The organism is Butyricimonas sp. RTP31003st1_G1_RTP31003_210430 (assembly GCF_040920905.1).
Lineage (GTDB): Bacteria > Bacteroidota > Bacteroidia > Bacteroidales > Marinifilaceae > Butyricimonas > Butyricimonas paravirosa.
Window position 1 is genome coordinate 1 of sequence record NZ_JBCOSQ010000025.1, and the last position, 45,218, is coordinate 45,218.

The window sequence follows — 45,218 nt, forward strand, 5'->3', positions numbered from 1 at the left end:
CAAACCCCCAAGCCGTCATACTACTCATGGGAACGGTAGCCCAAAATGCAGATATTTATAAATATCCTATTTATAATTTTTTAGAATCAAGATTATTTTATTGAACTATTTATAATTTTGCAGTCATGAGAAAAGAAGGAATTTACACACTTTTTGAAACACTATCTATCTTGTTTGCTGAATATTCCTTGTTAATCACCCCGGCAAAAGCAAAACGTTTCACCTTCTCGGAAGTAAAGAAGAAATCGATGTCATACCAACGTTCCAGTTGTGACGTGATTTCCTCCAACGTGGCTCCCTCGAAATAAAATTTCCCGTTGATCCAAGCGGTATAAATTGACGTGTCGACCTCTTTTGTCGTAAAAGTTCCGTCTTCCCATTCCGCTTGTTGCCCCGGTAAAATAATCTCACCCTTTCCGGTTAACCGATCTCCAACCCGCACTTTACCATCCACGAGCGTCGTCCGTACAGCCTGTTCCGAAACATAAGCACTCACGTTAAAACTCGTTCCCAGCACCCGCACATCCACCTCTTTCGCCTCCACGATAAAAGGTTTCGCAGTATCCTTCGCCACCTCAAAATACCCTTCCCCTTCCAGATACACCCGCCGCTCCTTTCCCTCGAAACGAGTCGGAAAACGAAGTTTGGATTCCGAGTTTAAGTAAACTTTCGAACCATCAGCCAGAATCAATTGATATTCGCCTTTGCGAGGTACGATGATCGTGTTGTACTCGATCTTAGCGGGTGTCCCGGTCACCCGTTCATACGTCACGCTTTTAGAAGAATCGAGCCGGATTCGGACATCTCCTTTATTCAAAATCGTATCACCGGCAAATAGAGACAAGTCTATCCTTTCCCCTTGTTCCATAAGCAATACGGCACGAGGTGTTCCTGCCTCAATCTCCGGTACAACTTCCGCAACAAGCATCTCCCTTTTCTCTCGCAGATTCATCCATAAAGTTCCACCCAATAACAAAGGTAACATCACGGCAGCCACCCAACGCCACGCAGGAATACGCCTCCGGTTCATTCCTTCACCCCGGTATTGCTCGATGACTTGCCACATCTTTTCACGATCCGCCACCAACTCATCCTTTTTCCACATCCCGATTTCTCTCAACACACGCCTCACAGCGGTAAAATCCCTCTCCTTCCATATTCTCTCCCACTCGGCATCTCCCGGCTTGACCTTGCCCTCCAATATCGCCTGTAACCAATATTTTTCATCTTTTGTACTCATATTATCTCGTTTTTAGAGTAAAGCCTTCCCTTTTCGGCTTTCTACACGTAAAGCGAGAAACAGATCAATTAGGGTGAAAAGAAATCATGATTTTTTTTTAGAAATTTGTGATATTTCTCTTTTTTGCCCGTCGATAACTATGATAACAACCAAAACCGGCACGAATCGCCAAATCCGTCATGCTCACTCCCGCACAAGTTGAATCAGCCAAAAAAGCTTTCATCTCACGCAGGCGACAATCATTAATATAGGTATTAAAATTCATCCCATACGTACGGTTAATAAACGTGGAAAGATACGTACGATTGGTCTGTAGCTCCCCGGTTAGGTCCGTTATTTTCAATTCTGGGTTCAAGTAAGGCTTTTCTTCCCGGATATATTTCTCGAACCTCTCCTTGTTCAGTAGGGGCGTTTTTTTGATCTCCTGCCGATCACCGGACGATTCCTCCACGCAAGAACACAAAACGTAATTTCCGACAATAATATTATAAGCCACGATCGAATATTGTAACAACAAAATTCCAATCGGGAGAAAATCAAGCCAGTAACTCTCGGCGAAAAGAGGATCCAACAAGGGCATACATAAAGAAAAGAGAAACAGGAGCAACACGCATCCCAGCCAACGCAAGGGTGGCTCTTTCATATCTCCCAACCGTTCCCGCATAACACGCCAGTAGCGGAACAGACGTTTCAGCCCCAGCAAAGTATAACAAAGACAAAATAGGAACGCCACCATCAACTGGGAAGTGAAAAAACGAGTAAAATAAAAATAAACATCTTCCAGCGGGCTATCCACGGCCACGATCGCCACCTGCACGTCCAAAGGCACGAAAAGGCTCCACACAAGGAGAACCACCGGGATCAACACGGGTAGATAGTAGTGCCGCATGGAAAAATGCTCGGAAGAATCCACCCGCGTCAACCAGAAAACAACATGATAGAATGTCACGGACATCATGATAAATGAACAATAACACAAGCTATTCAAATAGACGAAAAGACGAGGCGACCACGTGTAGATGATCACGCAGGCCCACCCGAAAGCGACCGAGAAATAGAAAAAGAATAACCCCCGTTTCAAGTAACGCTCTTCCTCCCGCACACTATCCTTGTAGGTAAGTATCATTAACAGGCAACAGGTCAAGGCCGAGATCACCGGAAACAAGTTCGTGAGAATCGAAATCCATGTTTGCATACTCATATCATGCAAATATATCAAAAAACGTGCAATAACATTCTGGCAAACAAGCTCTTTAATTATCATCATTTGTGCATATCATTCAAAATTCTCCCTCTACAAGCGCATATCGTACAATTTGTCACGTCGTTTTTTCTTACTTTTGAACGATTTGAACGGTCGATTTATATACTTTGCACGTTGAAGTTTCCATCTTTACCCTACTTTTATCGGTAAGAATTTTTATTGATAAAACGATGGATGACGAAAACTTATTTGAAATAAACCTTGCAGATTCGGTCTGGCGATGGGATTTTATCGATTTCTGGGCTCAACCGTTAAGCCAAAGGGGAACTAAACCCGGAAGAGAAAAGGATGACAAGCCCCCAGCCCCGGAAAAGGATCAATGATTCGTCCTTTTCCTGATCTGCTCCACACCCCACGCCAAAGCGATCCCGATCAAAGCTCCAACTGTGGCCTCACTAAAGCGCAGGACACCATTCACGAAAGGAGAAATCGAGGGAGACATTTTAGATATAAGCAGGATAATTACCAAAGTAATGGTGGCCATCTTACCATCATCGGGGATGCCCAAAAGCATACATAAAATATCCAATAAAAACACGGTGACAATCATTCCCAAAAGGGTGAATGGAAAAAGAAGTAGATACACGTAAGCAATCACGGCCCCGATAAACGTCCCGAACACCCGCAGACCTCCCTGATGAATAGAAGTTTTCACGTCTTCCTGCAACACGACAATAGCGGAGATTACCGCAAGCATGGACCCCATCCAACGGGATTCCACGTGAAAATGCCCCGTGAGGTAAGCCCCAACCAAATAGGACAAAAGTACGGCCACCCCTTTCGCCGTGGCCATCAATGGGCTCACCGGATGAAATACTCGTTTCACGTCTAACTTCATAAAAAACAGATTTTCTAGCTTTTACCGTTCCCACGGAAGAAAAGTTACAACCTATTTCTCCACCTCTTCTTTGAAAAAAGAATTACACAAGATTAACATGAAATTTTTATCCCGATCGCCAAACTCGGATTTAATTTTCTTGTAAGCGACCTTGACCTGTGTCTTCACGGTATTCACGGACACGCCCAATTGTTCGGCCACGTCCTTGTAACTCAATCCCTCGACACATCCCAAAATAAAAATCTCCTTGCACTTGGGCGGCAAGCTATCCATCACGATTTGCAATCGCTCGTACAACTCTTCGAAACTCTCAGAATCCTCACTTACTTCTTCCCCTGACGCCATCATTTCCCGCTGGTATCTTTGTTTCACCTCCTCGTGAAGTTTACGATCAATACAAGAATTCTTGACGGAACGACTTAAATAAGCATAGATCGATCCCGAGTGAGAGATTTTCGCCCGGTTGACCCATAGGTAAATAAACGTATCCTGCACGATGTCCTCAGCTTCCGCCTGGTTCCCGACAAAACCTAATGCGTAAAGGTATAACCGTTCCGAGTAAGACTCGAAAAAAGAATTGAACGCATTCCAATCCCCTTCCTGCATTTTCCGGAACAAAGTTAACTCATCCTGCATAAGCCATAATATTTATAACAAAAGTAATGATTCTCTTTATAATTTATTCCCCTCATGCCGGGAAATTACAAATAAAAGACAGCTTAATACTATCGCAATACCAACCCTTTCACAAGGTAATAATCCCCCATGTCCCATTCCACGCCCTTTCATTCCCCTTTCATAGCCCTTTTACCATACACGGGAAAAGGGGAGAAAAGCCTGAAACAAGGCTTATAGAGAATTATTACTTATATATATCCCAGATATTTCAATGGTTTTATCTTAAAAATACAAGACCACTCCGTCAACACCCAATATTTATTCCACCGAAGAGTTTCAAAAGAAATCAGAATCGTTTATATTTGCATCACTATTAAGATAAAAGCTAAAAAAGAAGACATGGCACAGACTCCATCTATCCCGAAAGGAACAAGAGACTATTCACCGGAAGTTATGGTGAAAAGAAATTATATATTCGACACGATCAAATCCGTATTCAAACTCTATGGTTACCTGCCGTTGGAAACTCCGGCAATGGAAAATCTTTCGACCCTCATGGGGAAATACGGCGAGGAAGGGGATAAATTACTTTTCAAAATACTGAACTCCGGGGATTTCTTGGCACCTGTCACCAATAGCGAAGTGGAGGAACGCAATATTCCCCGGTTGACCAACAAGATTTGCGAGAAGGGATTGCGTTACGACCTGACCGTGCCTTTCGCCCGATTCGTGGTACAACACCAAAATGAAATATCATTCCCGTTCAAGCGCTACCAGATTCAACCCGTGTGGCGGGCTGACCGTCCGCAGAAGGGACGCTATCGCGAGTTCTACCAGTGTGACGTGGATGTCGTGGGAAGTGATTCCTTGCTGAACGAGGTGGAATTGGTTCAAATCGTGGACGAGGTGTACAAACGGCTGAAAATAAACGTACGCTTGTTGATCAACAACCGGAAAGTGCTGGCGGGAATTGCCGAGACAATCGGGCATCCCGACAAGCTGGTTGACATCACCGTTGCCATTGACAAGATGGACAAGATCGGTGCCGAGAACGTGAACGCCGAACTCCGGGAAAAAGGAGTGTCAGAAGAGGCCATCGAGAAATTACAGCCGATTCTACGCTTGGAAGGTTCCAACGAGGAGAAATTGACCCGCTTACAAGAAGTCCTGAAAGGCAGCGAAACCGGATTAAAAGGAGTTGCAGAACTCTCCACCGTGTTCCGTTACCTGAATCAACTGGACATCCAAACAGAAGTAAAACTGGACCTAACACTTGCCCGAGGCTTGAGCTACTACACCGGAGCCATCTTCGAGGTAAAAGCCAAGGACGTGGAGATCGGGAGTATCACCGGGGGGGGACGTTATGACGACTTGACCGGAATCTTCGGGATGAAAAATATGTCGGGTGTCGGCATATCCTTCGGGGCCGACCGTATCTTCGACGTGATGAACCAACTGGACATCTTCCCCAAGGATTCCACGGCAACGACCCGTGTACTTTTCGTGAACTTCGGGGAAAAAGAGGAGGCTTTCTGTCTTCCCGTGCTGAAAACCCTACGGGCCGCGGGAATCAACTCCGAGATATACCCTGAAGCCGCCAAGATGAAGAAGCAAATGACTTACGCCGACAAAAAGAGTATTCCCTACGTGGCCTTAGTCGGTGAAAACGAAATAAACAATAACGTGGTCACGCTGAAAAATATGCTCACCGGAGAACAAGAAAGTGTAGCCGTTTCCAGCCTAGTTGACAAACTAAAAAGCGAGAATTAAAATATGCAACTCTATCGCAAAGAACAACGTCCGCTGAAAAGCCACGGATTTGATGTCAGATTCCCGTGATCGGGAAGCTGTTTATAAAGTTTGTAAAGTCCATAAAGTTTATAAAGTAACGAAACTTTAAAAACCGAAAGTTTACCTTATGAACCTTATAGCCCTTACAAACTCGCCAGGCTCCCGCCTCGCTCGTGTGCGTACAATTTAAAATCTAAAATTTAAAATCTAAAATTCCAATGACTCATTATATAACCCCAGAGAAATTAACTTTCGAGCAAATCGAAAAAATCTTAACTAAAAAGTATAAGTTAGCTTTATCAGACGAAAGCAAGAAACTGATCAATGATTGCAAGGCTTACTTGGATCACAAGATCGCAACTTCAGACAAGCCGTTGTATGGAATCACGACCGGGTTCGGCTCTCTATGCAAAATTTCTATCTCGCAAGAAGACTTAAGCCAATTACAGGCTAATTTGGTAATGTCTCACGCTTGCAGCTTGGGAGAACCCGTGCATAAAGATATTATCCGTTTGATGCTGTTGTTGAAGGCTCATGCTCTCTCTTTAGGAAAATCCGGAGTACAACAAGTGACAGTAGAACGTATTATCGATATGTTCAACCATGACGTTCTTCCCGTGGTGAAAGAGTTGGGTTCTTTGGGTGCATCCGGAGACTTGGCCCCACTGGCAAACTTGTTCTTGCCGTTGATCGGCGAGGGTGAAGTATTCTACAAGGGAAAAATCTATCCGGCAAAAGAAATTAATGCCAAATTTGGCTGGGAACCCATCCAACTGGGAGCCAAAGAAGGATTGGCCTTGTTGAACGGTACTCAATTCATGAGTTCTCACGCTGTTTACGCTTTATTGAATGCCTTCAAAGTGGTAAAATACGCTGACATTATCGGGGCGTTATCACTGGAAGCATACGACGGACGTATCGACCCGTTCTTACCACAAATTCACGAGGCCCGTCCTCATCCGGGACAAATTGAAACGGCTCGCAATATCCGCACCTTACTGGAAGGTTCCGAATTCCAGAAAATGGGAAAAACTCACGTGCAAGACCCGTACTCTTTCCGCTGTATGCCGCAAGTACACGGGGCAGTGAAAGACACCGTGGCTTACGTGGCCTCTGTCGTTGAACGGGAAATCAACTCGGTAACCGATAACCCGACGATTTTCATGGAGGACGATTTGATCATTTCCGGTGGTAACTTCCACGGTGAACCTCTGGCACTGGTATTAGATTTCTTGAGCATCGCTATTGCCGAATTGGGTAGTATCTCAGAAAGACGGGTATACCGTTTAATTGCCGGAGATCGTAAAACACCTGAATTCCTCGTTGCCAATTCCGGCTTGAATTCCGGTTTCATGATCCCGCAATACGCCGCTGCCGCTATTGTCAGCAAGAACAAACAATTGTGTTCCCCGTGTTCCGTGGACTCGATCCCGTCATCCAATGAGCAGGAGGACCATGTTAGTATGGGTGGTAATGCCGCAACCAAGACCGTGAAAGTGATCGAGAACGTGGAACGCGTGTTAGCTATCGAATTGATGAACGCCGCACAAGCCATCGATATGCAACGTCCGACGAAAACATCAGAATATCTGGAAAACTTCTTGGCAGAATTCCGTACCATCGTACCGTTCAACAGCCAAGACCGGGTAATGTACCAAGACATTGAGGCTGCCGTTGAATTCTTGAAACAGGGAGAATTTGCTAACTTCGAATAAAATCAATATCGTGATATGAAAAAAGCCGGTAAGAACCGGCTTTTTTCATATCATTATTCGACTTTAACCCACTTCACGGCATCTGCAATGATTATTTGATAACAAGTAACATTTGTATTTCTTCTTAACATTCTTGTTTTTATTACCGGTTGCAAATCAGTTCCACCCTTATCACTTAATCGTACAAAGTAGTCCCCCTCACGGAACTCATATGTTCCCAACTCAATCCATCCCGGAGTTTCCTCGTTCAGATCCAGTTCTACATAAGTATCTCCTTCCTCCGAAAATACTTGATAATACAACCTTGCATTTTTCAAAAAGGACCCCAAGAAGGTTGCATACAAAGATTCAGGGACATGAGCGACAACACGATATTTTCCCGGCTCTTTAATCTCCACCATCCACTCGGCATACTCTTCCCCAATCCCAGCCTTTTTACAGTAAGCACTCTTTATTTTATACCCATATAAAGAAGAAGAAATTGAAAGAATCCATTCATCACCCACATCCTCCACACTCTGGTACTCTCGTTCTTCTTGAAGATGTTCGCCCCATTTCTTACGCTTATCCTTTCCCACCAAACGGAAACCGACATCTTCATTATCCACAACAATTTCATTCGGCGATAACCTAAAACTACTACTATCAGCATCTCTAATTCCTTCCCAATCCCACTCTGTTTTCTCTGTATCATTGTACATTATAGAAATTCTATCAGGTAAATTACAACATAAACCCAGTTCCACGGAAAAACTCGGTATAGTATAGTTCCTCACTCGAACCTCTTTACAACTTTTCGCTGGAATTAAAAAATAATTCGGCCGTTGCCGACGTAATTTCTGATCATACCCATCCACCTTTAGTACACCATCGACATCCGAGGGATTATATACTTTACAATACCCCAAGGGAATATCATTATAAGATTCCATTTTCAAGTCTTGAACAAACAAGATTGGTAATCGATTATCATCATAGTAGCGATCCAACAGACTATCTATATTCACATTGAATTGATCTTTAAATTCACGAGCAAAAACATCAAAATCAACTCGTTGAAAAGAATGACGTTTTACAAAATCCTCGATAAAATCCCACATATACATCATCTCTACCTGAGTCGCAATTAATGAATTGATATGCTCTCTTTTCTTTTTGAGCATCATGTATTCAACCGGATTATCCCTATCCATCAATGCTCCACGCAAGCTTTTTCCATCCCAATATTGAATAACTTTCACCTTTTCATTTAATGATAAATGATCTTTAGATTGACCAGAAAACCGCATCTCGTATATCAAATCTCCAATACAAGGAAACTTATCCGAATATATTGTGGCTCGAAATTCCTGATACATAGGCATAATATTATAAATCGGTTCGAAAAAACGATTTATCACGTTTGACCGCAGAACAACCCCTTCTCTCTCAAGAACTCTCTCGGTCTTTATTACTTTCAAAATATCCTTCATAGACCTATAGGATTCGGTAAAAAGTTTCTCCGGGAAGAACACAAATTCAGGTTGTACGAAATTACTTCCCAATTGGCCCTGTCTAAGATAAGCTCTAAAATTCAATGGTATTTCGACTATCGACAAACGATTCGTTGGAAGTGAATTTCCTATTTGATGTTTCAACATTCCCAACTGATCAGATATTAATAATCTCAAGGAATCTGACGACAAACGATGATCTTTAACCCAAAAATCATGCCCCGGGAAATAATATACCCCGAATGAAAGTGAATCAACGGTTATCGTCTTCTGTTCATAATCCCCTATACATAAACTAAGACGAGGCAACGGATGAGCATTGGAATAACTAATCCCTTTTTCATTTTTCTCCATGCAGCCTTGAGAAATAACAGCCTTACCTTCTTGCCCTTCCACCTCCAATTGATAATCCGTGAAATCGAAATCTTTCATTGAAGGCATTTGCAGGTTCACTGGTGGTACTGCCGATAAATACCACAAACATTCGGGTAAAAGAATTGTATACTTATTCCCAACATGGGCAAAACGTCCTCCATTACTATACAATTCATGCCGGGTTTTAGGCATCTTCCCCAATGGATCAGCAGAAAACGGAAGAACTCCCATACGGGTATTATGATATTCTTCATCAGATAGTTCTAAATAACAAATAGCCTCATCAATTATTCCTTCATACTCTACCCGCAAAGGTAATTCCTCCCCACACTCCATTTTCCGATTCATGACAACTACGTGTCCTTCTCGATTATAAGCCAACTCCTGCCCTTCACTTGTCAAGGAAACAATGCCTAATCCGGGATTCAAATAAAGTATCGGGGAGTCTATCGGTTGCTTACTCTTATTCACCAGAAGTAAAAGACTTTCAACGTTCAGCCTGTTCCCGGATTGTTTATACACCATACGGTTGGAAACAACCTGGACCCGATCATTCTTCATATATTTTTCCTGGGTAATCCTGAATCTTACACGTCGTTGATTTATATCCAGGTAAGTATTCAAATATAATGTACCCGCTAAGATTCCCAATAGGACGAAACCACCCGCTAAGATTCCCAATACTTTCCGAAAAGCAGAACGTTTATCATCCATACGTTTCATTAACAGCATCGACAAAAATATCAGACCGACTCCACAAGAAAAGTATGCCAAGCGATGTAACAGGAAGATCCCGATATTGGCAAAACCGATTGCATCAGAAAATAACAACGGCTGGGAACGAGCCCATGGATCAAACATTCCATATAATGTCCACGGAGCGGCAAAATAACACCCGATGAACCCAATTATCAAAAGCAATAATGCCAGATAATGATTACGAATCAACATCGCAACAAACAACGAGATTCCAAGAACAAACACCAAGGCAGGGAAAGTCAACGTCAATAAATAAAACAAATAGAGAAATGGATTAAAAGCTACCGTCTCCATGAATAACAAATGAATCATGATAGCGATTCCTATTGAAACAAGATTCAACAAGAGACAGATCTTCATTACTCCCCACATCTTTCCAAACATATACTCCACGTTTGTCTCGGAACGACTTAAAAAGGTTTCATTGGTACCTAACTGCCGATCCCTCCAGACAAATTCCACCCCGACAAAGATAACCAATAAAGATTGTAACAAATTGAACAACCATGCATTCATGTAAGGTACCGTAGCAGATAAAGCAGATTCCACCCATACAGTGGAATCTACTTGCAAATACCATTGTACACCTGTAATTCCAAAAACAATACAAATAAGAAAAATCCAAAACAACAAATGTCTCCGAATGATCTTTCTCTCATAACTTGCAATTAGTCGGATTTTATCAAGTGCCATACTTTATTGGTTTTAATTGAAATTCAAACAACGGAGCGAATTGAATCCCGTTTAAAAATAACGGTGTACGATCTTTATCGCTTTAGAACGAGACATCTCACCGGGGCTTGTTCCAAGAATACCCTCCGGGATCGGAGTTTTATGGCGCTCGAAATGTTTCTTCCACAAGGGACTGGTTTCCCCCGTCTCCTTGTCTTTAAATGACATTGGAGTCGCCTTGAAAATCGGCTTCCCGTCAGGACGCAAAAAAGCCAAATAGATGATCTCACTACAATAATATTTATCATTATCCGGTAAAAACACGTAATCATAAGGTTTCCCTAAAAATGACTTCAATATTTCTATCGCACGGGGAATGGACTTCTGATATTTCGGTTTCAGCCTCCCGACCACAACCAACGGATTCCCGTTCACGGATTTAGCCTGCTTAAGAAATTTTTCTAACGGGGTTTTACAAACGTCGGGCTGAGTGGCCTCCAACACGAAAACCTGTCCGTCCTCAACCAGCACAACCCCGACATGGGAAAAGTTCAAGTCATCCAAACTGGTTGTCACGTTTTCGATTGCCTTCACAAAAGAGGTTCGAGCCTTATTGGTCTGAAACAGGATATCTCCTGTTTTCAGATCAAAAGGTTTTTGGGCGTAAAGAGCTATCGTTAGTAACAAAACGCCCAAGCTTAATATAATTTTCTTCATCATGCTGTCATTATTTACGATTCGGGAAAATAAGTACGGCAATAAAGCCATAAATTCCACATACCAATGTCACGGCCAGATCCAAATAATTAAATAAATTCCGCATACTCCGTTTATGGTACAACTTGATACAGAGTAACAATAAGGTTAACGCTATATTCAAATAAATAAACCGTTGCATATCATAGGCCTCCACTTTCAACTTTTTGGCCCCATCACGGGTGAAACGAGCTTTAAAGGGGAATACATAGTTCTCTCTCTGTCCCACTTTCGAATTTTCGTAGAGAGGATAAACCAATGTTTCGGAAGCCAGCAAATTATGCTCCTTGTCCACCACGTAAATTTTTACACGATCCAAACCGTACAATTGATAGGTATAGAAGAAAAGGTCCTCACTCATCGTAATCAGACTCCCATAGTCCTTGTAATCATATATCGGGAGCTGAAAGAAACTATAATCTTTGATACGCATCAAATAGATGTTATAGTTCTGATCGTACACGTATCCATAATTTACATTATCCACGAGACAATTCATTCCATTTACCTGCATACCGACAGGAAGAGGTATTTTATGACATTGAGGTTCTCCATCATACATTTTTAAATGGAAAAAATCGTCCTTATTGTCCACCATAAAATAGCCATCATCTTTTGATTTGGACGTGGAAGGAAGTCCATAAATGTTCTTTATCGGGAATTGTATGCCCTCATTCTTCATGGCCCGAGTAAAACGTTCACTCTTTTCCTTGTTCACGCCTTTAACCCGATTAATATCCGTTTCAATAAATTCAATCCCGTCATCTGTCAAGCGAAACATATCTTCAGGAAGTTCCATTTTTATCCGATCCGTATGGGATTCGAACATCCACAACAAAGATTTTCGTCCGGGTCCAGCCCCAAGGAACAAGGGGAAACGTGCCGCATCCTGTATCATCTGTAAGGTCACGTGTTGCCCGCGAATTGTATCGGGGAACCGGTTCTCGTACATTAATTGCCGACAATTCTTCATCGGGAATATATCCATCAATGCTTTCGTGTCGTAAGTATTCCCGGCTCGATCTCTTCCGACCTGAATCTCACGTAACTGTACCGTGTCGTATTCATATTTCAAGGTAACAAAATCATTCAATATCTCGCTAAATACGAGCTGAGTACGTCTTTCCCTTTGTTCGAATGTTTTCTTATATATTTTAGGGAACTCCAACGCCATTACCAATACAGCCAATAGCACCAGAGCTAATCTTATCATCTTTGGTATCATATTATTTTTCTCCTATTTTAAAACGATTAGCCGTATATATCATTCCAAGACTCGCGATGACCAGTACTATAATCATTAGTACATAGAGATTCGACATATTACCTCCCAACAGGTAAATATCCAATAATTCATACACCACGATCGCATATAAACACCGGAATTTCCAACTGGGTTCCATGGCAATCATTGCCACGAAGAAATAGGTCGTGAATCCTCCCAATATCCAAGGCAAGAAAGCATTTATAGCCATAACATGCATCTCCACCGGAAAGAAATAAAGGTCTATCGTGAAAAACAGTATCATGAAGATGACCATCAATGAAAGAATCATGAGAAACCCATATAAAACCATCGTGTAAAGCATCACAATTTCATTCAACGGTAAATGCAGAGTTAATTTGATTCTTTTTTGCAGGACCTCCGGCAAATACTGCGATCCACCAATCAACAAGGCAATGATAAAAGGGATATTCTTGAAAATCCCATAATGCGGTTGTCCGGCTTGTGTAAACCATTCAAAAACATAATTCGATCCTCCATCAGCATTTATAATATTGCTATTCAAGCCAATGAATGCATATAATATTGTTCCCACTCCCAACACCAGAGAAGCAAGTACAAACCATTTCGTTTTTAACCATTCTTTATAAAAAAGATGTAATGCCATAATCTTAATATTTACCTGTTAAACCAATAAAAGCATCTTCCAAAGTCATCTTTACAGGTTTAAAATCAGAATATTCCAACCCTTTTGCCTGCAACATGGCCTGTACTTCTTCTGCCGATGCATACGTGTAAAGTTCATAGTGATTTTTAATTCGATCCATCTCAACAGTCAGTGATTCTTCTTTAAGATTCACATCATCCCGGTTCAGATCAAATGTAAACTGGTGGAACTTTTCCATAAATTCAGATGCCGATCCTCGCATTAATACCCGGTTATAATCCATGATCAACACGTCGTCGATCAATCGCTCCATATCCTGAATAATATGAGAAGTCAAGAATACGGTTTTATTTCCGGCCTTGGCATATTCACGCATATGATCCACGAACAAGCGACGATAGCCAGGATCTAATCCTAGAGAGAAGTCATCCAAGATCAACAAATCCGGATCTTGAGCAAGAATCAGTCCTAAAGCCACTTGAGCCCGCTGGCCGCATGACATACTGGAAACTTTTTGAGAAGGAAGTATTTTCATCCTTTTCATCAGATCAAAATAGGCATCCCGATTCCAGTTTTTATAAAAACCGGAATAAAATTTCTCGATCTGGTAAATATTCATAAACGAGTACTGTATATGTCCCTCGATCAAATATCCTAAACGCCGTTTTGTTTCCGGACTCAAATTCTGGGTCGATTCCCCATAAATCAAACACTCCCCGGAACGAGGTTGCAGAAAGCCATTCAATATATTAATCGTGGTCGTTTTACCACATCCGTTTTTTCCCAATAATCCCATGATATGCCCTTTCTTCACCGAAAAATTGAGATTTTCATAGATTAACCGTTTCCCATAATAGTGGGTCAGATTTTTACACTCTATTATATTTTCTTCCATTACTATCTAGATTAATTTATTTTCGAATCGGATAAATCAACACGCTTATGAATCCAAAGACTCCAAATGCCACAACCATGAATAGATCAATGATATGGAACGGATTCTTTACATTCAAACCTTTACGTCGTTTTATATACAATAGAACTCCGGCTAACACGAGATTCAACCAAATGAACTTGACGAATGGTTGTCCCTCGGAACTTATATAATATCCATTAATATAAGAGTAGGTGGAAGTTACAAACGGGAAGAGGAAACCTTCAACAACTCCTGCAGCCGATTCTTCATACACGTCGGAATGAACCCCGTATTTATCCAGTAGTTTATAGTCCCGGTCAAAAATATATAGTTTCTCGTAACCATCTTTCTGGATAGAGATCATGTGGTAGAAGAGATTACCCATCACGTCAAAAACTTTAAATTGATCGTAGTTAAACTCATCCAAATCCAATTTGATAATCTGATTGTCCACGGTCAGAATATATACTCCGTTATTATCTCCAAAAAGATAAGCCACAACTTCCGGATGATCGGGTTCACATTCAACTCTTCGCAATTTGATCTGATCGGGAAGTTCGATTTTACGACAATCCGGCTTATAAGCATGGTAGCGTACTTGAAATAACTGATCTTTACTATCCACAAAGAATAAACCGTCATCCCGCTTATATCCCGTGGCAGATCGGCCATACAATTTCTTTGCCGGGGGACAATATCCCAATTTCCGTAGTTCCTGATCAAAAAGGGCACTTTTTTCTTTATCTACTCGTCCATCCTCGCAGTTATAGAATTCAATCCCGTTCCGGTTTACCCGCATCATATCATTTGTGTAAATATACCCGACACGATCCGTCCCCCCGTGAACAAGCGGAGACATGGCATAATACCGACCCCGTTCTGTCAGATTTACGATATGACGATAATTATTTTCCGCCACAAGCTGAGGAGTCACCGGTACACCTGCCACGGTATCCGGGAATTCATTCCGTTTTAGTAATTGCGGCATACTGGAGAAAGGTACCATCCGTTCATATTCCTGACGAGAATATTCATTTCCAAGCGTATCTAACAGAACACCATCTTTTAATCCCCATATCACAAACTGTTTAGTCACCTCACTATAATTCAGCGAAACATATTTTACATTCCGTCTGAACGAGGTTTTATAAAAATCCGGTAGAACTATTGACGCTATAAAAACCGTCAATAGTATCATTATGATTCGTACTACTTTTGCTGTCATAATTATCTCTCTCCTTTCATAAACCGATATGATGTATACAATAATGCCGTACACGGCACGAAAGCCATGATGGCCAACGCCGGAATGATATGGCGGGTATCCGCATGTTCCACTCCGATATAGAATTGTTTCACCAGATAATAGGCCACAAGTGCATAAATAAATTGGTAGAATAAATTAGGTTCCATGGCGATCATGGCAATCATGAAATAAGCCGCAATTCCACCCAAGAGCCAAGGCATCATGGAAGTAAGTACCGCCCAACTTTCCTCGAAAGGGAAATAGCTGTTATTCAGATAAAAGAATGTCCCAAACACCACTCCATACGACAAGATTAACAAAAGAAATCCATAACAAAGCATCGTGTACAAAGCCATCGTGTTACGCAAAGGGAGATGAAGTGTCAACTTGATTCGTTTATCCAACACTTCCGGTACATATTGCGATAAACCGATACAAACCCCGATTAATAAAGGGACATATTTGATCAGAGCATTATAATAGTTTGCCTGAGGCATTCCGTAAAAAACACTCATCAAATAATTGAATGAACCTTTCATTCGCACGTTGTTATCCACATCCAAAAATATATAGACAACAATTGCCAGACCAACAAGAGAGACAAAAAAAGCTGCCCACCGGGTCTTTAACCATTCCTTATAAAAAAGGTGTAATATCATATTTTTAATATTTTCCAGTTAAACCAATAAATGCATCTTCCAACGTCATCTTTACGGATGCAAAATTTCGATACGCCAATCCTTTCGTTTCTAACATCGCTTTTACTTCACTTTCTGAAGCATAAGTGTAAATTTCATAGTGATTTTTTATACGATCAGCCTCAACAATCAGAGGGTCTGACTTAAAATCCAGATCATCCCTGTCTAGATCAAAAGTAAATTGATGGAATTTTTCCATAAATTCGGATGCCGATCCTCTCATCAATACCCGATTATAATCCATAATCAAGACATCATCAATCAGACGTTCCATATCTTGAATAATATGAGAAGTCAGAAATACGGTTTTATTCCCGGATTTTGCATACTCTCGCATATGATCAACAAATAAACGACGGTAACCGGGATCCAGTCCCAACGAGAAGTCATCTAAAATCAACAGATCAGGGTCCTGTGCCAGAATCAGCCCCAATGCCACTTGAGCCCGCTGTCCACAAGACATACTCGATACTTTTTGCGAGGGTAATATTTTCATCCGGTTCATCAGTTCGAAATAAGCATCCCGATTCCAATTTTTGTAAAAACCGGAATAAAACTTCTCGATCTGATAGATATTCATAAACGAATACTGAATATGCCCTTCTATCAAATATCCCAAACGACGTTTGGTTTCCGGGCTCAGATTCTGTGTACTCTCACCATAGATCAAACATTCTCCGGAACGAGGTTGAAGAAAACCATTCAAAATATTGATCGTGGTCGTTTTACCACACCCATTTTTTCCCAACAATCCCATGATATGCCCTTTCTTCACCGAAAAATTCAAGTTCTCATAGATCAATCGGGAACCATAGTAATGAGTCAGGTTTTTACACTCAATCACATTCTCTTCCATAATTCATTTTTTTAAACATATATAATTTTTACATACAAAACGTCTATTTCCAGACAATAGAATACCTATAAGAAAAAGATTAGAGGTGGACAGGCTACCTCCGATAGCCTTGATAGCCACGAGCCTGTCCCTCTTAATTTATTTCCAAAACACAATAAATTTCAATCACTCGAATAACTTAATTCGACAAATAAGGCAGGTACATCAATACCTTACCCGGTATGGAGTTCTCGCTCGATGCGAATTCTTCCACAACCGTTGTACGAGGGTTGATAATGTACATTGATCCTGTCTGAGTTGTTGAATTATAAGTAAATACTGCCGTGTATAACTCATTACTTTCATCATCTCCGAAAAGAGAAGCATTCGGTGTCGGTACAACCGAAACAATATCATCCGGGAAACTCTTGACAATAGTGGGAGTTTCCAACCCTTCATAACTATACCGCCACAAATCTTTACCCTTGGCAATGTAAGCATAGTTCCAACCAACAGGCAGAACCGTGGTGAACCAAATAGCGTTATCCGTCATTCCACCTGCCCATTGGGTCACATCTTTTTCCGATAGGTAAGAAATAACATCTGTTGCTCTTGCAAATTGTTGATATTCGTAAATATACATCTTATATTCATTGCCTTTTTTGCCCACAAGGAAGAATTTCAATTTGGTATTCGATTGTCCTGTCGGCTCATGGTATAACCCAACCATTTTATCCAATCTCACGACCTCTCCATTGCCATCGAACAAAGGCTGACGACTATATCCTTTATTGGCATTGTAGAAATAATAATAAATACTGCCATCCGTTAAGCGTTGTAAGGTCACGGGAGCATTACGATTATACGGCAAAGCCCCAATTACTTGCTCCACTCCCGTCTCTTCACCCGGAGAATTCGGATTGATTAACTGATAGGGATAATCACTATTCATGGTAGAAAGGAACAATTCGTTTCCGATCAATATTTCCTGCATATGGTTGAAATAAGCATTTTTAGCCTTTACAACAGCCGTCGGTTTCTCCGTGAAAGTAAGACTTTGAACAGAACCCATTACCTGACCAAACGGGTACGTTTGTCCATCCGCAGCCTGAATCATCGTGCCATATCCATCCGGATCTTGCGTGTAAATACTTAATTGTTTTGTATCAAATGTTGCCCCGACAAACGGGCCTTTGATTACTTTATCCGAATTATAACGTTTAAACATTTCGGTGAAAACCGTTGTGAATTGTTGCGGAGCTGCCCGGTTACTTCCTTTAATAGATCCCCATTCAAGGGTTCCATCAGCCTTTTCATAAATCATCACTCCAATCAACGGAATCGCCGTCGGGACAATCTTGACCTTTACCATATAAGCACCATTATTGGAAGTAGCATAATGTTTCCAGCTTTCCCCGGTCACTTTATTACGAATAGCCAACCAGAAATAAGCCTCACCACTCAAGAATTCGATATTCCCAAAAGCAACTTCCCAAGAAAGCTTCAGACTGGTTCCGATAGTGTCACCCCCCATAACCCATGCATACTCAAAATCATTAGGATTCGTCCCCTCCTTAAAGGTGATTTTAGGATCTATCTCTAAAAGTTCTCCCTCGGACAAAGAGATACGTCCGTAAGAACTTCCCGGAATTTCTACTCCGGTCACGGAATCAATACCCGTCCACTCGGAATAGTTATAACTCCCCTTATCCTCGTAACATCCCGTAATGATCAGCATCAAAACAAAGGACATACATATAAAATCTTTTATCACTTTCATAGACCTGTTTTTTTCAATATTCTATCGTTCCTTTAAATACCACTAACTCGCCATTGTCATACGTCGGGTTATTCTCAAACCATTCGTAAGTTTTCTTCGCATAGGCGTAGAGTATTGCCTTATTAGGAGCTTTCCAGTTTTCTTCCAATATACCATTCAGTTCAATGAACTTTTCCGCTTTCACGGACGAATAGGTTCCACCGTATGTATCTAAAGAATTTGTTCGCCAGAGTGTGGGCTGACTACTTAATCCCACTCCAGATACGTTTACAATCATGTATTGATAAAAATCTAAACCACGTACAAAGTTCTCATTAGGAACCAACTCTATATATATTCTTCCTTCAACTGCATCATCTTTTATTGCCTGTACATTGATTTTCACCACGGTTGAATCTATATATCTTCCGGCTCGGAATAATTGTGTTGTTTCCAAGGTATAATGAGTATTCTCCTTGATACCAAATGTTTCTTCCGGATTCACCCGTAATTTATATTCACGATCTTGATCTGACACCGATCCTGCCACTCGAATAGGAATATAAAAATCAGCCACTTCTTTTCCCCCACTGAACACGGAAGAAAATTGAAGGCTATCATATTTGTAGGTCGTAGAAAGATACTGGTATTTAGGGAAATTCAAACTATTTTGCTCTTCCTTAAAAATCATGATCTCATCTCTACTGCACGCATTTATGCAAACACCAAGTAACAAACAAAAAATCAATAGTTTTATAGTCTCCATCATTTCTCGTTTTTAAGTTAATACGTTCTTCCACCATCAAACTCCGTCGTTGGAATATCAGGGGTATATTTTTCAACTGACATGGTAATAACACCACTTGTAGCATACCCCTTTTCAATTTCCGGCACATTACGTCGTTTATACGCATAGAACACCTGCCCATCTCCGATCATTTCACGTCGATATTCTTTCAATATTTCCGAGATAATCGCCTCTTTATCATCACTCGTGAATATTCCTCCGTTACGAGATTGTTGCAAGATGTTCAACAAACGAATCGCCTCTCCGGTAGAGACAGATTCCGCGGCACCTTCTGCCGCAATCAGGTACATTTCTCCTAATTTCAACATAGAAACAATAGGCCGCGGGAAAAGAGCCAAATCTTTCTTTAATGTAGGGCGTTCATATTTTGCCAAATACATACTTGAACCGGAACCTTTTTTCCATGCCGTAATCCGGATGTCACCCGTGGAAGAATAGAATTTCGGGTAACGGGTTGATTGTAACCGGAAACGTTCATAATAAGAATTCCCTGTCGTGTGGTCCTCTTCGATATAATCCCCTAACTCATCGACAAGCAAGCCAAAGATATTTTCCATTGGACAACTCCGATTCACGTAATTATTACCGGAATCCGTACTCCCCAAGTCCGCATTTGTCAAGAATCGAATACCCAAACCTTCTGCCGCACCAATAACCTCCATAGCTGCATCATAGGCAGCTTTATACTCTCCTTTAAAAAGATAAACCCGCGCTTGCAATGCTCTTACTGCATAGTAGTTCATCTTATATTTGCGTTCACTCTTCAAAATGGTTGCATTATAAGTTTTCCCGGAAGAAATTGGGTCGGTATCTTTCAATAACTTTTCCGCACGCTCCAAGTCCCCAACCAAATAACCCAATATTTCATCAGATGATGATGAAGGGGTAAATTCCATTCCAAAATCCGTTTTGTACGGAATTCGTTTCTGAGTTTTTCCTTCCTCCGTTAGATAAGGAGGCTGGAACAGACGTAACATATCAAAATGGATATAAGCTCGCAAAGCAAGAGCCTCTCCCAACACGACATCTCTCGCTCCTTCCTCAAAAATCGAAGGATCTTGCTTCTCCAAATTAGAAATCAATTCATTGGCATTTGCAATTGCATTATAGGACGCTTTCCACATTCCCGTTATTGCATCCTCCACTTGATTAAAACGGGTTGTCCGTTCATAATAATAAGTTGCCAACCCGTTAAACCACCCTTGATCATAATAAGGTTCAATAAATGAAGCCTGAGCCATAGACAACGTCTGTCCCATGATTTCAACCGAGCTTACCGTCATATGTTTTCCATAGGCGCTTTTATCTGCCATTTTCACGTATATACCGGCTAATGCCGAATAATAACCGTCTTCATTATCAAAAATCCCCTCTTCCGTCATTTGGGACTTCGGAAGTACATCCAGCCAATCTCCACAAGAACTAAACAGAAGAAGTCCGAACGCTATAGTTAATAAAACACATATTCTCTTCATACGCTTTCTCTTTTAAAAATTAGCTTGTAATGAAAAATAGAAGGTACGGGCAAACGGGTAAGACAATCCACGTTCTTGCTTAATTGTTGAAACATAGAACAGATCATTTGTTGAAAGCGTGAACTTTAACAACGAAATGCCAAGCGACTGTAAATCATTTGCATTTAATGTATAACTCAATCTCGCTGACGTCATGGACAAGAAATCATCTTTTTGAACGAAACGAGACGTGGGTTTCAATTGACCCGTATTTCCATACCCCCGATATTTGGCTACATCTCCCGGTTTGGTCCAACGCTGAGTTAAAGCCCGGCGATCTGCGTTTTGAGCAAAATTACCTCCTTCGATCTTCTCGTATAAAGTCTTGTTGTAACGATCCGCCCCGAAAGAATATTGGAAATTAGCCCCGAAACTCCAGCGCTTATAGTCAACATTAAGACCAAAATACCCTTTTAAGGTCGGTTCCGTGTTCCCAACGACAACTTGATCTGCAGCATTCCATTGGAATGTCTGAACACCATCTGCCGTAACAAAAATCTCCTGCCCTGTTCCCGGATCAATTCCCATTGAACGCACGGCAAAGATCGAATTCAGAGATTGCCCTTCCTCAAATAAGAAAATTCGTTCCAATTGAGTGTACCCCGCATAATTCAAATGGGCTGTCTGATTTTCTTTAATCACTTCATTATAATCTCTTAAAGCATCAGAAATATTTAATAACTTATTCTTGTTATGAGCGCCATTCACAAAAGCATTGACAATCCAACCATTCTTCTTGATCGGAGTTATGCTCAAGCTAAACTCATACCCTTGGTTACGTACTTTACCCATATTCGCTTTATAAGTAGAGAAACCGGTAGAAGGTAAAATCGCAATATCCGTCAAATTGTTCTTTGTTATATTTGAGTAGTAATTGAAATCCAAGTTCACTAAACCTTGTAATAAACTAAATTCCAATCCAATGTTACGATTTAAAGTAGTTTGCCATTTCAATTCCGGGTTTGCAATCGACATAATCTCAGCTCCCATTACCCCATCATACATTTTCAAGAAATTATAAAGCGTCATGATCTGACTCAACTGGAAATTCTGATTCCCCACGGTACCAATATTTGCTCGAACAGCCAGGTTTTCAAACCAACCATGAGTCTTCATAAATTTCTCATTATAAATATTCCAACGAACTCCGGCTGACCAGAAAGGTGCTGAACGTTGTTTACTTGCAAAATTAGATGAACCGTCTATACGTCCCGTCAAGTCTATCAAATAACGATTATCCCATGAATAATTGAAGTTCGCAAACATTCCGGCTGAACGAGAAATAGAACTACTTCCTGAAGGTCCTGTATAGGAATCAAATTGCACGGCGTAAGAAGGGTATCCTAGAGGGTCATCCAAGAAACCAACGGTCTTGTATGCATCACTCTCAGAATTCGTCTCTTTCAGTTCTCCCCCCACGATTCCTTGTACCAAATGTCTCCCGAATGACTTGGTATATGAAACATTTATGCTACCATAATAATCAAACTGGGATGAATTTGTCATCGTATAAGTTCCCCGTTTGTAAATATTCTCCAAATTATACCCGTCATTCGTTTCCTCCCCGTCTGTCACGGAGGTATAGTCAAAGAAATCCGCTGAAAGAGGAGAACGATACACTTCGGCTTTATCCTGTACATTACTAATAGAGAAAGTACTTCTTACTCGTAATCCTTCTATGACTTCCCAGTTTAAGCCCAGATTGTAAGTCAGATTTGTTGTCTCCCCTCTACTGAAGCTATTCAGATATTTCGCCTCATAAAGCGGATTCAATTGGGCTGAAAAAGTACTTCCCGTAAAATCCGGGGCAGGCAGTCCCTCGTAGGCTGGAATATTCTCGTAAGAAAGTCTGGGGAAGTATTTCCCATTCTCATCTTTCATCCGATAGATAGGTAACAAATTTGAATACGTTGAGAAACTTCCATAAGGAGAGTCTGTATTCTTCACTAAAGCAACTTGTATGTCACTTGTTATTTGCACATGAAGATCATTGTACAATAATTTCAATCCAGCTCCATAACGATCTCGCTTTGAGCCTTTCATAACGCCATTACTCGGAGCTGCCGACAAATTTACTTGATAACGCATACTTCTCCGGTCTTTCTCACCAAACCGCACGCCACCTTCTAACATCAAAGAATGGGAATGTTGAACAGATGTCTGAAGTGGCTGAGACAACCAATAGGAATCCACACCATTCTCAACTTCTTTAGATAGCAAGGTGTACAAATTCTGACGCCCCGGATTTCCCCCGACCAAATCTTCATAAATATTCGTAGAGGTATTATCTCCTTTATTTCCATTATTGAAAAGCTGGGCTTTTTCAAAATACTCCAATAATTCAGACGCATTCATTAAATTATAAGAAGTCAAGTCAGGCACCTGAATACTTCCGTTGAAGGTGTAAGAAAAACGTAATTTTCCACCTTCCGGAACTTTCGTTTCAATCACAATGACACCATTAGCAGCACGGGAACCATAGATAGATGCTGCCGCTGCATCTTTCAAAATCGTCACGGATTGTACCCGATTCATATCCAAGTCAAATACTTGTTGAACAGTAATCTGAAAACCATCCATAATAAAAATCGGCAAAGAAGTATAAGTCTGTAAGTTGCCCTGTGAAATGTCAGGCATACTATTCTGGCCCCGAATCTCTATTTTGTCCGGAACTCTATTAGGGTCAGATCCAAACATTCCTTCATCATCCAAAACGGCAAAAGACGGGTCAAATACTTTCAGAGCGGCAAATAGATTTGTCGGATTAACCTTACGTAAATCATCTCCTTTTACTTGTACGGCTGTTCCCGTAAAACTATTTTTTGCTTTCGGAACATACCCTGTTACGATAACCTCATCCATCTCTGTCGCTTCCTCCACCATCGTAACATCTATCTTTACTCGTTTTTTTATTGCTACAGTTTGTGTTTTCATTCCGATAAAAGAGAAAACTAATTCTCCATCCAAAGAAGGAACTAAAATCCGGTAGAAACCTTTTTCGTCAGTAGCCCGCCCTAGCGTAGGCGTACTCTTATAAATCACAGTTACTCCCGGTATTGGCATCCCCTTCTTATCTTTTACAAAACCTGTAATTTCCAAAAGTTCCGGCTGAGCTTTAGCCGTAACCGGTTTTAAATTGGATACAACGATTGTTTTATTTACAAGCTTGTAAGTCATATCCAAAGGGGTAAGTAATGTGTGTAATGCACTATCCAGCGATACATTCGTCACCCGTATTGACACTTTTTGTTTGGCATCCACCAATTCATTATTATAAAATACTTTATATCCGACTTGTTGCTGAATCATCATAAACACAGATTCCAATTCCACATTTTGTACATTCAGATTCACCTTTGTCGTCTGGGCATAACTTCGGGTTACCATTGTCCCCTGCAAAAAGAGGAACAAGCATACACCCAAAATAACTTTCAGGATATATCCCTCTCTATTCCTGATCTTGATCAAATTATCTAATTTTTCCTTCATCATCTTATTCCATTTACAATTCCATAAATAGAGTTAATTCGCAGGAATCGGCCACACATACTTAGCCTTTGTCATCTCTATATTCCGACCATCATAAGACGGAATAGAGGATAAATTCCAACGTTTATAGCAATAGAACAACTGCCCTTCTCCCAAAAATTCCCGTATATACTGTCTTTCAATCTCTTCCATAAGCTCCGTGGCTGTCGAAATTTCCACGATAGAAGTCTTGGAGAAACGCTTATCCACAAACGTACTCAAGTAAGTATACGCCCCGGAGAGGTCATTCAATTTTAAAGCTGCCTCCGCACCTATTAAATAAATCTCTCCTAACTTGATATAGGGTATCTGTTGCGGAGCCCCACTAAACACGGCAATACTTAAACTATCGTATTTAGGAAGTAAGTTTTGTAAGGTATTGTTCATTGACCTGAAACGAATATCATCAGGAGCTTCCTGTTTCCATTCCTCAACCTGCACAATAGGAGATAAAACGACCCCTTTGTCTCGGAATAAGGTGTATCCTAATGCTTGTAATCCCTCTTTCGGAGAAGGTAACCCCAACAAATGCTCTCTAGAAAATGCCAAATCAGTCCCGGCAGAAGTTGCAAAAGAAAAATATCCGCCTTCAAGGATTTCATCCACACAAGCCCGGGCATCAAGGTATCCGGCTTCCGTCCCTAACGCTAATGCAATACGTGCTTTTAATCCTAAAGCTGCATAATAATTCATTTTCCACACCCGATTAGAAGGTGCCATTCCGAACAACCCATCTGAATTCAAAGATTCACCAGTATAAATAGGATCATATTTTTTCAGAATTGCAATCGCCTCTGTCAATTGAGCTAACATTTTCGTACACAATTCTTGCGTAGACAATTGTTGCAGTTCATCCCCCGTACTCTCTTTCCAATATATGCCTTTAAAAGAAGGCTCAGAGGTATATGCCGGATGGAACAAACGGACCAAATCATAATGCATTGCCACCCGCAACACTTTCAATTCTGCCAACATGACTTCTCTCGCTCCTTTTATAAAAATCACATCTTGATTCTTATCGAATAACCGGAGTAAATTATTGCATGAATAGATCGCATGGTACATGGATGCCCAAACCTGCTCTATTTTTTCTTTCATGATCTGAGAATCGTAATCAAATTCTGCAATCGGTTTCAATTCTGAATCAGGCACAAGAGTTTGTCCCATAAACTCTATTCCCCCTAAACCTAAATTTGAACCAAACAACTCAGATGAACGTAATTCCGTGTAAATCCCATTCAGTGCATTACGAAATGCAGATTCACTACTGAACAAAGCGTCCTCATCTATGTATTCCTCTTTCGGGGCGATATCAAACCAATTGTTACATGAACTTAGCGCCAATACCGCCACTACCATATATAGTAATTTCTTCATAATTATTTCTTTTTAAAAGGTAGCTTGAAGTGACAACGTGAAACTGCGGGCAAAAGGATAAATCAACCCTCTAGGCATTTTAACCGATGAATAATGGAATAAGTCATTACAACTTAATCCAAGATGCAAATCCTGCATATATAATTTATTAGCCAGATTTTTATCAAATTGATAATCCACCCGTAAAGATGCTAAAGAAATCATATTCCTTGACTCAACAAAACGAGATGTTGGTAACGTCGTGGAATTATCAAAGCCTAAATATTCGGTCTGATCCCCGGCCTTTTGCCATTTATCCATCATATCAACCGGTCCGTTTTGTCCAATAGAGGCCTCATCCACGTATCTCACCGCCGTTATATTGTATATCTTAGATCCGAAAGAATAACGGAACATACAATTAAAACTCCAATTTTTCAGACTTCCCAATAAACCAAAACTACCTGCCAACTTAGGAGTCGGATCTCCTTGATAGACCAAGTTCGTTGCCTCCCATTGATTCGTTTCGGTTCCATTCTGTGTAATGAAGATTTCTTTACCTGTTTGTGCATCAATTCCCTTTGAATCTACGGCATAAATCGCATTGACCGCTTTCCCTTCCTTTAGCTGAAGAGTTGATGTTTGATTACTTTCATTCCACTCAGCCATAAAATCATTCGGGCAAGTTTCCAGTTTATTTTTATTGAATGTTCCATTCCATAAAAGGCCTAAAGACAACCCGTTTACATCTTTCAAGATGTCTGCATTTAGCCCAAACTCTAACCCGCTATTCCGAATTTCTCCCCCATTATTCCATTTCCAAGCGGAGCCATTTACAACATTATCCTTTATCCGAGTAACAACATCCTTGCTCAACGTATTGTAATAACGTACGTTTGCTGATAAGTGGTCGAACAGAGTAAACCGGATGCCAACGTAGAAGTTATGATCACTTCTCCATTTCAATTTTTTATTATAATCATTGATCGGATTCAATGTCACTAAACCCAGTTTATTGGAGCTACTTGTCGCGTTCAAATAAGGATTATCAATATCATAAGCATACATTGGATTCACTTGATCGTAATCGAACTGAAATCCCGGAGTCATACCAATACCTGCCGACAATACAAGTTGATTTAGAACATTGCTCTCTTGCAGGAATTTCTCGTTACGAACATTCCAATATCCCCCCACGGACCAAGCCATTGTAACTCGTTTTTTAGGAGCTAAACGAGATGACTTGTCCGCCCGTAGGCTAACATCCACCCCATAACGCTGATCAAAATTATAGCTACCACTTAAATATCCGCTAAAAAGACGATCAAATGCCTCCTGGCCTCCCGGTCTTGTATTAAACGCATAAGTCTTTGCAAAAGAAATATAGTCCATATGATCACTAGGCAAACCAACACCTATATAATTATCACTATAATCTTTTGCCGCATACCCGTGAATCCCTAATGACACGTTCAAATGGTGACGATCAAACTGATTCGAATAATTTAAAACCAAATCTTCTTCATAAATTGTGGTATTTTCCCGACGAATTTTATATTGACCGGCTAGCTCGGCACTATCTAAAGGTAGATCACTAAAATATTCCGATTTAAAAGAAATATACTGATCGAACTTATTAAAATCTTTGGTAAAAGTGAAATTACCAGATAACTCCAGATGTTCCATAATCTGCCAAGTCATATTCAAGGTATTCATTACCCTTGTAGCTCTCGATTTTGAAAAACTGGATAAAGAGGCCTCATAATACGGGGATACTTGTTCACTAAAAGTTCCCTCTCCCATAACAGATGCGGAGTGTTGTCCCCCACTTCCCTTACGATAATATGGATTAATCAACATATAATCCTGAAATACACCATAAGGAGACTCTTTTCCATAAATCACATCTATACGTAACTCATCAGAAACATATAACTTACTATTTCGATAATCTAAACGGGTTCCTATAGCATAATGATCCCGCTTAGAGCCCTTCATGACACCTTTATTACCCGGTGTAGCCAAGAAATAGGCCCGATACAAAATTGAACTGTCCCCTCCCTCTATCTCAAGTTGATGTTTATGCCGGAATGGTTTTTGTAGAGGTACTTTCAACCAATTCGTGTTACCATTTTTCAGCCGCTCTTGATAAAGAGCATCATTCCCATCATACATACCCATACTTTTCTCTAATGCCAGTTTCTGAGAAGCATTCATTATATCGTAACTACTCAGATCTGCAACATCAATTCCTCCATCAAAACGATAATACAAGCGAAGACTTCCCGCTTGCATTTTTTTAGTTGTAATTGCGATTACACCATTCCCGGCCCGAACACCATAAATAGCTGTTCCGGTTGCATCTTTAAGAATGGTTACACGTTCCACCCGATTTATATCGAAATCAGCCAAGCGATCCATCGATATTTCATAGCCATCAACAATAATCAATGGTAACACTCCTCCCTCTTTTCCCAAAATTGTTTTTACACCTCGAAAAGTAATTTCAGACGGTACGTAATTAGGATCAGAGCCATACCACTCCTCAGCCCTATCTATTATCATAGAGGGTTCCACTACCTGCAAAGCTTTCAAGAGATTAGTCGGATGAAAACGTTTCAATTGGTTCCCACTGAAACTATTTCCAAGGATTGCCTTCTCATCACGAGTTTGTACATTTTTCTTTATTCCGGTCTGTGCTGCCACCAATACAGAACTTCCAACCAGAATCATGACCCCGAAAATAGCTCGCCAAACAAAAATGTTATTTCGACTTTTTCCAGGATACTTTCTTTTTTTCCCTCGCAAAAGTTTAATCATAAGTTAATGAATTAATTGATTTAAGTATAAATAGTTATTATGCTTCTTCCCGGATAATTACTTTACCATTTTTAATGTCTAAAACGAAAGGAATACCTGTCGAGCGAATAATTTCAAGCACTCGATCAAGATTATCAAAACGTTTAAACTCTCCGGAGAAATGGTATTTATCCAAAAGCATATCAGGTACCTCATATTCAAAATCATACCATCGAGATAGTTGTTGCATAACCTCCCTCAACGTCGAATATCTAAAAATAAAATAACCATCCTTCCAAGCTGTATAAATCCGGGGATCAACATGACGTAAAGAGATACTCTTATTGTTCGGGTTATAAACACTCTGCCTACCATTTTCTTGCAGAATCTGACCTATATCCGGGCGATTAACCACACCCACGTTTACTTTCCCTTCAATTAACGTGGTGTAGATCATCGGAGCCCCTAAATAAGCATTAACATTAAACTCTGTCCCTAACACTTTCACCTCATGCTCGCCGGAAATAATCTTAAAAGGACGTTGCTCGTTTTTAGCAATTTTAAAATAAGCCTCCCCTTGAAGATATACAACACGTTCCTTTACTATATCATGCACAAAATATTGCAATGTAGATTCTGCATTTAACCAGATTTCACTGCCATCAGCCAATACCAGATGAAATTCTCCACCCTTAGGAACAACAATTTTATTGTATTTTTCTTCTTTTTCGATCTGATCTTTTGAATAAGTGATCATTTTCTTTCCAACTTCTATACCTCTTGTTCCTTCAATATCTAATGTGTCTGCATTCAAGGCAATCTGTCTATCATCATCAAGATATAAAACAGGAACTCCACGTCCCGGTAATATATTGGCAATCGCTTGATGAACCTCCACATTTTCCTTTACAATATCATCCTGTTGAAAGAAATAAACGGTAACACTCAACAAAACGGTCACAGCTGCTGCAGCACCCCAGACCAACTTCCGCATCTTAGAGTGCATGTTCTTCTGTTGAGCCAATTTCCGGACTTTTGCCCGTTTCCAGGCTCCCGCTATATCAAAACTTTTATAATACAATGTTTTTTCTTGGATATAATCCGGGTCTGATAATTTTTCTAACACCTCCTCTTTACCAGATGCGGTTTCATCCCAATCAGAAATTCTCCGTTTATCTGTTTCAGTCTCATTATCAGACAGTCTTCTTCCAACACTCTCTCCTAATTTAATTACATCAACAATCTTTTTCATCATCTTATTTCTCCTTTTCAATGCCTACAACACTCATAAGAAAAAACAAGACGACACCTTTCTTTAAAAAAACGACATTTTTTTAAAGAATTATTTACACAGAAGTAATTATCAATGGATTACAAACGACTCAAATATAAAATATTCTAAAAATCACCACGACATTACGCTACCATGGCTGTAACAAGAGAAGCAAGATTCGTAATTCATTCAGACGTCCCCGAAGATATTGATAAGCTCGTGCCTTGTGTGTCCTGACCGTATTCACCGAGATTCCCAACTTTTCTGCAATCTCATCATTAGAATATCCTTCTAATGCCAACAACATCACTTGTCGACCGACTTCAGACAATTTTAAAATTTCTTCATACACCATTCGAGATGCTTCCTCTTGAATAACAGCATCCACATAATAAGTTGTACTTTCAAGCTCTCCTTGAGTCTTTTGAACGGAATCTGCATATTTAGAGGCAATCCTCCGATGGCGGATATGATTCAAGCATTTATGACGTATTGTCTTATAAAAAAACGCCTTTACATAGTAGATATTTTCAAAGGACTCTTTCTGCTCCCAAAAAGTAACAAAAGTATCCTGTACAATATCCTCACAAGCATCATCTCGCCCTAAAAAATCTTGAGCAAAAGCAACAAACAAAGCAAAGGTATCATCAAAGAAATTTTTCAGAACCTTTTGATCTCCTTGTTGCAATTTTTCAAACAAGACTTTTTCCGTGAGCCGATTCATCATTCTCTAAAATGTAAAAGTATATATATAAATCACTAATAATCAATAGATCACACTATTATTTCCATCACCACAAATATATAGTAAAATTCACCAATATCCAAAGATTTAAATTTCTCGACTTAATATCAATTACATAATTCTAAAAAACTTCAATTATTTATCTTACATTTATGGAATTTCTGTTCTCCCCGCATCTATGTAATAACATTTCCCCCAGGAATTGCGAATAAACATAGAAAGGAAAAGTATAATTAAACAGATAACGATATGATGAAAAGATTACTTATTATCACGGTATTAATATTCGGTGTACTTGCCGCTTTCGGACAAAAAAATGTTTCCGACAAAGAAAATGAGGCAGCACCGAAAACAGCCTTAATCGAGGCACAAAAGGATTATCAGAAAGCAATAAAAGAAAAAAACTCTCCGTTGCTGATTCAATCATTAATCCGCCAGATCAAATACCAATCTTTAATTGATATGGACAGTATTCCTCCCATGTTGCAAAACTTGGAAGAATACATAGAAACAGACCAGAATATTGTTGAAAAAAGTATTCTCCACTCGTTATTGGCAGAACTTTATCAAATGTACTTCAATACCCAACGAGGGAAGATCAACCGTAGAACACCAATCACGGGTTACGTACCCCGTAATATGGCAGAATGGACAGGTAACATATATCGAGAAAAAATATTCCAACACGCACTGGATGCGGTAAAAGCCCAACCCCAACTCTCCGAGGTAAATTGCCTCTCGTACAAAGAAATTCTCGTACTTGGGAAAAACTCACCGGCACTTCGTCCGACGATGTACGATTTTCTCGTGTATCGCAGTATTGATATTCTAAACACTATTTTTCGTTACGATAGACAGGAACCGCTCACGAACAAGCAACTATTGCTCGCCCCGGTAAAGGAATTTGTCCAAATGCCCATCGAGGTAAAAAAGATGGATGCTTATTCAAACACGCTCAAACTTTATCAATCATTATTACAATCCGAGATCGCGGCTCAACGCACGGATGCCATTCTTATTTCCGATCTGGACCGTTTGGAGTATGCGAACAATATCATCGGTTTAAGTCTGAACGATTCTTTATACATTCAGGCTTTAGAACAATTGTCACAACAATATAGCAAAAACCCTTACAAAGTTGAAATTCTTTACAAACTTGCCCAATATTATTACCAGGGAAATTATATTTCAAGTAATAGAGATCCTCAAAAAGCCTTGGATATATGTAATAGCGGGATACGCCAGTTCCCCAAGTATTTCCGGATAGACGTTTTAAAACAATTAGCCAAGGAAATCACCCAAACTACCGTATCCTATTCTATAAATCCCAACGTGTACCCGGGACACAAACAAGAGGTGAACCTTTCCTTCAAGAACTTATCAGAAATTTCAATCTCGCTGTACAAAATCACGGAACCCACTCTGGAATACCTGAATTTGAACAAAAGAGTTCCGAAACTGGAAAAAATATCGACTCACACGTATCGTCTTCCCAAGCGACTGGATTCTCAGGACACGATTCTACGACTTCCCGTACCTAACACGGGACGTTACCAGTTAACCGTGTCTTACGCAAATAATTCCAAAGCGGACTCATCCTATTTCAGTTCCAGTCGTCTATCTACCATTGCCCGCAAAACGGGAGAAACAACTTATAATGTCCTCGTTTGTGATCTCATTAGCGGGAAACCCATCGAAGGAGCAAAAGTAAAAATCTACAAGAGAAACGGACAAAAGTACAGTCTCGCAGGAGAATTTTCTTCCGACAAAAACGGGATTGCCACGTTGAATGAATCCAATCCTGACAATTATTATCAAGTTACCCTGGGAGAAGATAATCATGGTACAATAAACCGCCTTCCCTACCAATACATTGGTCGTACCGATGCCCAATTATCTTCGGTAAACCTTTTTACGGACAGGGCAATATATCGTCCCGGACAAATAGTATATTTCAGCGGCATCAGTTGGGAATCCACCCAAGATGCGTCCAAAGCGATTGTCGGAAAAAACTATACGGTAACTTTACAAGACGTGAATCAACAGGTTATCGCAAAACAAGAAGTCCGGACAAACAAGTTCGGATCCTTTGCCGGAAAGTTCTCCTTGCCCAAAGAAGTGTTGAATGGTATGTTTATCATCTCTACTGATGGAGGTAGACAAATGATCACCGTAGCAGAATACAAACGTCCAAAATTCGAGATCACGTTTAACCCACTGAAGGATGCCTATAAATTAGGGGACCGGCTTACCGTTTCCGGTATTGCCAAAACTTATTCCGGAGTCAACATCGAAAATAGCAAGGTTACCTACACCATCCAAACCCGTACTTTTGATTGGGGCCTCCAGGAAAATACGATTGCAGCAGGAAAAACACAAACGAATACAAAAGGAGAATTTGAGATCTCTTTCCAAACGAAAGAATCTCCCAATACTCCTGCAATATACAGAGGATTCAATACTTATACCGTTTCCGTCACGGTTACAACGTCCAACGGGGAAACTCAGGAGGCGCAATACCCGATTATCATCACAAATCAACGTTATCAGTTAAACTCCCTCATAACCCCTGAAATCAATAAAGATCTTCCAAGTAAGATTCTGGTTACAACCCAAAATCAACTCGGTTATCCCTTGACAGAAAATATCACATACGAACTGTTCTCTCTTAAACCGTTACAGAAATTAGGAGAGCAATATGACGAAGGGAATCTACCCATTGACAAAAAAGTTCGAGAAGGAACGTTCACGACCGGAGAAGACAAAAAACTGGAAATGAACTTGTCGTCCTTGCCTTCCGGTGCATACTTGTTGAAATTTGCGGGAACAGGAAACGATAAAGATATTACTTACCAAAGAATCGTCTATCTGTATTCCACTCAAGATGAACGTCCTCCCTATCCGACTTACTATTGGTGCGTGCAAGAGAAAACGGAATGTTCTCCCGGTGAAAATGCCAAAATTCTGGTGGGTTCGTCCGCTAGAGAGGTGTACGTGTTATATGAGGTATATTCCAATCAGAAATTCATGGAACGCAAACGCTTCATGCTGAATAATTCCAATACAACCTTGTCTATCCCTTACAAGGAAACTTACGGTCCAACAGCTGAAGTCTTTATCAGTTACATAAAGGATGACAAATTCTTCCTAGAAAACATTACTTTAACTCGTAAAGAAACAAGCAAACAACTGGATATTACCACGAAAACATTCCGAGATCACCTTACCCCCGGACAACAGGAAGAATGGTCATTCATTATCAAAACCGAACAAGGGAAAGCCGTTATTGCGGAAATGATGGCAGGAATGTACGATGTCTCGCTGGATAAAATTCGTTCACATCGCTGGAACTTCAATCCTGTCTACTCCACTTATAGCATGCCCCCCAGATGGAGATATACCACCTATCCGCTAAACGGTTATTTAAGCGAACACATCAAATGGGCAAATGTCCCTAGATTTAAATATGATGTATTAAATCTATATGGCCTAAATCAGTTTGGATTCTCTAACGAGGCACAGATCATGGTAAGAGGATACGATGGAGTACCGGGAGCCTTAGCAGAAGAATCTACGACAGAAGACGTAGCGGTTGTTGCTTTCGGAAAAGTAGCAGGAGTTTCCAACTTAAGTAATTCCGACCCGAAACTCTACATCAGAGGAATATCTTCTTTTAAAGAATCCAGGGACGAGGCCTTTGTAACCGGCGAACTTGCCAGCCCGGAAATCAGGCAAAATTTCCAAGAAACAGCCTTTTTCTTCCCTCAACTCTTGACAGATTCAACCGGTAACGTGGTCATTAAATTTACAGTACCGGAATCAACCACCACGTGGAAATTCATGGCTCTGGCACACACACCGACCATGCAGTTCGGACAAATTGAAAAACTCGTCGTTACAAGTAAGAAATTCATGGTTAACACGAACTTACCACGATTCGTACGTACAGGGGATAAAGTCGTATTACAAGCCACAATTAATAATCTCTCGTTGGAAATACAGCAAGGAGAAGCCTACCTTGAGTTATTCGTTCCCTCAACCAATGCTGTGATCAGCAAACAGCTGGTAACGTTTAACGTGAAGGCACAGGAAAATCAAACCGTCAACTTTGAATTTACCGCCTCGGAGAACATAGATTTACTCGGCTGTCGCATTGTTGCCTCTTCTTCAGAATTCAGTGATGGAGAACAGCACGTACTGCCCGTGGTTCCTAACGCAACTTTAGTCACCCAGACACTACCCATATTCACGAGTCAACAAGGCCAACAAACATTCAAGCTGAATGCCCCGAAAGGTGTCACCCCGTATCGCCTGACCCTGGAACTCACGGCAAACCCGATATGGTATGCAGTGTTAGCTCTACCGACTATAAACACTCCACAAACAGATAACGTGACCGAAATCACGGCATCCTATTATGTCAGTACACTTGCCACGGCCATTGCCAACGCAAACCCGCAGATCACAAATACCATCCAGCAGTGGATGCAAAAACCGGATGCCACCCTAACCTCTCCGTTAGAAAAGAACCCGGAATTGAAATCTATCCTATTGCAACTTTCTCCCTGGGTAACCGATGCCCAGAATGAAACTCAACAGATGCATTCATTAGGAGAACTTCTGGATGTTAATCGCCAAAATTACATCTCACAACAAGCGATCAACAAACTTGCCGAACTGCAAAATGAAGATGGCGGATGGTCTTGGTTTAAAGGATTTAATTCCAGTACCTTCATGACAGAAAACGTGCTGGAAGCTATGGCAAGACTTGTCTCTTTAAACGTCACAAGTCACCCGGAACAGGTGAAAAAGATGCAAATCAAGGCATTACAATTCCTGGATAAACAAATACAGGAATCCTACAAACACGTGGAGACAGCCGGATATTCTCAAATCTTGTACTTGTACACACGTAGCGCATACAGAGATATTCCACTGACAGAGGCTCTGGAGGCACATAAATATTATCTCGGCCAACTGGAAACGTCATGGACAAAACTTTCTCTTTACGAAAAAGCCTTAACTGCCATCGCTATGCAACGTTACGGTAAAACGGATATTGCCAAACAAATTATCCGTTCTCTGAAAGAATATTCCACGACAACCCCCGAAATGGGAATGTATTGGGCAAACAACCGTTCTACCCTGTTCACGAATTCCACTATTCAAACCCACGTGACCATCATGAGCGCCTTCCGGGAGATCGAAGGAAATTCCATGGATACGGAGTTGATGAAACAATGGTTATTACGGCAGAAACAAACCCAAAGCTGGGGATCAACGCCAAGTACGGTAGACGCCATTTATGCCTTGTTACTCACGGGAAATAATCAATTGGCATCATCAGAAGAACTGACTATCAAACTCGGAAACAAGAACCTGAATGTTTCCCCGGAAGAAAAAACACTCGGTTACATCAAACAAACTTTCACAAGTAAAGAAATTACCCCGAAGATGATGAACGTAACCCTTTCAAAGAAACAGCAACAAACAAGCTGGGGTGGTCTATATTTACAATACTTTGAAAAATTAGACAAGATTACCAGTCATTCAGGTGGTATCTCCGTGAAGAAAAATCTTTTCATTCAGAAAGAAAATGCCAATGGCAATACACTTACCCCACTGGCAGGACAGGATTTACAAGTCGGAGACCGAATTTGTATCCGCATCACGGTAACCAATGATCAGGATATGCAATTCGTACATCTGAAAGATTTGAGAGCCGGATGTTTCGAACCCACGGAACAGCTATCTGGTAACCGCTGGCAAGACAATCTTGGATACTATCAAGAAACTACAGATGTCGCAACAAATTTATTCTTTGATTTCCTCCCCAAAGGCACGCACGTGTTCGAATACACGGTATGGATTGCCCAAAGTGGGACTTATCAAGATGGCATTACCACCTTACAATGTATTTATGCTCCACAATATTCAGCGAATAGTGATGCCGGAAGCGTTACCGTTCAGTAAACAAAAAGAAAAGTTGAGAATTTGATTCTCAACTTTTCTTTTTGTAGTCTCACATTTATTTCTCTTCCAAAATTAAGCGGAAACCTGATCCATGTACATTTTCTATTTTGATCGCTGGATCATCTTTAAAATATTTTCTCAACTTGGTCACGTAAACATCCATACTACGGGCCGTGAAATAATCGCTGGCTCCCCAGATCTCATTCAAGGCCTTATCACGTTGTAACAGACCATCCCGATGATAATATAATAATTCCAGCAAACGAGACTCTTTCGGGGTCAACTTAATAACTTCATCACCTTTTGTAATCGTACGCAACTCCGTGTTAAACAAGTAAGCTCCCAATTCTATCAATTTAGGTTTCACTTCCGTTTCTTCATGTTCGCAACGGCTGAGAATAGCTTTAATCTTAAAGATCAACAATTCGGAATCAAACGGCTTAACAATATAATCATCTGCCCCAATCTCGTAACCCAATTTCATGTCATCCTTCATACTTTTAGCGGTGATATACACGAAAGGTACTGTAACGTCCAGCTCCCGGATTTTCTTACCTAAAGTAAAGCCATCCATCTCGGGCATCATCACATCCAATAGACACAAATCGAACTTTTCCTTACGAAATGCTTCAAAGCCATCGACTCCGTTCGTGCAGTGTATCACATCGTAATCGGATAACTCCAAATAAGATTTCAGAACCGACCCGAAACAAGGATCGTCTTCTACCAAGAGTATTTTATGTCCCATATCTATTTATTTATATATTTACTATTTCAACTCTCCATTTTAAAAATAATCTCTACTTGAGTCCCCTTATTCTTCTTCGAGGTTAACTGGATCTCTCCGCCATGCAATTCCACGATCGATTTTGCATAGCTCAACCCCAATCCGAACCCTTTCACGTTATGCACGTTCCCGCTAGGTACCCGATAGAAACGTTTGAACACCTTGTCCTGCGCCTCCTTCGGAATTCCGATTCCCGTGTCTCGAACTCCAATAATAAAACGGTTACCCTCCTGTTTCGTGTATATGTATATATTCAACGAATCATGGGAATATTTGATGGCATTATCAATCAAATTACAGACAACATTCAGCATATGTACCTCATCCGCAGATATTACATAACCTTCCGGATCTAGTTCGGCTCGAATAACTCCTCCCTTCTCTTCGACTTGTAGTCTGAAATGTTCTACGGCCTCATCCACCAGCACGTTCAAGTTTACAGGAACTTTTTTCAAATGTACTTCTCTCCGGTCCAGCTTAGCCTGCAACAAGATTCTTTCCACGTATTTATTCATCCGCTCGTTCTCGTTACGGATCATTGAATTAAACTTCAATATCTGTGTTCGATCGTTCAACACCTTTTCTTTCTCAATAGCAGACGTGGCCAGTGAAATCGTTGCCAACGGGGTCTTGAACTCGTGTGTCATGTTATTGATAAAATCATTCTTGATCACAGACAATTTCTGTTGTCGCATGATAATCACGATCGTAATAATAAACACGCTCATCAAACCGATAATACAAAAACCCGAAGCGATAAACATCCATCCCATATTATTATAGAAAAGAGAATCCTTCGTGTCAAACATCACACACAGGTTAGCATCTTTCGTGGTCTGGTCATTGGGGAACAACTCTACGTAATAGAATCCTTTTGTTCCCTTTTCCTTGATATATTGTACGATTTGCTCCCGGGTCATAATCTTCCACGTGAACGGGTTATCAATTCCCGTATTGATCATTTCCTCTTTCAAGTAAGGATTTAAATCAACGTTCTCCAAACGTTTCTCCACCTGCGCCATCTGCGGATCTTTCTCCCTCAAATAACGAATCACAAACTCCCGTACCAGATCCATCATTCGCTGACGTTCCAACGAATCGGCTAATCTTTCGGCCTCCGATGTCGCAGAACGCATCACCTGATAAAGGATATTATTATCCCGGTCCGTTTCCAAGATATAGCCGGGGCCCATCCGTCCTCCCGGATTCATGAAAATCCTCAACATGCTAGAGATATTTCCCCCCTGCCCTTCTCCGACTTTACCTTTAGAGAAAGCAAGCGAAAAAAGAGAGATTTCGTTATTACCCGGATCTTCATCCGCCAATACAGAATCCTGAGCATGATTCATCGTAGAAATAACTTCCTCCACCTGCGTGTAGCGTTCTTTCAAATCATTAAAAAGACGAATATTATTAGTTTGCTCAACCAGATTAACAGCCTTCCCTAAAACATCGTACACCTTTGAGGTGAAACGAGCCTCACCTTCCCGCATACTATATTTCATCCAAATCCATTGCACGCTCACCACCGCAATAAAAGCGATAAGCATAATGATAGATAATATTCTGATTATTATTTTTTTAATCATAAGCTGCCATATACAATCAGCGAAAATAGCATTTTTTATTTCATCATGCAATGACTTGAAAAGAAAATATCATGAAAAAGAGGTACCCGGGTAAGGTACCTCTAAAAAACAACTAAGTAATAAAAACGGGAAAATTAAAACCACTATAATGGTTTTATGCTTTATTTTAGTTTGCTCTCTAACACTTTGTAAATGTTACTTTCTTTATTTTCAACCGTCATTTTGTTGAATAGTTTCTTTTGCAAATCCAAACTATCCACTAACTGGTCTTTAATCAAAAATAAAGAAATTTCTTTACGCGGGTTAGCAACAATCAAATCTCTTGTCCAATTGGCTTGTTTTTTCAGAAAACGTTGTTTTTGCAACTGGTGAATACCCAGCATAACTTCATCATCCTTGGTAAGTTTTTCTTTTTTACTGATCTTTTCTATACGCTTGTCAATCTTGGCAATATCTTCACCAAATCTTTCCTTGTACATCTTCTTGATTTCCTTGTACTCGTCCATCAAACCAGAACCATCAGCTTCGATTTGATCCGGGAATTTGATTTTACCTTTGATCCAGATCATATCTTTTGTATCCAGAATAGCCTCAACCGTGGCCTTTCCATCAATATCAACCCATACTCTTCCCGGGATTTTAAACTGATCTGTTCTTAAATCTATTTTACCATCTTTCACCTCTTGTTGAGCCAAAATCGTCAAACCCGGTTCGCCCGGCATCTCTGCCAGTAATTTTACAGTTCCGTTCAGTCCTTCTACTTCTCCCCGTACTTTTACAGTATCACTATCGCATGCACAGAACAAAAGTGTGGCAAGTGCTAAAAATAAACTAAATCTTTTCATAATAAATAAGTTTTGTCTCCCATTCATGTCTTATCATGAATGTAAATTTCATCTGTTATTTTATCAAGCTCTTATAATAAACCATACATCACAGCGAGCAATATTACCCCCTGTAAACATGGACAAATATACAAAAAAATTTATAACCCCACACTTCTTAAAAGTAATTTAGCAGAGCTTGATGGTTTCGGTGCATCAACATCGACAATTCGCCCCTCCGGATCAATCAGCATATAGCGGGGCATTACAGTAACCATATAGCGAGAATAGAATGCATACGTATTGTTTACGACATAATGTTCTCCGGGGAGATTTTTTACTTGTCCCAGCCATTGGGAAGGTCCCATGCAAAAAGTAGCGAAAAGAATATTCTTATCTTTATACTCTTCGACAAGTTTTTTCCACTCAGCCTGAACCTCTTTATCCATCTCTCCATAGCTAGAAGCCCAAACAGATATGTATAGGAATTTACCCCTCAAATCTTTTAAGTACAATGCCTTTCCGTTACTATCCTGTAAAGAAATATTCGGAGCGGTAGCCCCCGGAGACAACTTACGCCAGCGATCTACCAGTTGTTTTATCTTCACCATTTTACTGGTATCAGACACTTCATTCCAACATACTGCCAATAAATAATCGGCATCTTTCAACCCATTTTCCTGAAAATAATTATAAACAACCTCGGATAATAAATAATCCCGAACCTTTACACTATTAACATTTGAGCGGATATAATTAACCAAGCGACGCATACTGAAATTTTGTCCCTTGTAATAAATATAATTCAAAACAAAACGTTGGTAACAATCAAAAGCTAACATATCCTCGTTGTTAATGTCAAACTCGGACACGAAATTATCATACAACACTCCCGGTTTATACAATGTATCAAAAGCAACATGACTACGAGGATAATGTATTGCCTGCTCTGCAACACGATACCTGATCCGTTCACGTTCTTGCTTCGTGAATTCTTCTCCCAAGTTCTTTGCCTCTAACAAAACGGTACTGGTATTAATATTTTCCCGCATCCGATTCACAAAATCCTTCTCATTCAGTTTATATAAATTAGGATCGTAAATGAAATATCGATTTTGTTGTTCCTTCAAATAAGTATTAATTGCACTCAATGTACCTTTAAACTGCAAGGAATTGGACACATTCCTCACGTTATTCATACTGATTTCTAAATCTTCTCCAGGTGTTAAAAAAACTTGAATCGAATAAGGAATGAAACGAGCATAGGTACCCTTTTCCAGTTCTATTTTACCGGAAAAATAATGTTTCTCATCCAGGCGGAATTTATGAAGGCTATCGTTTACTTGAAAATAAACAACAGTATCACCTGTCTCTACCCGGCCCGATACTTGCACACTTTTATTACGAGTACAAGCAACGAAAAGAATAATAATTATTATACCTACAAAACTCCTCATGCGTCAACACATTAATTTTTAGAATACAAAGATATATATTCAGCAAAAAACTATGTGTTAAAAAAAAGGTAAATAAAAAAGGCAACCGCATGGTTGCCTTTTTGCATATCTTAACAGATAATTATTTTGTTATTGCAATGAAGTCGTTGTTTTCAAAGAATTTAGCAAATTCCATATCGGTTGCAGCCAATTGTTTGAATGAACCATCCAAAGAACATGCTTTTCTCAAGTTTTCGATTACTGCAGTTGCATCATTGGTTCTAGCACCAATAACAGCTTTCAAGTAATAAGACATCGGACATTCTTTGTTTTCAGCATTCAATTTCTTCAACGCCTCGTTATTATTTCCAGCAAGCACGTTAGCTAAAGCAGCATTCACACAATTGCATTGACCGAAATAATTTACAGCAGCAGCATAGTCACCGCTCTTGATAGCCACGATACCTTTGTTATAGTTTACTTCGTCACCAGCACCGGTAGCAGCACCAAAATAAATTTCAGCTTGTTTCAAATCACCATTTTTCAAAGCTACAGCACCCAAGTTGTTTTGAACAACTGGATTGTTAGCTGACATGGAATTAGCTTTATTGAAATTAGATTGAGCAGCAGCGATATTACCCATTTCAAATTGAATCATACCTGCATCGTTGAAACCTCTCCAGTCATTCGGGAATTGTTTCATACAAGCCTCATAGATAGCTAATTTATCATTGTTATTATCGAACAAAGTAGCAGAATAAAGTAATTCTTCTACATTCAAGTCTGCCGGATTTGATTTAGCTAAAGCTTTCAATTCATCGTCTGACTTACCTATCAATTCGGTATTTACAACAAACAAAGATCTTCTTAATTTCGGAAGGATCTGATCAGCAACAACTGCGAAAGCAGATGCGATATTTCTGATTTCTCTCTCTCTTACTTCAGGATCAGAGTGCATTGACAATACGCGAAGGATCAATTCTTTATCCTGAATATTTGATTCTTCCATAGCTTTCTTGAATCCGTCCCAGTCTTCAGCTACAACGAAATTCTTGAAGAAATTCTCGTCTTTATACTGATCAACTTTACCTTTCTTCATTTGTTTTTTCAAGAAAGTAGAAGAACTCTTTTCACGTTGGTTAGCTAATTTCTCGTTGAAATCATAAGCACCATCAGGAGAAGCGTATGATCTAACATCAATTCCGTTCAAGTTCATATTTTCTTTCGCTGCAGCTTCTTTGATGTAAGCCTCTAACTTTTTCATTTCTTCAGAAGTCATTTCTTTAGAACGAATGTTTGCAGAGTTAATCAAATAATAGATAGCAGCCTCTTCCTGTTGCTTGATAATCCGTTGGAATTTATCCTCTCCGACTGAAGTTGCAGGAGCGTTTACTACCAAAGTTTCAGTAGCAATCACACCATCGCCAATTTTTCTCGGATCGAATTTCACGGTTTTGGCACCTTTTGCCCCGGTAATATCGATTTCCAAATCAGAAAGTCTCATTGCATCCTCGTAAGGAATACGGCTCATGTAAGAAACGGTCTTACCAGCTTCGTAAGGAATCACTTCTGCATTACCCTGAACTTTCTCACCTTGGATAGCTTTCATTTCATAAGCTTTCTCTCCTCCTTTGAAACGCAATACAGGGGTAGCCTCAATAGCCACTTTTTTGTTAAAATATTTAGCCGGGAAAGTTACGTCTATCTTCAAATCAACCATTCCTCCTTTAGCCACTAATGTCTCCGGAGTAACAGAATACGTGATTTCTCCTGCACGTTTCTTCATTTTATTCAATGAAGAACAGGACACAGTTATTAACCCAGATAAGGCAACAACGGCAACAAAACCTAATGTTTTTTTCATACTCGTCTTAATTTTTATTGTAATACTCAAATTAGTTCACTTCCTTTTTCACAAAACAAATGTATAAATTTTTATTAATATATAAAAGGCTACACAAATTTTGTACCAAAAACTAATGAATTTTATCCAAAATCAGTTTCTCCGCTCTTTCCAGAGCTTTACTAACCCCCTCAGGATTTGATCCTCCGGCAGTTGCGAAAAATGGTTGTCCACCACCACCACCTTTAATTTCTTGAGCAGCATCCTTGACGATCTGCCCGGCATGCAATCCAAAGTCTTTCACCAGAGTATCGCTGAACATCACGGTCAAATGAGGCTTATTATTAAAGACACCACCAATCACCAGAATGAGGTTATTCAACTCCCCTTTTAGCTGGAAAGCAATATCTTTCACGTTTGCCGGGGGCATCATAACCGTCTTCACAATCATGTTAATATCACGGATTACACGCTTTTCGTTCTTCCACCCTTCTTTCATGATCCGTAAACTCTCCTGCGTGAATTTCTCTACATCTTTCTTTAATCCCTCGTTTTCGTTCAACAGTTCTCTAACATTCTCTAATACACCTCGGTTAGACTTAAACATACTATCAATTTCCTTCATCATCTTGAAATAATTCAAGATATATTCTTCCGCCTTCGCTGCCGTAATGGCTTCTATACGACGAACCCCGGCAGAAACGGAACTCTCTGAAATAATCTTGAAGAACCCGATTTGCCCCGTGGCATGGGCATGCGTACCTCCACACAATTCCACAGATTCCCCAAATTTCACCACACGGACCAAATCCCCATACTTCTCCCCGAAGATAGCCATCGCCCCCATTTTCTTGGCTTGCCCGATAGGTATAGCCCGACTTTCTTCCAACGGATAATTCTTACGAATTTCCTGGTTCACTATGGCTGCAACTTTCTCCAACTCTTCGTCAGTTACCTTCTGAAAATGGGAAAAGTCAAAACGCAAATACTCGTCACTCACGTATGATCCTTTCTGCTCCACGTGCGTTCCCAACACTTTCCGCAAAGCATAATGCAACAAGTGAGTTGACGTGTGATTATTCTCCGTGGCAACCCGTTTGTCCAAATCCACCTTTGCCGTGAACACCTGAGTCAAATCCTCCGGCAAACGGTCTGTTATATGAACCGTCAACCCATTTTCTTTATGAGTATCTAAAACATTAATCTTTTCCGTTTCTGAAATCAACCAGCCACGATCACCGACCTGTCCTCCACTCTCTCCGTAGAATGGAGTTATATTAAACACCAGTTGATAAAGCGTTTTTCCTTTCGTACTCACCCGGCGATAACGGGTAATCTGCACTTCTGTTTCCGTGTAATCATACCCCACAAACTCCTGGGTATCATCGGCAATCAATTCCACCCAATCATCCGTGTTCACGGCAGCAGCCGAACGGGAACGTTCTTTCTGAGCTTCCATCTCGGCCTTAAACTCCCGACGATTTACCACCAATCCGTTTTCTTTCAAAATTAACTCGGTCAAATCCAACGGGAAACCATAAGTATCATACAACTCAAAAGCCACATTCCCCGGTACAGTCAAGAAATCTTCCGCCTTGGTCTTCTCGATAATCTTATCCAATAACTTTATACCTTTATCTAATGTACGCAAGAAGGCATTTTCCTCTTCTTGTATTACCCGCTCAATCAATACCCGCTGGGAAGAGAGTTCCGGATAGTGTTGCCCCATAACCTCAATCAACACCGGCACCAACTTATACATGAATGCATCCTTCTGATCCAAGAATGTATAAGCATAACGAACAGCCCGACGTAAGATTCTCCGGATCACGTAACCGGCTTTCACGTTCGAAGGCAACTGCCCGTCTGTAATTGA

The 45,218-nt window shown here is 40.3% G+C and carries 29 protein-coding genes; 3 read left to right on the forward strand and 26 right to left on the reverse strand.

Features of this window, described 5'->3' with window-relative positions:
• Positions 1-142: 142 nt before the first annotated feature.
• From AB5542_RS09485 to AB5542_RS09500, 4 genes are all read right to left on the reverse strand, one after another.
• Positions 143-1,240, reverse strand: coding sequence for a FecR family protein (locus tag AB5542_RS09485; RefSeq protein ID WP_368243039.1), 1,098 nt, complete (start codon positions 1,238-1,240; stop codon positions 143-145).
• A gap of 97 nt (positions 1,241-1,337) precedes the next feature.
• On the reverse strand, positions 1,338-2,507 hold the full coding sequence (locus AB5542_RS09490) for an AraC family transcriptional regulator (protein WP_279038531.1): 1,170 nt from the start codon (positions 2,505-2,507) through the stop codon (positions 1,338-1,340).
• A 313-nt stretch (positions 2,508-2,820) separates the two neighbouring features.
• Positions 2,821-3,342 carry an FUSC family protein gene (locus AB5542_RS09495; RefSeq protein ID WP_087419730.1) on the reverse strand — a complete coding sequence of 174 codons (522 nt, stop codon included), beginning with the start codon at positions 3,340-3,342 and terminating at the stop codon, positions 2,821-2,823.
• A 51-nt stretch (positions 3,343-3,393) separates the two neighbouring features.
• Positions 3,394-3,978 (reverse strand): RNA polymerase sigma-70 factor, encoded by a 585-nt coding sequence (locus AB5542_RS09500; RefSeq protein WP_279038532.1) that lies wholly within the window; start codon positions 3,976-3,978, stop codon positions 3,394-3,396.
• A gap of 381 nt (positions 3,979-4,359) precedes the next feature.
• Here AB5542_RS09500 and hisS point away from each other — a divergent pair, with 381 nt between their 5' ends.
• Both hisS and hutH read left to right on the forward strand, forming a co-directional pair.
• Positions 4,360-5,730: a histidine--tRNA ligase gene (gene hisS, locus AB5542_RS09505; protein WP_087419728.1), complete on the forward strand. Its 1,371-nt coding sequence runs from the start codon at positions 4,360-4,362 to the stop codon at positions 5,728-5,730.
• Between the two features lie 239 nt (positions 5,731-5,969).
• Positions 5,970-7,466 (forward strand): histidine ammonia-lyase, encoded by a 1,497-nt coding sequence (gene hutH / locus AB5542_RS09510; RefSeq protein WP_279038533.1) that lies wholly within the window; start codon positions 5,970-5,972, stop codon positions 7,464-7,466.
• 53 nt (positions 7,467-7,519) lie between these two features.
• Here the strand turns inward: hutH and AB5542_RS09515 are convergent, their stop codons facing one another.
• From AB5542_RS09515 to AB5542_RS09590, 16 genes are all read right to left on the reverse strand, one after another.
• Positions 7,520-10,786, reverse strand: a complete 3,267-nt coding sequence (locus AB5542_RS09515) for a hypothetical protein (protein WP_340280032.1) — start codon at positions 10,784-10,786, stop codon at positions 7,520-7,522.
• A gap of 51 nt (positions 10,787-10,837) precedes the next feature.
• Entirely contained in the window at positions 10,838-11,485 is a 648-nt protein-coding gene (locus AB5542_RS09520; protein ID WP_279038535.1) for a YiiX/YebB-like N1pC/P60 family cysteine hydrolase, read from the reverse strand.
• A gap of 7 nt (positions 11,486-11,492) precedes the next feature.
• Complete coding sequence (locus AB5542_RS09525; protein ID WP_158572044.1) at positions 11,493-12,734, reverse strand: DUF4857 domain-containing protein; 1,242 nt, start codon at positions 12,732-12,734, stop codon at positions 11,493-11,495.
• Between the two features lie 13 nt (positions 12,735-12,747).
• Positions 12,748-13,413, reverse strand: coding sequence for a hypothetical protein (locus AB5542_RS09530; RefSeq protein WP_270594192.1), 666 nt, complete (start codon positions 13,411-13,413; stop codon positions 12,748-12,750).
• A gap of 4 nt (positions 13,414-13,417) precedes the next feature.
• Positions 13,418-14,308: an ABC transporter ATP-binding protein gene (locus tag AB5542_RS09535; RefSeq protein ID WP_087419723.1), complete on the reverse strand. Its 891-nt coding sequence runs from the start codon at positions 14,306-14,308 to the stop codon at positions 13,418-13,420.
• 16 nt (positions 14,309-14,324) lie between these two features.
• The gene (locus AB5542_RS09540) at positions 14,325-15,554 is read right to left on the reverse strand and encodes a DUF4857 domain-containing protein (protein WP_270594194.1); all 1,230 of its coding nucleotides are present in this window, start codon (positions 15,552-15,554) and stop codon (positions 14,325-14,327) included.
• Between the two features lie 2 nt (positions 15,555-15,556).
• Positions 15,557-16,234: a hypothetical protein gene (locus tag AB5542_RS09545; protein WP_087419721.1), complete on the reverse strand. Its 678-nt coding sequence runs from the start codon at positions 16,232-16,234 to the stop codon at positions 15,557-15,559.
• Between the two features lie 4 nt (positions 16,235-16,238).
• Positions 16,239-17,129, reverse strand: a complete 891-nt coding sequence (locus AB5542_RS09550; RefSeq protein WP_087419720.1) for an ABC transporter ATP-binding protein — start codon at positions 17,127-17,129, stop codon at positions 16,239-16,241.
• A gap of 178 nt (positions 17,130-17,307) precedes the next feature.
• On the reverse strand, positions 17,308-18,888 hold the full coding sequence (locus AB5542_RS09555; RefSeq protein ID WP_279038536.1) for a PKD-like family lipoprotein: 1,581 nt from the start codon (positions 18,886-18,888) through the stop codon (positions 17,308-17,310).
• A 13-nt stretch (positions 18,889-18,901) separates the two neighbouring features.
• Positions 18,902-19,633 (reverse strand): DUF4843 domain-containing protein, encoded by a 732-nt coding sequence (locus AB5542_RS09560; RefSeq protein ID WP_279038537.1) that lies wholly within the window; start codon positions 19,631-19,633, stop codon positions 18,902-18,904.
• A 17-nt stretch (positions 19,634-19,650) separates the two neighbouring features.
• Positions 19,651-21,150 (reverse strand): RagB/SusD family nutrient uptake outer membrane protein, encoded by a 1,500-nt coding sequence (locus AB5542_RS09565; RefSeq protein WP_279038538.1) that lies wholly within the window; start codon positions 21,148-21,150, stop codon positions 19,651-19,653.
• Positions 21,151-21,162: 12 nt separating this feature from the next.
• The gene (locus AB5542_RS09570) at positions 21,163-24,681 is read right to left on the reverse strand and encodes a SusC/RagA family TonB-linked outer membrane protein (RefSeq protein WP_229782493.1); all 3,519 of its coding nucleotides are present in this window, start codon (positions 24,679-24,681) and stop codon (positions 21,163-21,165) included.
• A gap of 30 nt (positions 24,682-24,711) precedes the next feature.
• Complete coding sequence (locus tag AB5542_RS09575) at positions 24,712-26,094, reverse strand: RagB/SusD family nutrient uptake outer membrane protein (protein WP_279038539.1); 1,383 nt, start codon at positions 26,092-26,094, stop codon at positions 24,712-24,714.
• A 12-nt stretch (positions 26,095-26,106) separates the two neighbouring features.
• Positions 26,107-28,893 (reverse strand): TonB-dependent receptor plug domain-containing protein, encoded by a 2,787-nt coding sequence (locus tag AB5542_RS09580; protein ID WP_279038540.1) that lies wholly within the window; start codon positions 28,891-28,893, stop codon positions 26,107-26,109.
• A 37-nt stretch (positions 28,894-28,930) separates the two neighbouring features.
• Positions 28,931-30,127 carry a FecR family protein gene (locus AB5542_RS09585; RefSeq protein ID WP_279038541.1) on the reverse strand — a complete coding sequence of 399 codons (1,197 nt, stop codon included), beginning with the start codon at positions 30,125-30,127 and terminating at the stop codon, positions 28,931-28,933.
• Between the two features lie 166 nt (positions 30,128-30,293).
• On the reverse strand, positions 30,294-30,872 hold the full coding sequence (locus AB5542_RS09590; protein ID WP_087419713.1) for an RNA polymerase sigma factor: 579 nt from the start codon (positions 30,870-30,872) through the stop codon (positions 30,294-30,296).
• A 267-nt stretch (positions 30,873-31,139) separates the two neighbouring features.
• Here AB5542_RS09590 and AB5542_RS09595 point away from each other — a divergent pair, with 267 nt between their 5' ends.
• Complete coding sequence (locus AB5542_RS09595; RefSeq protein WP_279038542.1) at positions 31,140-36,863, forward strand: alpha-2-macroglobulin family protein; 5,724 nt, start codon at positions 31,140-31,142, stop codon at positions 36,861-36,863.
• A 55-nt stretch (positions 36,864-36,918) separates the two neighbouring features.
• On the opposite strand, the gene AB5542_RS09600 is transcribed toward AB5542_RS09595, so the two are convergent.
• The 6 genes from AB5542_RS09600 to alaS form a co-directional block, all read right to left on the reverse strand.
• Positions 36,919-37,611, reverse strand: coding sequence for a response regulator transcription factor (locus tag AB5542_RS09600; protein ID WP_087419711.1), 693 nt, complete (start codon positions 37,609-37,611; stop codon positions 36,919-36,921).
• 26 nt (positions 37,612-37,637) lie between these two features.
• Positions 37,638-39,239: a sensor histidine kinase gene (locus tag AB5542_RS09605; RefSeq protein WP_229782492.1), complete on the reverse strand. Its 1,602-nt coding sequence runs from the start codon at positions 39,237-39,239 to the stop codon at positions 37,638-37,640.
• A gap of 161 nt (positions 39,240-39,400) precedes the next feature.
• On the reverse strand, positions 39,401-40,084 hold the full coding sequence (locus tag AB5542_RS09610; protein ID WP_118305377.1) for a hypothetical protein: 684 nt from the start codon (positions 40,082-40,084) through the stop codon (positions 39,401-39,403).
• A 140-nt stretch (positions 40,085-40,224) separates the two neighbouring features.
• Entirely contained in the window at positions 40,225-41,520 is a 1,296-nt protein-coding gene (locus AB5542_RS09615; RefSeq protein WP_118305345.1) for a TlpA family protein disulfide reductase, read from the reverse strand.
• A 121-nt stretch (positions 41,521-41,641) separates the two neighbouring features.
• Positions 41,642-43,363, reverse strand: coding sequence for a tetratricopeptide repeat protein (locus AB5542_RS09620; protein ID WP_087419708.1), 1,722 nt, complete (start codon positions 43,361-43,363; stop codon positions 41,642-41,644).
• A gap of 112 nt (positions 43,364-43,475) precedes the next feature.
• Positions 43,476-45,218: alanine--tRNA ligase (gene alaS, locus AB5542_RS09625; protein WP_368243043.1), on the reverse strand; the 1,743-nt coding region annotated here is incomplete at its 5' end.

Bases quoted from the DNA above. Each gene is read 5' to 3' on its own strand.
- AB5542_RS09485 (WP_368243039.1), bottom strand. From the start codon at position 1,240: ATGAGTACAAAAGATGAAAAATATTGGTTACAGGCGATATTGGAGGGC.
- AB5542_RS09490 (WP_279038531.1), bottom strand. From the start codon at position 2,507: ATGATGATAATTAAAGAGCTTGTTTGCCAGAATGTTATTGCACGTTTT.
- AB5542_RS09495 (WP_087419730.1), bottom strand. From the start codon at position 3,342: ATGAAGTTAGACGTGAAACGAGTATTTCATCCGGTGAGCCCATTGATG.
- AB5542_RS09500 (WP_279038532.1), bottom strand. From the start codon at position 3,978: ATGCAGGATGAGTTAACTTTGTTCCGGAAAATGCAGGAAGGGGATTGG.
- hisS (WP_087419728.1), top strand. From the start codon at position 4,360: ATGGCACAGACTCCATCTATCCCGAAAGGAACAAGAGACTATTCACCG.
- hutH (WP_279038533.1), top strand. From the start codon at position 5,970: ATGACTCATTATATAACCCCAGAGAAATTAACTTTCGAGCAAATCGAA.
- AB5542_RS09515 (WP_340280032.1), bottom strand. From the start codon at position 10,786: ATGGCACTTGATAAAATCCGACTAATTGCAAGTTATGAGAGAAAGATC.
- AB5542_RS09520 (WP_279038535.1), bottom strand. From the start codon at position 11,485: ATGATGAAGAAAATTATATTAAGCTTGGGCGTTTTGTTACTAACGATA.
- AB5542_RS09525 (WP_158572044.1), bottom strand. From the start codon at position 12,734: ATGATAAGATTAGCTCTGGTGCTATTGGCTGTATTGGTAATGGCGTTG.
- AB5542_RS09530 (WP_270594192.1), bottom strand. From the start codon at position 13,413: ATGGCATTACATCTTTTTTATAAAGAATGGTTAAAAACGAAATGGTTT.
- AB5542_RS09535 (WP_087419723.1), bottom strand. From the start codon at position 14,308: ATGGAAGAAAATATAATAGAGTGTAAAAATCTGACCCACTATTATGGG.
- AB5542_RS09540 (WP_270594194.1), bottom strand. From the start codon at position 15,554: ATGACAGCAAAAGTAGTACGAATCATAATGATACTATTGACGGTTTTT.
- AB5542_RS09545 (WP_087419721.1), bottom strand. From the start codon at position 16,234: ATGATATTACACCTTTTTTATAAGGAATGGTTAAAGACCCGGTGGGCA.
- AB5542_RS09550 (WP_087419720.1), bottom strand. From the start codon at position 17,129: ATGGAAGAGAATGTGATTGAGTGTAAAAACCTGACTCATTACTATGGT.
- AB5542_RS09555 (WP_279038536.1), bottom strand. From the start codon at position 18,888: ATGAAAGTGATAAAAGATTTTATATGTATGTCCTTTGTTTTGATGCTG.
- AB5542_RS09560 (WP_279038537.1), bottom strand. From the start codon at position 19,633: ATGGAGACTATAAAACTATTGATTTTTTGTTTGTTACTTGGTGTTTGC.
- AB5542_RS09565 (WP_279038538.1), bottom strand. From the start codon at position 21,150: ATGAAGAGAATATGTGTTTTATTAACTATAGCGTTCGGACTTCTTCTG.
- AB5542_RS09570 (WP_229782493.1), bottom strand. From the start codon at position 24,681: ATGATGAAGGAAAAATTAGATAATTTGATCAAGATCAGGAATAGAGAG.
- AB5542_RS09575 (WP_279038539.1), bottom strand. From the start codon at position 26,094: ATGAAGAAATTACTATATATGGTAGTGGCGGTATTGGCGCTAAGTTCA.
- AB5542_RS09580 (WP_279038540.1), bottom strand. From the start codon at position 28,893: ATGATTAAACTTTTGCGAGGGAAAAAAAGAAAGTATCCTGGAAAAAGT.
- AB5542_RS09585 (WP_279038541.1), bottom strand. From the start codon at position 30,127: ATGATGAAAAAGATTGTTGATGTAATTAAATTAGGAGAGAGTGTTGGA.
- AB5542_RS09590 (WP_087419713.1), bottom strand. From the start codon at position 30,872: ATGATGAATCGGCTCACGGAAAAAGTCTTGTTTGAAAAATTGCAACAA.
- AB5542_RS09595 (WP_279038542.1), top strand. From the start codon at position 31,140: ATGATGAAAAGATTACTTATTATCACGGTATTAATATTCGGTGTACTT.
- AB5542_RS09600 (WP_087419711.1), bottom strand. From the start codon at position 37,611: ATGGGACATAAAATACTCTTGGTAGAAGACGATCCTTGTTTCGGGTCG.
- AB5542_RS09605 (WP_229782492.1), bottom strand. From the start codon at position 39,239: ATGATTAAAAAAATAATAATCAGAATATTATCTATCATTATGCTTATC.
- AB5542_RS09610 (WP_118305377.1), bottom strand. From the start codon at position 40,084: ATGAAAAGATTTAGTTTATTTTTAGCACTTGCCACACTTTTGTTCTGT.
- AB5542_RS09615 (WP_118305345.1), bottom strand. From the start codon at position 41,520: ATGAGGAGTTTTGTAGGTATAATAATTATTATTCTTTTCGTTGCTTGT.
- AB5542_RS09620 (WP_087419708.1), bottom strand. From the start codon at position 43,363: ATGAAAAAAACATTAGGTTTTGTTGCCGTTGTTGCCTTATCTGGGTTA.